43 protein-coding genes are annotated in these 40,791 nt (G+C 70.8%); 19 read left to right on the top strand and 24 right to left on the bottom strand.

Translation table 11 applies throughout. The features are described from left to right. Window positions 1-285: 285 nt before the first annotated feature. From L2C96_RS38800 to L2C96_RS38785, 4 genes are all read right to left on the bottom strand, one after another. Window positions 286-1,032, bottom strand: a complete 747-nt coding sequence (locus L2C96_RS38800; protein ID WP_020416833.1) for an ESX secretion-associated protein EspG — start codon at window positions 1,030-1,032, stop codon at window positions 286-288. Window positions 1,033-1,036: 4 nt separating this feature from the next. After that, the gene (locus L2C96_RS38795; RefSeq protein WP_237339657.1) at window positions 1,037-2,347 is read right to left on the bottom strand and encodes a hypothetical protein; all 1,311 of its coding nucleotides are present in this window, start codon (window positions 2,345-2,347) and stop codon (window positions 1,037-1,039) included. A 154-nt stretch (window positions 2,348-2,501) separates the two neighbouring features. Beyond that, entirely contained in the window at window positions 2,502-3,107 is a 606-nt protein-coding gene (locus L2C96_RS38790) for a DUF3558 domain-containing protein (RefSeq protein ID WP_084506021.1), read from the bottom strand. A gap of 8 nt (window positions 3,108-3,115) precedes the next feature. Continuing rightward, the gene (locus tag L2C96_RS38785) at window positions 3,116-3,517 is read right to left on the bottom strand and encodes a hypothetical protein (protein WP_020416830.1); all 402 of its coding nucleotides are present in this window, start codon (window positions 3,515-3,517) and stop codon (window positions 3,116-3,118) included. Window positions 3,518-3,620: 103 nt separating this feature from the next. Between L2C96_RS38785 and L2C96_RS38780 the strand changes: the two genes are divergently transcribed. The 5 genes from L2C96_RS38780 (at window position 3,621) to L2C96_RS38760 (ending at window position 7,583) form a co-directional block, all read left to right on the top strand. After that, window positions 3,621-4,064 carry a GNAT family N-acetyltransferase gene (locus L2C96_RS38780; RefSeq protein WP_020416829.1) on the top strand — a complete coding sequence of 148 codons (444 nt, stop codon included), beginning with the start codon at window positions 3,621-3,623 and terminating at the stop codon, window positions 4,062-4,064. A gap of 43 nt (window positions 4,065-4,107) precedes the next feature. Further along, window positions 4,108-4,794 (top strand): metal-dependent transcriptional regulator, encoded by a 687-nt coding sequence (locus tag L2C96_RS38775; protein WP_020416828.1) that lies wholly within the window; start codon window positions 4,108-4,110, stop codon window positions 4,792-4,794. A gap of 80 nt (window positions 4,795-4,874) precedes the next feature. Then, window positions 4,875-5,687 carry an LLM class flavin-dependent oxidoreductase gene (locus L2C96_RS38770; RefSeq protein ID WP_020416827.1) on the top strand — a complete coding sequence of 271 codons (813 nt, stop codon included), beginning with the start codon at window positions 4,875-4,877 and terminating at the stop codon, window positions 5,685-5,687. 19 nt (window positions 5,688-5,706) lie between these two features. Continuing rightward, a complete protein-coding gene (locus L2C96_RS38765) occupies window positions 5,707-6,747 on the top strand; it encodes a zinc-dependent alcohol dehydrogenase family protein (protein WP_020416826.1) in 1,041 nt (346 codons plus the stop codon). Continuing rightward, on the top strand, window positions 6,744-7,583 hold the full coding sequence (locus tag L2C96_RS38760) for a MurR/RpiR family transcriptional regulator (RefSeq protein WP_020416825.1): 840 nt from the start codon (window positions 6,744-6,746) through the stop codon (window positions 7,581-7,583). Before L2C96_RS38765 ends, L2C96_RS38760 begins: the two co-directional genes overlap by 4 nt. A 58-nt stretch (window positions 7,584-7,641) precedes the next feature. On the opposite strand, the gene L2C96_RS38755 is transcribed toward L2C96_RS38760, so the two are convergent. The 11 genes from L2C96_RS38755 to L2C96_RS38705 form a co-directional block, all read right to left on the bottom strand. Further along, window positions 7,642-10,395: a PQQ-dependent sugar dehydrogenase gene (locus tag L2C96_RS38755; protein ID WP_020416824.1), complete on the bottom strand. Its 2,754-nt coding sequence runs from the start codon at window positions 10,393-10,395 to the stop codon at window positions 7,642-7,644. Between the two features lie 146 nt (window positions 10,396-10,541). After that, window positions 10,542-11,711 (bottom strand): acyl-CoA dehydrogenase family protein, encoded by a 1,170-nt coding sequence (locus tag L2C96_RS38750; protein ID WP_020416823.1) that lies wholly within the window; start codon window positions 11,709-11,711, stop codon window positions 10,542-10,544. Then, window positions 11,708-12,556: a 3-hydroxyacyl-CoA dehydrogenase NAD-binding domain-containing protein gene (locus tag L2C96_RS38745; RefSeq protein ID WP_020416822.1), complete on the bottom strand. Its 849-nt coding sequence runs from the start codon at window positions 12,554-12,556 to the stop codon at window positions 11,708-11,710. Before L2C96_RS38745 ends, L2C96_RS38750 begins: the two co-directional genes overlap by 4 nt. Continuing rightward, window positions 12,553-13,293 (bottom strand): acetoacetate decarboxylase, encoded by a 741-nt coding sequence (locus L2C96_RS38740; protein WP_020416821.1) that lies wholly within the window; start codon window positions 13,291-13,293, stop codon window positions 12,553-12,555. Before L2C96_RS38740 ends, L2C96_RS38745 begins: the two co-directional genes overlap by 4 nt. Then, window positions 13,290-14,432, bottom strand: a complete 1,143-nt coding sequence (locus tag L2C96_RS38735) for a CaiB/BaiF CoA transferase family protein (protein WP_237339653.1) — start codon at window positions 14,430-14,432, stop codon at window positions 13,290-13,292. The genes L2C96_RS38740 and L2C96_RS38735 overlap by 4 nt, the downstream gene beginning before the upstream one ends. 100 nt (window positions 14,433-14,532) lie before the next feature. After that, window positions 14,533-15,438, bottom strand: a complete 906-nt coding sequence (locus tag L2C96_RS38730) for a LysR family transcriptional regulator (protein ID WP_237339652.1) — start codon at window positions 15,436-15,438, stop codon at window positions 14,533-14,535. 10 nt (window positions 15,439-15,448) lie between these two features. Beyond that, window positions 15,449-15,997 carry a hypothetical protein gene (locus L2C96_RS38725; RefSeq protein ID WP_237339651.1) on the bottom strand — a complete coding sequence of 183 codons (549 nt, stop codon included), beginning with the start codon at window positions 15,995-15,997 and terminating at the stop codon, window positions 15,449-15,451. 101 nt (window positions 15,998-16,098) lie between these two features. After that, on the bottom strand, window positions 16,099-16,671 hold the full coding sequence (locus tag L2C96_RS38720) for a TetR/AcrR family transcriptional regulator (protein ID WP_237339650.1): 573 nt from the start codon (window positions 16,669-16,671) through the stop codon (window positions 16,099-16,101). A gap of 28 nt (window positions 16,672-16,699) precedes the next feature. Next, window positions 16,700-16,957 (bottom strand): glutaredoxin domain-containing protein, encoded by a 258-nt coding sequence (locus L2C96_RS38715; protein WP_020416816.1) that lies wholly within the window; start codon window positions 16,955-16,957, stop codon window positions 16,700-16,702. Between the two features lie 16 nt (window positions 16,958-16,973). Next, window positions 16,974-18,029 carry an SDR family oxidoreductase gene (locus L2C96_RS38710; protein WP_237339649.1) on the bottom strand — a complete coding sequence of 352 codons (1,056 nt, stop codon included), beginning with the start codon at window positions 18,027-18,029 and terminating at the stop codon, window positions 16,974-16,976. 68 nt (window positions 18,030-18,097) lie between these two features. After that, a complete protein-coding gene (locus tag L2C96_RS38705; protein ID WP_237339648.1) occupies window positions 18,098-18,925 on the bottom strand; it encodes a phosphoribosylaminoimidazolesuccinocarboxamide synthase in 828 nt (275 codons plus the stop codon). Between the two features lie 98 nt (window positions 18,926-19,023). On the opposite strand from L2C96_RS38705, the gene L2C96_RS38700 reads away from it, so the two are divergent. The 3 genes from L2C96_RS38700 to L2C96_RS38690 are packed head-to-tail and all read left to right on the top strand — an operon-like array spanning window position 19,024 to window position 21,851. Then, window positions 19,024-20,418: an MDR family MFS transporter gene (locus L2C96_RS38700; protein ID WP_237339647.1), complete on the top strand. Its 1,395-nt coding sequence runs from the start codon at window positions 19,024-19,026 to the stop codon at window positions 20,416-20,418. A gap of 9 nt (window positions 20,419-20,427) precedes the next feature. Next, window positions 20,428-21,327, top strand: coding sequence for a LysR family transcriptional regulator (locus tag L2C96_RS38695; RefSeq protein WP_039791279.1), 900 nt, complete (start codon window positions 20,428-20,430; stop codon window positions 21,325-21,327). A gap of 59 nt (window positions 21,328-21,386) precedes the next feature. Beyond that, window positions 21,387-21,851 carry a MarR family winged helix-turn-helix transcriptional regulator gene (locus L2C96_RS38690; protein ID WP_020416811.1) on the top strand — a complete coding sequence of 155 codons (465 nt, stop codon included), beginning with the start codon at window positions 21,387-21,389 and terminating at the stop codon, window positions 21,849-21,851. A gap of 199 nt (window positions 21,852-22,050) precedes the next feature. Here the strand turns inward: L2C96_RS38690 and L2C96_RS38685 are convergent, their stop codons facing one another. Then, window positions 22,051-22,839: an alpha/beta fold hydrolase gene (locus L2C96_RS38685; protein ID WP_237339646.1), complete on the bottom strand. Its 789-nt coding sequence runs from the start codon at window positions 22,837-22,839 to the stop codon at window positions 22,051-22,053. A 72-nt stretch (window positions 22,840-22,911) separates the two neighbouring features. Here L2C96_RS38685 and L2C96_RS38680 point away from each other — a divergent pair, with 72 nt between their 5' ends. The 3 genes from L2C96_RS38680 (at window position 22,912) to L2C96_RS38670 (ending at window position 26,232) form a co-directional block, all read left to right on the top strand. Further along, window positions 22,912-24,225, top strand: coding sequence for an aminotransferase-like domain-containing protein (locus L2C96_RS38680; protein ID WP_237339656.1), 1,314 nt, complete (start codon window positions 22,912-22,914; stop codon window positions 24,223-24,225). A gap of 328 nt (window positions 24,226-24,553) precedes the next feature. Continuing rightward, on the top strand, window positions 24,554-25,576 hold the full coding sequence (locus L2C96_RS38675) for an ABC-2 transporter permease (protein WP_237339645.1): 1,023 nt from the start codon (window positions 24,554-24,556) through the stop codon (window positions 25,574-25,576). After that, window positions 25,573-26,232 (top strand): rhomboid family intramembrane serine protease, encoded by a 660-nt coding sequence (locus L2C96_RS38670; protein WP_020421638.1) that lies wholly within the window; start codon window positions 25,573-25,575, stop codon window positions 26,230-26,232. Before L2C96_RS38675 ends, L2C96_RS38670 begins: the two co-directional genes overlap by 4 nt. Here L2C96_RS38670 and mca read toward each other — a convergent pair. After that, a complete protein-coding gene (mca, locus tag L2C96_RS38665) occupies window positions 26,204-27,028 on the bottom strand; it encodes a mycothiol conjugate amidase Mca (protein WP_237339644.1) in 825 nt (274 codons plus the stop codon). The genes L2C96_RS38670 and mca overlap by 29 nt on opposite strands. A gap of 76 nt (window positions 27,029-27,104) precedes the next feature. Here mca and L2C96_RS38660 point away from each other — a divergent pair, with 76 nt between their 5' ends. After that, window positions 27,105-27,671, top strand: coding sequence for a TetR/AcrR family transcriptional regulator (locus L2C96_RS38660; RefSeq protein WP_237339643.1), 567 nt, complete (start codon window positions 27,105-27,107; stop codon window positions 27,669-27,671). 679 nt (window positions 27,672-28,350) lie between these two features. Here L2C96_RS38660 and L2C96_RS38655 read toward each other — a convergent pair. The 3 genes from L2C96_RS38655 to L2C96_RS38645 form a co-directional block, all read right to left on the bottom strand. Further along, the gene (locus L2C96_RS38655; protein ID WP_372491311.1) at window positions 28,351-29,619 is read right to left on the bottom strand and encodes an RNA polymerase sigma factor; all 1,269 of its coding nucleotides are present in this window, start codon (window positions 29,617-29,619) and stop codon (window positions 28,351-28,353) included. A gap of 23 nt (window positions 29,620-29,642) precedes the next feature. Next, the gene (locus L2C96_RS38650) at window positions 29,643-30,065 is read right to left on the bottom strand and encodes a YciI family protein (RefSeq protein WP_020421634.1); all 423 of its coding nucleotides are present in this window, start codon (window positions 30,063-30,065) and stop codon (window positions 29,643-29,645) included. 105 nt (window positions 30,066-30,170) lie between these two features. Next, window positions 30,171-31,577, bottom strand: coding sequence for an aldehyde dehydrogenase family protein (locus L2C96_RS38645; protein WP_237339642.1), 1,407 nt, complete (start codon window positions 31,575-31,577; stop codon window positions 30,171-30,173). An 83-nt stretch (window positions 31,578-31,660) separates the two neighbouring features. Between L2C96_RS38645 and L2C96_RS38640 the strand changes: the two genes are divergently transcribed. The 3 genes from L2C96_RS38640 to L2C96_RS38630 all read left to right on the top strand — a co-directional run bounded on the left by L2C96_RS38640 (window position 31,661) and on the right by L2C96_RS38630 (window position 35,041). Next, window positions 31,661-33,064, top strand: a complete 1,404-nt coding sequence (locus L2C96_RS38640) for a PucR family transcriptional regulator (RefSeq protein ID WP_237339641.1) — start codon at window positions 31,661-31,663, stop codon at window positions 33,062-33,064. Next, window positions 33,051-33,986, top strand: a complete 936-nt coding sequence (locus tag L2C96_RS38635) for a ribonuclease Z (protein WP_237339640.1) — start codon at window positions 33,051-33,053, stop codon at window positions 33,984-33,986. The genes L2C96_RS38640 and L2C96_RS38635 overlap by 14 nt, the downstream gene beginning before the upstream one ends. A gap of 215 nt (window positions 33,987-34,201) precedes the next feature. After that, entirely contained in the window at window positions 34,202-35,041 is an 840-nt protein-coding gene (locus L2C96_RS38630) for a mechanosensitive ion channel family protein (protein WP_237339639.1), read from the top strand. Window positions 35,042-35,118: 77 nt separating this feature from the next. Here L2C96_RS38630 and L2C96_RS38625 read toward each other — a convergent pair whose 3' ends face one another. After that, window positions 35,119-35,502, bottom strand: a complete 384-nt coding sequence (locus tag L2C96_RS38625; RefSeq protein WP_237339654.1) for a DUF6401 family natural product biosynthesis protein — start codon at window positions 35,500-35,502, stop codon at window positions 35,119-35,121. Window positions 35,503-35,729: 227 nt separating this feature from the next. Between L2C96_RS38625 and L2C96_RS38620 the strand changes: the two genes are divergently transcribed. Continuing rightward, complete coding sequence (locus L2C96_RS38620; RefSeq protein ID WP_237339638.1) at window positions 35,730-36,509, top strand: alpha/beta fold hydrolase; 780 nt, start codon at window positions 35,730-35,732, stop codon at window positions 36,507-36,509. Window positions 36,510-36,537: 28 nt separating this feature from the next. Here the strand turns inward: L2C96_RS38620 and L2C96_RS38615 are convergent, their stop codons facing one another. The 3 genes from L2C96_RS38615 to L2C96_RS38605 are packed head-to-tail and all read right to left on the bottom strand — an operon-like array spanning window position 36,538 to window position 38,108. Next, window positions 36,538-36,891 (bottom strand): hypothetical protein, encoded by a 354-nt coding sequence (locus L2C96_RS38615; protein ID WP_020421627.1) that lies wholly within the window; start codon window positions 36,889-36,891, stop codon window positions 36,538-36,540. 49 nt (window positions 36,892-36,940) lie between these two features. Next, window positions 36,941-37,408, bottom strand: coding sequence for a hypothetical protein (locus tag L2C96_RS38610; protein WP_237339637.1), 468 nt, complete (start codon window positions 37,406-37,408; stop codon window positions 36,941-36,943). A 25-nt stretch (window positions 37,409-37,433) separates the two neighbouring features. Beyond that, window positions 37,434-38,108, bottom strand: coding sequence for a TetR family transcriptional regulator (locus L2C96_RS38605; protein WP_237339636.1), 675 nt, complete (start codon window positions 38,106-38,108; stop codon window positions 37,434-37,436). A gap of 91 nt (window positions 38,109-38,199) precedes the next feature. On the opposite strand from L2C96_RS38605, the gene L2C96_RS38600 reads away from it, so the two are divergent. The 3 genes from L2C96_RS38600 to L2C96_RS38590 are packed head-to-tail and all read left to right on the top strand — an operon-like array spanning window position 38,200 to window position 40,590. Beyond that, on the top strand, window positions 38,200-39,246 hold the full coding sequence (locus L2C96_RS38600; protein WP_237339635.1) for a ferredoxin reductase: 1,047 nt from the start codon (window positions 38,200-38,202) through the stop codon (window positions 39,244-39,246). A gap of 12 nt (window positions 39,247-39,258) precedes the next feature. After that, a complete protein-coding gene (locus L2C96_RS38595; protein ID WP_020421623.1) occupies window positions 39,259-40,386 on the top strand; it encodes a fatty acid desaturase family protein in 1,128 nt (375 codons plus the stop codon). 9 nt (window positions 40,387-40,395) lie between these two features. Continuing rightward, on the top strand, window positions 40,396-40,590 hold the full coding sequence (locus tag L2C96_RS38590) for a hypothetical protein (protein WP_017985072.1): 195 nt from the start codon (window positions 40,396-40,398) through the stop codon (window positions 40,588-40,590). Window positions 40,591-40,791 lie beyond the last annotated feature (201 nt).

Here is a 40,791-nt window from a genome sequence, read left to right as displayed (position 1 = left end):
AACCCGATCCCTGATCGCCTACGACCACTAACCAAGATCGGAATTACTCATCTAGCCCCGGTCTGCCTGCCCTGGCCCTGGTCTGCCTGGCCTGGCCGCCTGCCCCTGCCTCCTGCACGACTGTGCCTCTCGTGGCGTTACGAGAGTGTCACTCGTGCGATCGCGGCCGCTCCCGCCGCCACGCGCTCCCCCCTGGCCCTGGTCTGCCCTGGCCCCCTGCCGCCTGCCCCACCCCCTGCTCCTGCGCGAGTGTGCCTCTCGCGCGGGCGTGAGTGGCCCAGTCGCTCAGTTCAGCTCGCGGCGCAGCTCGTCCAGGCGGTCAGCAACGTCGGTGGCCGTGGCGGGGGCGAAGTGGAGGAGCTGGTCGTCGTAGTGGGGTTTCGCCTGGACGGTCCACCGGCCTTCGGCGTTGTCGTAGACCCGGAGCGGGAAGCGCGTGTGCCGCGGCTGTCCGGTGTGGTCGCGGACCTCGGCGTGCAGCTCCGCGATGAAGTACGGCTCCAGCGAGGCCAGGTAGTCGGCGCGCATCACCGCCCGGCTGGGCCGGGTGCCGTTCAGCTCGGCCTGGCGCGCGCCGCGGACCTCGCTGCGCAGCACGGTCAGCGACGGCTCCGGGGACTTGCGCACGTCCTGAGGGAGGACGTCGGCGAGGACCTTGCTGAGCCGGTCGCGCTGGAAGGTCCGGACCGAGACCTCCTGCCCGTCCCGGACGGCGACGACCCCGAACCGCTGGTCGGCGGCAACCAGGGTGGAGATGTTGACGCCCCGCGTGGTGTCCGACAGCCACCCGAACCGCGCCTCGGCGGGGGTGGAGAGCAGGCGCGCGAGGTCGGCGAACGTCGGCTCGTCGCGGGTGGGCACGTGGAAGCGCGCGAGGGCGGCGTCAGCGGCGCGTCTGAAGGCGAGATCGGCGTCGTCGGGGCGCCACACGGCCTGCGGTGCGAGCGCGAGGTGCAGTTCGGCGCCGGTGACCTTGGCGACCATGGCCGCGAGGAGGTCGACCTGGAACCGTTCCGGTTCGGCGAACCACATGGCGTTACTGGCCGAGTACCGGCGGGGAGACGGTCATGCCCGTGACGGGGTCGACGGCCTTCTCGCCCTCCGCGGTGAGCTGGAAGTGCTCATCTTCGTCCACGATGTACTTCCGCTGGTGCTCGCCGTCGTCGTCGCCCTTGCCGCGGTTGCCCGCGCCGGCGCCCATGGCGCCCGGACTGCCGGCGGCGCCACTCCGCCCGGCCGCACCGGCGCCGCCACGGCCGAACGACTCACTCGCCGCGGCGGGGTTCCCGGCGCCGAAGCGCTTGCCGTCGCTGAGGGGGTTGCCGCCGCTGCCGGGACCGAAGCCACCGCCACGGCCCGCGCCACCTGCCCCGAAATCGCCCGCACGGCCGGCGCCACCCGCGCCGAAGCCCCGTCCGGAGCCGACGCCGGCCCGGCCCGCTCCAGCGCCCGGCCCACCCGCGGGGTTGGCGCCGCGATAACCCGCGGCGTTCCCGTACCCGGGGACGCCGTACGCGCCGGGGGTGCCGTAGTTGCTGCCGCCGCCGTACCCGCCCTGCTGAGGAGGGCTGTAGGAGCCCGCCGAGGGCGGCGCGTAGGCCGCGTCGGAGGCGACGGTGCGCCCGTCGGCCGGGATCTGACCTGCGGGGGCCTGGTAGGGCCCCGACAGGGACGAGGTGCCGCCGGTGACGCCACCGCCGCCTCGGGAGGCACCCCCAGCGCCCCCGAAGCGCGGCCCGTCACTGGTCGGCTTGTTCTGGATGTCGACGCTGCCGCCCGGCTGGGCACCCTGGGTGACACCGAGGACGCCGGCGTCGAGGGTGCCGTAGGTGGTCGGCATCTTCGCGCCGTTGTCGCCCGAGGTGGTCGACCAGGCTTGCATGGCCTCGACGTTCTGCTTGGCGGCCGCGTTCGCCGCCGCGACCTTCACCATCTGGCTGAGGTCGCCGTTCGAGTCGCCGATGATCTCCTTGAGCCCCGGAGGGATCTGCGGAACCTCCGGCACCGGGACGACCTTGTTCTTGGTGTCGAAGAAGGCCTGGGACTGGTTCTCGATCAGTTCGTAAGCTGTGTTCATCGCGGCAGCAGCACTGGAATGGGCAGCAGCCAACTTGCTCACGCTCTGGGACGCGGCGTCCGCTGCGCCACCCGTCCAGCCCTCCACCATGGTTCCGGTCAGCGCCGCGACCTGCCTACTTCGAATCTGATACTTCTTCATGACCGTGCCGAGATGGTGCTGGCCCTGCTGGAGGTTCACGGGGCCGGGAGCGTGCTGGAAGTTCTCGTAGATCTGCTGCCCCGTCATCCCGCCGAGGGAAGCGGTCGAACCGAGGACTGCGCCAGTCATTCGTTTCCCCCAAAATCCACGGCCTCGATCACAACAGGTGCCTGCGGACGAGGTGGCCAGGTCAAGAACATAGTTCAACCAAAGGGTAGCGTGAGTCGATCATGGCCCGTGCGAGTATTGCCAGGTTCGCCGAGATGGGTGAATTGCCTGCGGCTCATGATCCGATGGTCTCGATGATCTTGCCTGCCACGGTGGAGGCAGCGCCGCAGTTGTCCTCCCCTGGCTTGCCGGTGACCGAAACGTCCAGAACGGTTCGGTCATCGATTCCCACCACCAAATCGCACGTGCCGTCAGGGCGTGCATCGGTGACGTTGCTGTAGACGGCAGGATAGCCGGAAACCGACGTCGGTTCGAAGTAGCCGTTCTTGAACCAGCCGGCGGCGTTTTGGTCGTAGGTGTTCTGCAAGCCCTTGTCGTTCACTGTGTAAAAGGCTTGGACTACCCACTCCAGATTCGGGCCGAATTTCCATGAGCACGCGTTGTTGGTGTGCCTGCCCTCATTGCTTATCGTCAATTCGGCGGTTTGGGCGCTGGTCAGGCTGCTGCATGGATCGGCGATGAAGGCAGTCGCGTCGAGTGGGGTGTGCACAGGGGGTGCTTGGTCGGTTGTTGCAGTCGACGAAGGTTGTGTGGACGTACCTGGCGATGTCGGACTGAAGCTCGTCCCGATTCCGCTTCCGTCCGAATCCGAACACGATGTGAGAACGAGCAGAGCCGCGCCTATGGTTGCCGTGACGCTGATCTTGACCTCGCGCACCATTTCCCCTATCAGTACAGCCCGCTGCCGTTTGTCGAGTCGCCCGTATCGTACAGGCCGCGACGAGTGTCGTCGTCCTGCTCGATGAAAGTGCCGTTGGCTTTCCTCAATTGCTCGATCCAGGTCGTCGCATAGGACCGCATGTGACGATTGTGGTCGATGGCGAGTCGAATCGAGTTCTTGGTGGCTTCGGCGTTCTGCGCCGCCGGCGCATCGGCTGACGGCGGCTGAGCCAGCCGTAGGGCCTCTCTGAGGCTGTTGTAGTCGTCATCAAGACCGTCCCGCAGCTCCTCCCACTTTGGGATCAGCTCGGCGATCTGGTCGGGGTCGAAGCGGTACCCGGCGCCTCCCACGGCGCTCAGGCCCGCGCCCACCGTCGGCCCCAGCGAGACCTGCCCGTTGCCCTCGGTCATCTGTTCCCTACCCCCCGTGTGGAACGCAGTTCAAGCAGAGACTAGCGCGACCGGATCACCCACGGCCTCCGGTTGGTCGAAATCGCCGCATAGCATGGGTCACATGCCGGTACGAGAAGCCGAGGTCAGGGACGTCGACGAGATCTGCGCGCTCATCGAGGAGCACGCCCGCTACGAGGGCAACGACACGCTCACCCTCGACCGCGCCGAGATGACCAAGCACCTGTTCGGTCCGGAGCCCAAGGCGTGGGTCCTCATCGCGGAACCGCCCGGCTCCGGCACCGTCGCGGGGATGGCCTTCTGCTCCTGGAACTTCTCCACCTGGGAGGGGCGCCCCGGCATCTGGCTGGACGACCTGTACGTCCGCCCGGAGCACCGCCGCCACGGGCTGGGCAACGAACTGCTCGCCGCGCTGCGGGCGCGCACCGATGGGCGCGTCGAGTGGGACATGCAGGAGGGCAACGAGCGCGCCGCGGCCTTCTACGCCCAGCTCGGCGCCCAGCCGGTGCCCGGCTGGATCCGCTACCGCTGGTCCCCGGGGAGTTAGGCAAGGCTGACTCCCACCGGGGGCCGCACGTAGAGTTATTAGCATGCCTGACAGTCCGCACCGCTCGTCCTCCTCGTCGATCGAGGACTACATCCGGGTCATCTACGGCCTGGTCGAGCGCGGTGAGGCCGTCACCAACACGACCCTGGCCGGCCGCCTCGAGGTGAGTCCCTCGTCGGCGTCCGGCATGGTCACCAAACTCGCCCAGCAGGGCCTCGTCGAGCACGTCCCCTACCGCGGCATCGAGCTGACCCCCGAAGGCCGCCGCCTCGCGCGGGGTGTCCTGCGGCGCCACCGGCTCATCGAGACCTACCTGGTGCAGGAACTCGGCTACACGTGGGACGAGGTGCACGGCGAGGCCGACGCGCTCGAACACGCGGTCTCCGACCGGCTCATCGAGCGCATCGCGGCCAAGCTCGGCAACCCGGTCCGCGACCCGCACGGCGACCCCATCCCGGCCGCCGACGGCAGCGTCGAGGAGGTGCCGACCCGCCTGCTCGACGAGATGGAGCCGGGCGCGGTCGGCCAGATCGTGCGCGTGTGGGACACCGACCCGGACATGCTGCGCTACCTCGCCGACCACGCCATCGCCCTCGGCGAGCGGATCGAAGTGGTGGAACGCCAACCGTTCGGCGGCTCACTCGTGGTCAAGGTCGGCTCGGGCGCCGAAGCGGCGACCCACGCGCTGGGCAAGGAAATCGCGCAGGCGCTGAGCGTCGCCGTCTTCTGACCGTGCGCCTCCCGACGTAGGCCGCAGAGCCGACGACGAACGGACGCGGTGACGAGGCCCACGGGTCCACCATCGGCCGCATGACTGACAAACCCTTCCGCTTCGGCCTCGTCGCCGGGCAGATCACCCACCTCGCCGACTGGACCGCCCTCGCCCGCCGCACCGAGATCCAGGGCTTCCACACGCTCCTCTCACCCGACCCGCTCGGCGGTCTGGACCCCTTCACCACCCTGTCCGCCGCCGCGGCCGTCACCACCGAACTGCACGTCGGCACTTTCGTCGCCGTCGACGGGTTCCGCGACCGGCGGCTGCTGGCCTGGCAGGCGGAAAGCCTGCACCGGCTCACCGGCGGCCGCTTCGAACTCGGCCTCGGCACCGGCCGCCCGGGCGCCGAGGCCACGCTCGGCCGGCTCGGCCGCGAGTTCGGGACACCGAAAGAGCGGGTCGCGCACATCGCCGAAACCGTGCGGCACCTCAACGAGCAGGCGAACCGCCCCAAGCTCCTCCTCGCCGCGGGCGGCCCGAAGATGCTGGCACTCGCCGGCCGGGAAGCCGACGTCGTCACCATGGCCTGGCAGCCCCGCGCCACCGAAGCCGAAGCACGGGAACTGGTCCGCGCCGTCCACGACGCCGCGCACGGCCGGGACGTCGAACTGGCCATGAACCTGCTCGCCGTCGGCGACGAACCCGCGCCGTGGCTGGAGCGCTACATCGGCACCACGATCGCCGACCTGGTCGCGCACGGCTCCGTCAGCGTCCTGCCCGGCACCGCGCAGCAGGCCGCCGACACCCTCCTGCGCCGCCGCGACGAGCTGGGCATCTCCTACATCACCATCAACTCCGGCTACGCCGACCGCTTCGCCCCGATCGTGGAGCTGCTCAAGGGCCGCTGACGCCACGTAGGGTGTCGGGGTGCGCGCAGTCGTCTTCACCGAGTTCGGAGCCCCACCGCAGGTCCGCGACGTGCCCGACCCGGCGCCGGCCCCGGACGGCGTGGTCGTCGCGGTCGAGGCGACCGGCGTGTGCCGCAGCGACTGGCACGGCTGGCGCGGCCACGACAGCGACATCACCCTCCCGCACGTGCCCGGCCACGAGCTCGCCGGCCGGATCGTCGCGACCGGCGACCGGGTGCGCCACTGGTCACCCGGTGACCGCGTCACCGTCCCGTTCGTGTGCGCCTGCGGCACGTGCGAGCAGTGCGTCACCGGCAACCAGCAGATCTGCGTGAACCAGACCCAGCCCGGGTTCACGCACTGGGGATCGTTCGCCGAGCTGGTCGCCCTCGGCCACGCCGACGTCAACCTCGTCCGGCTGCCTGATGACCTCGCGTCCAGCACGGCCGCGGCGCTCGGCTGCCGCTTCGGCACCGCTTTCCGCGCCGTGCTGCGGCAGGGGCGGACGACCGCGGGCCAGTGGGTCGCCGTGCACGGCTGCGGTGGCGCGGGCATCTCGGCGGTCATGCTCGCCGTCGCCGCCGGCGCGCGGGTCGTTGCCGTCGACCTCTCTCCCGAAGCCCTTGCGCTGGCCGCGAAACTGGGCGCGGAAGCCACTGTCGACGCCGGCCAGGACACCGCCGCCGCCATCCGCGACATCACCGGCGGCGGCGCGCACGTCTCCCTGGACTGCGTCGGCCTGCCGCAGACCTGCGCGGCCTCGGTGGCGAGCCTGCGGCCCCGCGGACGGCACGTCCAGGTCGGGCTGATGCCGCCGGGGCAGGGCATCCCGCCGATCCCGATGCACCGCGTGATCGCCGACGAACTGGAAATCCTCGGCAGCCACGGCATCCAGGCCCACGAGTACCCGGAGATGCTGGCGATGGTCGAACGATCCACAATGGACCTGAACGCGCTGATCGGCCGCCGGATCACGCTGGACGAAGCACCGGCAGCGTTGATGGCGATGGACGACCCGGTCGGCGGCGCCGGCGTCACGGTCGTGGAGTTGCGCGTGTGAAGGCCCCCGGGAGCTACCAGGAGCTGGCGGAACTGCTCCGGAGCCGGTTGCCGAAACTGGCCTCGGGGCAGCTGCGCCTCGCCCACCTGCTGCTCGCCGACCCGGAGGGCACGGCCTACCGCGGCATCTCGGAAGCCGCGCGGTTGCTGGAGATCCGCGAGTCGACGGTGACGCGGTTCGCGAACTCCCTCGGGCTCACCGGGTACCCCGACATCATGGAGCTGTGCCGCACCTGGGTGGCCGAGCAGGCCCAGGTGGCCCGGCGCACCGAGCACGCCGCCGAGCCGGAGCCGGGCGGCCTGCTCTCCGCGGTGCTGGAACAGGAGCAGACCAACCTCTCGCGCACTTTCAGCCACCTGGAGCGGCCGTCGTGGCTGCGGGCGGTGGAACTGCTCGCGCGGGCGCCGCGCGTGCACGTGATGGGGCTGCGCGAGTGCCGGCCGGTGGCGGACCTGGCGGCGCAGCGGCTGGGTGAGATCCTGCCCGCCGTGCACCGGCTCGGCGGCGGCTCGCTGCCGGACGAGCTCAAGGAACTGTGCGAGGACGAGGTCCTGCTGGTGTTCTCGGTGCGCCGATACGCGGCCGACACGGTCCGGGTCGCCGGGTACGCCAGGGAGACCGGGCTGCCGGTGGTGGCGTTGACGGACAACGCCGCGTCGCCGCTGGTGGAGTCCGCCGAGGTGGCGTTGTTCGCGGAGACCTGCGGCGTCTCGCACAGCCGCTCGCTGACCGCGCTGACGGCGCTCACCCAGGCGCTGATCACCGAGGTCGCGATCGAGCTCGGCGACCCGAAACCGGACCACCGCCTGCTCGACACCCTGCACTTCTACTACTGAGCAACGAAAAACCGCCCTCCCCGCACGCGGCGGGGAGGGCGGTTTTTCGCATCAGAACTCAGTACCGGCGGTCGATCACGGTCCCGTTCGGGTACCACTGGATGTAGCCCCGCTGGAAGTTGTTCCGCCTGCCGCCGTCCGCGGCGAACTCACCCGTGGTCGGGTAGCCGAGGTACGACGTCTCCCAGCCCAGAGCCGCCCACCGCGCCCGGATCGCGCCGTAGATCTCGTGCGCGCCCGTCGACGGCGAGAAGTAGATCGATGCCGCCTTGTCGAAGTGGTTGTACCGGCCGATGCCGTCCGGCGTGATCAGCTCGTCCGTGGCCGGGTAGCCCATCGGGCCGGCTTCCCAGCCGGTCTGCTGCCACACCTGCCGGATCAGGCCCCAGATCGAGTGGGCGCCGTTGGCAGGCGTCCAGTAGATCGAGCCGTCCTTGCTGAAGTGGTTGTACCGGCCGATGCCGTCCGGCGTCACCAGCTCGTCGGTCGTCGGGTAGCCGAGCGGGCCGGCTTCCCAGCCCTTCTCCGCCCACTTCTCCCGGATCACACCCCAGATGGCGTGCGTGCCGGTGTTCGGCGAGAAGTAGATCGACGCCGTCAGCGTGCCGGGCGTGCCGATGTAGTGGTTGTACTTGCCCACCCCGTCCGGCGTGGTCAGCTCGTCGGTCGTCGGCGCGCCGAAGCGGGTGTGACCGCCCAGTTCCAGGTACTTGCCCAGGATCGCGCCGTGCACCTCGTGCACGCCGGTCTGCGCCGACCAGTACATCCGGCCGTTGGCGTACACGCGGTAGTTGACGTTGCCGTCCTGCGCCTCGGGCGCGGTCGGAGCGCCGAGCAGCGAGCGCACGGCGGCGTCGCTGTTGTAGCGCTGGTCGATCGCCGTCGCGTAGGTCGCGGTCAGCGTCAGGTCCGAGGTGACCGTCAGCGTCCGCGTCCGGCTGGTGGATCCGTTCTCCCATGCGGAGAACTTGGACGCGCCGTCGGACGCGGTCTCCGCGGCCACCACGTCGAGCGTGACGCCCTCGGTCACCAGCGCGCTGTTCACGCCGCCCTCGGACGGGATCTGCAGCGACGCGGGCACGTTCGACTTCAGCGTCAGCCGGTGCTGGCGCGGCCAGGCCGTGTAGCTGGTGCTGGTGGACACGCCCGCGCTGTCGGTGGTCGTCGCCGTCAGGACCATCCGGGAGTCCGGGTGGTCGGTGAACGGGACGCTGAAGGTCGAGCCGCTGGCGCCCACGCCGGGGTGCGAGTGGCAGGTCTCCTCCTCCGGGCAGTGCAGCACGGTGGAGGTCCAGGTGACCTGCAGTGCGCCGTCCTCGGTGTCGGTCGCGGTCGCGGCCAGCGACACCGCCTCGCCGATCGCGAAGTCCCGCGCGGACGGCTCGGTCAGCGTGATCACCGGCGTGTGGTTGGCCGGTGCGACGGTGAACGACGTGGTCCCGGCCTTGTTGAGCGGGTCGCGCACGGTCAGCGTCGCGGTGAACGGGCCGTCGGAGCTGTAGGTGTGCGTCGTGGTGACGCCGGTGCCGGTCGTGCCGTCGCCGAAGTCCCACGTGTAGGTGAGCGCGTCACCGTCGTAGTCCGTCGACTCGGACGCGTCGAACGTGACGGTGCGGGTCGCCGGGTCGCTGGTGGTCGTCGCCTTCGCCACCGGGGTCGTGTTGCCGGTGACGTAGCTGAGGCGGCGCAGGTTGCCGGTGTAGATGTCGGCGTAGACGACGTCGCCGTTGGGGGCAGCGGCGAACTTGACCGGACCGCCGATGTCGGTGGCCAGCGGCGGGTCCTGCGGCGCCTGGGTCAGGGTGCCCGCGGTGTTCCAGCGCGCGGTCCACAGCTTCTTGCCGACGTAGTCGCCGAAGAAGAACGCGCCCTGGTACTCGGCCGGGTAGCTGGATCCGGTGTAGACGAGGCCGGCCGTGACGCTGTTGCCCTGGTTGGAGGCGTCACCGTGGTGGTACTCCCACAGCGGCGCGCTGTTGGTCACCGACGCGCAGCCGGGCAGGTCCGCGTAGCCGGGGGTGCGGTGGTTGCCCTCCCAGCACGGCCAGGCGTAGTTGCGGCCCGGCTGCACGAGGTCGAGCTCCTCCCACTCGTTCCAGCCGACGTCGCCGACGACGGGCAGGCCGCTGCTGGGGTCGAGCGTGAACCGGAAGGGGCTGCGGAAGCCGCTCGCGAACACCTTGCTGCGGGTCGCCGTGGGGTTGGCCGCGTCGTAGTACGGGTTGGTGGACACCCCGCTGCCGTTGGCGTTGATGTGCAGGACCTTGCCGTTGAGGGCGTTGACGTCCAGGGTCTTCAGCGCGTTCTCGTCGACGCGCGTGTAGTCGGAGTTGTCACCGATCGACACCCACAGCGTGCCGTCGTCGGCCGCGATGAGACCGGTCATACCGTGCACATCGGACCCGCCGGGCATGTCGATCAGCGTCTGCTCGCCGGTGATGCCGGTGGGCTCGGGGGAGCCGGTGACCGTCCACTTCGCCAGACGCAGCGTGAACGTCGTGCCGTTGGGAACCGAGCGGATCAGGTAGATGGCCTTCGACGTGGCGTAGTCGGGCGCCACGGCCACGCTGACGAGACCCAGGTCACCCTGGTTGCGCACGGTCAGGGTGCGCAGGGTCCGCGTGGTCTTGCCGTCCGTGGAGGTCCAGTTGAGCTTGCCGCTCTTGCCGGTGCTCAGGTAGCTCCCGTCCGGCAGGTAGGCGAAGTCGGTGAGGTCGAAGGCGTTCTGACCGGTCGGCTGGTCGAGCAGCACGAAGCCGGGCGGTGGCGCGGCGGCGGCCTGCGGGGCCGAGATCGCCGTGACCAGGCCCAACGTGATCAGTCCCGTCCCGATGAACGCGAGTAAGCGTTTGGCTAACCACCGAGAGTGCATGTATCCCCCTTCCAGGCGTACGACTTCTCTTCGCCTGAAAGGGGGATTTCGTTGCTGAGAGTTATTGATCTGTGATGCGAGATCTACTACACGAACGCGCTCTGGCCGGTGACGGCCTTGCCGACGATCAACGTGTTCATCTCGCGGGTGCCCTCGAAGGAGTAGATGGCCTCCGCGTCGGCGAAGAACCGGGCCACGTCGTAGTCCAGGACGATCCCGTTGCCGCCGAGCAGCTCACGGCACCAGGCCACCACCTCGCGCATGCGCGCGGTGACGAACGCCTTCGCCAGCGACGACTGCTCGTCGCGGAAGATCCCGGCGTCCTGCAGGCGGGCCAGCTGGACCAGCATGCCCCACGACGCGGTGATGTTGCCCAGGCTCTTGACCAGCAGGTCCTGGACGAGCTGGAAGCCGGCGATCGGCTTGCCGAACTGCTTGCGCTCCTTCGCGTACGCGAGCGCGGCCTCGTACGCGCCGATCATGACGCCCAGCGCCTGCCAGGCGACGCCGCCGCGGGTGGCGCGCAGGATCTCGGCGACGTCCCGGAACGAGCGGATGTTCCGCAGCCGGTTCGCCTCCGGCACCCGCACGTCGCTCAGCGTGATCTCGGCGTTCTCGACGATGCGGAACGCCACCTTGTTCTCGATCTTGACCGGGACGAAGCCGTCGGCCGGAGTCTCCACGACGAACCCCTTGACGCGGTTGTCGTCGACGTCCCGCGCCCACACGACGACCAGGTCGGCGAAGGTGGCGTTGCCGATCCACTGCTTGGCGCCGTTGAGCACCCAGGTGTCGCCTTCCCGCTTCGCGGTGGTGCGCATGCCGCCCGCCACGTCGGACCCGCCGAGCGGCTCGGTCATCGCGAACGCGCCGATCTTGTCCATCGCGGCCATGGCGGGCAGCCAGCGGTCGCGCTGCTCCTGGTCCCCGCCCGCGTACACGCTGTACATCGCGAGTCCGTTGTGGACACCGAAGAAGGTCGCCACGGACGGGTCGACGCGCGAGTACTCCGCGGCGAGCATCCCGGTCAGCAGGTGGCTGCCGCGGGGCAGCGGGTCGCCGTAGCCCTCGTAGGCCACGCCGGCCAGGCCCAGCTCGCGGAACTTGCCGATCAGCTCGCGCGGGAACTCGCCGCGCGCCCAGTAGGAGTTGACCAGCGGCTTGACCTCGGTCCGCATGAAGTCGCGGGCCTTCAGCAGCGTCTTGCGCTCCTCTTCGGACAGCAGGTCCTCGTAGCCGTAGAAGTCGGCGCTCATTCGGTGTCTCCTTGTCCTCGGGCGGCGAGGATCGCGAGCTGCTTGCGGTCGCGCTCCGCCGCGAGATCGGTGTATGCCTTGTCGCCGTAGGCCTTCTCCACGGCTTCGATGACTCGCTCGGTGGCTGCCGGGTCCGGCTGCCCGGGCGTGATCCGGTCCATCGATGCGCCGATGTGCGTCGCGAGGTGCCGGTACCCGCCGGGACCACCGCCGAGGTGCGCGCCGAGGAACGGCCCGACCGCCGCCCAGCGCAGGCCGAGCGAGTTGACCACGACCTCGTCCAGCCCGGCCGGATCGACCACGCCCTCCTGCACCAGGTGGATCGCCTCGCGCTGCAGGGCGTTCTGCAGGCGGTTGCCGACGAAGCCGGGCACCTCCTTGCGCTCGACGACCGGCACGCGGCCGAGCGAGCGGTAGAACTCCACGGCTTCTTGCACGGCTTCTTCTTTCGTGCGCGGGTTGGGAACGACCTCGACCAGGGGCATGATGTGCGGCGGGTTGAACGGGTGTCCGATGAGGACACGCGAGCCGTCGATGTCCGCGGTGAACTCGCTGGACGGGATCGCCGACGACGAGCTGAGCAGCAGCGCCTGCGCGGGCGCCTCGGCGACCAGCCGGGCGAACAGCTCGCGTTTGAAGTCCAGGCGCTCGGGTCCGTTCTCCTGCACCACGTCCACGTCGCGCACGGCCTCGCCGACCGAGCCCGCGATGTGCACGTCGAGGTCGCCCAGCGCGTCCGCGAGGTCCGGCCGCGGATCGCTGACCCGCACCTCGTGCCCGTGCGCGGCGAACAGGGCGGCCCAGGACAGCCCGATCGTGCCCGCGCCGATCACCGCGATCTTCATGACGCCTCCAGGTAGTCGTGCACCGGGGTGACCGGCGCCAGGGTGAGATCGGTGAGCACGTGGCTCGCCGAGACGACCTCCCGCACGGGCAGGTCGGCCAGCGGGGCGAGAACGTGCTCGAACAGCTGCAGCCGCGCGGGACCGGTCCAGGCCTCCTTGACCGTCACGTCGGTGATCCGGGTGCGGACCAGTTCCGCGACGCGCGGACGGCCGTCGTAACCGGGGACGATCTTGAGCATGAACGTCGGGACGGCGATCTGCTCGCGTGCTTCGGCGGGGTCGAGCGGGTGGTGCTTGTAGCCCATGGTCGCCGTCGCGACCCGGAGCGTGCCGTAGTCGAGCGTCCCGACGAGGGCGCCGTGGTCGACGTACAACCGCGGCGCGCCAACGGTTTTCGGGTAGGCGCTGACCTCGCGGCCGGACGCGGTGGCCGGGAAGTTGTCCAGGTGCATCGCGTGCAGGTACTCGCCGCGCTCGTCGCCGAGCCGCACCGGGATCGCCTGCCCGGCCTCGGTGTACGGGCCGTAGCCGCTCACGTCGCCCATGCGCATGACCTCGAAGCGCACCAGCGGCTCGTCGATCTCCAGCGGCTCCGGGACGACGGCCCGCAGGGCGTCGAAATCGGTGCGGTAGACGACGTTGAGGTACTCGCGGTCGGTGAACCGCGGCACGACCGGCGCGTAGGCCGGGTTCGTCAGCGGGGTCGTGTGGCGCCGCGCGACGTCGGTGGCCTTCATCGTCCGCTCACCTCGCGCAGCACCTCTTCGGTGTCGGCGCCGGGTGCCGAGGGCAGGCGGCGGATCTCTGCCGGGGTTTCCGAGAACCGCACCGGGATGCCGGCCGTGCGGACCGGGCCTTCGGTCGGGTGCTGGACCAGCCGGATCAGGCCGCCGTCGCGGACGTAGGGGTCCTCGTCGGCGCGGTCGAGTTCCAGCACCGGCGCCATCGGGATGCTGTGCTTCGCGCACACCTCCGCCCACTCCGCGGTCGTCAGCGCCGGGGCGCACTCCTCGATCAGGTCGGCCAGCGCGTCCTTGTCCGCGGAGTCCACGTAGTCGCCGTTCACGCGCGGGTCCTCGGCCAGCTCGGGCCGTCCCGCCGCGGCGAAGAAGTCCCGGAAGTTCTGCGGGTTGTACGGGATCACGCACGCCAGCCCGTCCTTGGTGCGCACCGCGCGGTGGCCCTGCCCCATGGACAGCGGGAACCCGGTGGGCGCCGACGGCGGCTCGAACGTGTGCCCGGCGAGGTGCTCGACCAGGTTGAACGCGATCAGCGTGTCCGTCATCGGGACCTCGACGTGCTGGCCCTGCCCGGTCTTCTGCTGGTGCAGCAGCGCGGCGAGCACCGAGTAGGCGATGGTCAGCGCGGAGACCTTGTCGCCGAGGATCGTCGGCAGGTACACCGGCTTGCCCAGCGCGCGGTTCGCGATGTCGACCAGCCCGGACGCGGCCTGCACGGTCTCGTCGTAGGCGGCGTGGCCCGCGCGGTCGGAGTCGCCGCGGAAACCCTGCGCGTGCGCGTAGACCAGCTTCGGGTTGCGCCGGGACAGCTCGTCGTAGGTCAGGCCGAGCCTGCCGAGCGCGCCAGGGCGCATGTTGGTGATCAGCGCGTCGGCGGTGTCGATCAGGTCGAGCGCCCGCGCGCGCTGCTCGTCGTCCTTGAGGTTCAGGGCCACGCTGCGCTTGTTGCGGTTCACCGCCATCGCCAGCGCGGTCATCCCCGGGGTGTTGCGGTAGTGCCCGTTGCGGGCCGAGTCGCCCGGCGCCTCGATCCGGATCACGTCCGCGCCCAGGTCGCCCAGGATCTGCGCGGCGTACGGGCCCATCACCACCGTGGAGAGGTCGATGACCCGGATCCCGTCGAGTGGACCACTCATCACTGCTCCTCGTTCTCGTCCTCACCTGACAATTCGACGGTAGGTCCGAAAACGAGGAGAGGGAATGATCAAAGGGCGAACAATGGTATGACCGCAGTGGTCATACCATTTGCCGGAAAACTTCTCTGGCGTCCGCGACGAGTCCGGCCAGTTCCGCCCCCGGACAGGCCCGGTCACGTCGCCAGATGAGCCCGGTCTGCAGCTCGGGGCGGAAATCGGTGATCGGGAGCACGGCCACGTTCTCCACGCTGTAGTTGCGCATCGGACTGCGCGGGTCCAGCATCGAGACGGTGAACCCGAGACCGCTCGCGACGATTTCGGCGACCCCGGAATAGTCCGTTCGCGGCGGCTTGAGACGTTTCTTGACGCCTGCCGCACGCAGTTCCTGGTCCATTTGTTCGAAATAAACCGGCTGCGCCTCCGGCGGCACCGGGACGTACGACAGGTCCACCAGGTCGGTGAGGCTCAGCGCGTCGCGGCCCTCGAACCGGTCCGCGGGCACGACCGCGCCCAGCGGCTCCGACAGCACCCGCACGACCTCCAGCGCGGGATCGCTCACCGGCAGCCGGACCAGCGCGAGGCTCAGCCGCCCGTCGTGCACCGCCTCGATCAGGTCGCTGGTGCGGCCCGGCCAGCGCTTGAGGTCGAACCGGTCGCGGCAGCGTTCCTCCAGCTCCTGCACGCGGGCACGCAGGTCCGGGTGCAGCCCGGCCGGCACGCCGATGAGCGCCATCCGGTGCCGCGGACCGAGAGCCTCGCGCAGCCGCCAGGGGATCGCGTTGAAGTGTTCGAGTGCCTCGCGGGCCAGCGGGAGGAGCGCGGCGCCGGCGTCGGTCAGCTCGACGCTGTGGGTGCTGCGCCGGAACAACCGGTGCCCCAGCTCGTGTTCGAGGTCCTTGATGCGCTGACTCAGCGGTGACGCGGCCATGTGGAGCTTGCGCGCGGCCTGCGAGAAGTTCAGCTCCTCGGCCACCACGACGAAGTAACGCAGGTGAAAGATCTCCACCCGGCCGAGCTTACGGGCGGCAGAGGATGATCAGGATGCAACTCGGCGGCGTGCGGGACGGGGTGGTCGTGGTCGCGCCGGTGCTGGTGCCGCCGGTGGGGGTGCTCGTCTGGCCGGGGTCGGTCGGATCGCCAGGGGCGCCGGGGTCGGTGCTCGACGCGGGCGGCAGGTTGGAGTCGGTGACGGTGACCGTCTCGGTGGACGTGCTGGTGCGCGACCTCGTGGCCCACGGCACGATGTCGCCGCCGTTCCCGGCGCCGGGGGAGGCGTTGGTGACCGTGATCCGCGACGAGCTGTTGGTGCGCTCGGTGGTGCTCTGGTTTCCGGGGACGCCGCCGCCGGCGAGGCCGCCGGTCGGCCCGGCCGGGAGGCTGAACAACGCGGCGTCGTCGTTGGGCGAGGTGTCCGCGCCGACCTTGACCAGGATCGCGGCGAGCCCACAGCCCAGCACGACGGCGAGCATGACCGCCATCACCTGGAACCGGGATCTCGGCGCGCGGGGCTGTTCCGTCCAGCCCTCGCGCTCAAGCAGTTCGGCCACCGACACTTCGTCGTTCACCGGACCCACCTTTCGGACGCGAAGGCATACCGACAGTTGCGCGCATTTGTACCGCAACCGGGTGAAGGTGACTCAGCCGGGGCCGTGAAACAACGTCCAAATTACTGACGGTGTTGGGAAATCGCTCCAAGCAACTTACGTGCGCCGTCAACGGCACGATCGAAGTGATCGACGGAGCCCGCCGCGCGGGCGAGCACGTACCCGCCCTGCACCACCGCGGCGATGGTGGCCGCGGTGGCGCCGGTGTCCAGGTCCGCGGGCAGCTCCCCGCGCGCCACACCGTCGGCGAGCACCCCGTCGAGCCGTTCCTGCAGCCAGCCGAGGGTCTCCTTTACCGGCTGCCGGAGGGCCTCGCTGGCCACGACGTCCGGGTCCTGCGCGAGCCGCCCGATCGGGCAGCCGCGGAGGACCTCCCGTTCCCGCAGGAGGTACGCGTCGATGCGCTCCAGGGCGGTGCCGCTACTGGCGAGCGCCGTCTCGGCCTCGGCCCGCATCTCCTCCGCGCTGCGGCGGATCGCGGCCAGCGCCAGGTCCGGCTTCCCGCTGAAGTGGTGGTACATGCTGCCCTGGCCGGCCTGCGCGTGCTGCTGGATGGCCTTCGGGCTGGTGCCCACGTAACCGCGGTCCCGCAGCAGCTCCTGCGTGCTGCGGATCAGCCGCTCCGAGGTGTCCACCCCGTCACTGTACCTATCGGTAGGTACGTCAGAGCAGCTCGGGAGCGTGCTCGCGCACGGCGGAAAGCACCTCGTCCACGCTCGGGTTGACCATGGCCGCCGGGCCGACGAAAACCGTCGGCACCGTCTCGTTGCCGTTCGCGACCTCGCGCACCCGTTCCGCCGCGCCCGGCTCCTCCCAGATGTTCACCTCGGTGAACGGCAGGCCGGCCCGCTCCAGACCGGCCCGCAGCGCCATGCAGAAGCCGCAGCCGGGACGCCAGTAGAACTCGACGGGAGTGCTCATGCTTTCAGGTTAACCATCAGGGGATCACTTTGCGCTTGCGCAGCTCCTCGAAGATCGACTGGAACATCTCCCTGGTGTCCACGAACTCGTGGAAACCGAACCGGCGGGCCTTCGAGCCGTCGGCGATCACGTCGTAGTCCCAGCCGAAGACGAAGTCGCCGAAGCGCCACGACGACACCTCGGCGAACGACGGCTCCAGCCCGTACCGCTCGCGCATCGACTCCCACAGCGGCTCCTTGTCCGCCATCGCGGTCTCCAGCGACATCGGCAACGGCGGCGCGACCTCCAGGTCGAACCAGCGCGCCAGTTCCGGCCACAGCTCGCTCCACCGGAACAGGTCGCCGTTGTTGATGTTGAACGCCTGGTTGCCGCAGCGTTCGTCGGTCGCCGCCCACACTGTCGCCTTCGCCAGCAGACCGGCGTCGGTCATCTCCAGCAGGGACGTGTACGCGCCCGGCTTGCCGGGGAACCGCAGCGGCACCCCGAGTTCCTTCGAGATCGACGCGTAGACCGCGATCACGGTGGCCAGGTTCATCGGGTTGCCCAGCGCGAACCCGCAGACCACCGACGGCCGCAGCGCCGACCACGTCCACGCCTTGCCGAGTTGGCGCTGCTCCAGGAAGTTCTGCTGGTCCACGTTGAACTCGGGCGGCAGGTGCCCCGGGTCGTCCTCGCGGGCCGGCGTCTTGAACGGGCCGAGGTGCGCGCCATAGACCTTGTAGCCCTGCATCAGGCTGATGTGCCGCAGCCCGCGTGCGACCGGCTCCACCGCGTCGACGAGGTTGACCAGCATCGCGACGTTCGGCGCGACCAATTCGGCCCACGTCGGCTTGTCCTGGTAGGCCGCGTAGAAGACGTGCGTGACGTCTCGCAGCCCGCCCAGCTTGTCCCGCGCGTCGGCCGGGTCCAGCAGGTCGACGGCGATGTGGCGGACCGGCCCGCCCGACGGACCGCCGCGCCGGGACAGCCCGATCACCTCCCAGTCCCCGAGCGAGACCAGGTGGTCGACGAGGTTGCGGCCGATGACCCCGTTCGCCCCGGCGACCAGGGCGACCTTCCGTTCCGTGCTCATGCAACCAGGTTCGGCCGCCTGCGGCGATAAGTCCAAGTCCCGTTGGTACCGGGACCCATGAGCGTTGTTTATGCCCAGGTATTCCCGGTGATCCGCTCGTAGACCTCGATGTAGCGGGCGCGGGTGGTGGCCACGACGTCGGCCGGGATCTCCGGCGCTGGCGGGGTCTTGTCCCAGCCGGTGCCGCTGACCCAGTCACGCACGTACTGCTTGTCGAACGAGAACTGCGGGCGGCCCGGCTGCCAGCGGTCGGCGGGCCAGAACCGCGACGAGTCGGAGGTCAGGACCTCGTCGCCGAGGGTCAGCACACCGTCGGCGTCCCAGCCGAACTCGACCTTGGTGTCCGCGACGATGATCCCGTTCTCCGCGGCCCGCTCGGCGCCCGCACGGTAGATCGCCAGTGTCAGCTCGCGCAGGCGCTCCGCGGTCTCGCGGCCTTCCTGCGCCACCACGTCGTCGAAGGTGATGAACTCGTCGTGGCCCTCGGTCGCCTTGGTGGTCGGCGTGAAGATCGGCTCGGGCAGCTTGCTGCCCTCGACCAGACCCGGCGGCAGCTGGACGCCGGAGACGGTGCCCTGCTTCTGGTACTCCTTCAGGCCCAGCCCGGTCAGGTAGCCGCGTGCGATGCACTCGACCTGCACCATCTTCAGCGGCTTGACGCGGATCGCGCGGCCGGCGAACTCCTCGGGCACGTCGGTGGACACGACGTGGTTCGGCACGATCTGCGCCAGGTGCTCGAACCACCACAGCGACAGCTGGGTGAGCAGCTTGCCCTTGTCCGGGATCGGTGTGGGCATCACCACGTCGTAGAGCGAGATCCGGTCGGAGGCGACGAGCAGGATGTCGTCCCCGTCGGAGTAGAGCTCACGGACCTTGCCCGCATAGATGTGCTTCATCGTCCCGTCCCGTGTCGCCGGATTTCGCCGCACCCATCCTACGGTGCTGCTCAGCGGGCATTGACCTCGACATTACTTGAGGTTTTAGCTTCGGGATCATGCAACGGATTCCCTGGCCCGTGTGGCGGATCTCGCTGGTGATCGTGTTCGGCGCCTTCGTCGGCATGCTCGACTCGTCGCTCGTCAACGTCGGACTCGACCGGATCGGCACGGACCTGGGCGCCTCGCTCGACGAGGTGCAGTGGGTGTCGACCGCCTACCTGATCGCGCTGGCGGTGTCGCTGCCGCTGTGCGGGTGGCTCGGCCGCCGGATCGGCGTCGGGCGGCTGTGGCTGGGCGCGTTCGCCGCGTTCACCGTCGCGTCCGGGCTGTGCGCGCTGGCCGGCGACATCGGGTGGCTGGTCGTGCTGCGCGTCGTGCAGGGGCTGGCGGCCGGGCTGCTGACCCCGGCCGGGCAGACGATCCTCGGCCAGGCGGTCGGCCCGGAGCGGCTGGGGCGGGTGATGAGCATCCTCGGCATCGCGGTGAGCAGCGCGCCCGCGATCGGCCCGACCGTCGGCGGGGTGCTGCTGGACTCGCTGTCCTGGGAGTGGCTGTTCCTGATCAACCTGCCGATCGGCGCGATCGGCATCGCGCTCGGGTGGAAGTACGTGCCGCGCGGTGAGCCGGGTGGCGCCGGGCGGCTGGACTGGACCGGGTTCGCGCTGGTGGGGCTCGGGTTGCCGCTGTTCGTCTACGCGCTCACCGCGGTCGGCGAGGGCGGCGGCGGGATCGGCCCGTCGGTGCTGGTGTCGCTGGCGCTCGGCGCGGCCGGGCTGGTGGCGTTCGCGCTGCGGTCGTGGCGACGGGAGCGGCCGCTGCTCGATCTGCGGCTGTTCCGCAACCAGGTGTTCGCGGCCGGGACGGTGTCCAGCCTGTTCTTCGGCGCCGCGATGTTCGGCGCGATGCTGCTGTTCCCGCTGTACTTCCAGAACCTGCGCGGCGCGGACGTGGTGACCACCGGCCTGTCCCTGCTGTCGCTCGGCCTGGGCACGATGGTGGTGATGCCGCTCGCCGGGTGGCTGACCGACCGGCACGGCGGCGGGATCGTCGCGCTCGTCGGCAGTGTGTGCACCGTGCTCACCACCGCGCCGTTCGCGTTCCTCGGCGCGGACGCGGACCCGGTGCTGCTTCAGGCGTTGCTGTTCCTGCGCGGCATGGCGCTGGCGTTGTCGGCGTCCCCGGCGGGTACGGCGGCGTTCGCGTCGGTGCGGCGCGAGCAGCTCCCGGACGCGACCACGGTGCTGAACATCCTGATGCGGGTGGGCGGCGCGGTCGGCGGCGCGATGTCGGCGGTCGTGCTGTCCCGGCTGCTGCCCACCGGGGCCGAGCACGCCTTCCAGGTCGCGTTCTGGTGGCTGACCGGCGCTTCGGCCGTCGCGGTGGGTGCCGCCTGGTGGCTGTGGCAGGTGCAGCGGCATGAACGGACCCGAGCGGTTCCGGTTCCGGCATAAGCTGTGCTCATGACCCTGCGGCAGCTGGAGTACCTGGTGACGATCGTCGACGCGGGCTCGTTCACGCGCGCGGCCGAGCTGCTGCACGTGACGCAACCCGCGCTGTCGCACCAGGTGCGGGCGCTGGAGCGGGCGACCGGCGGGCCGCTGCTGGAGCGGCTGCCGCGGTCGGTGCGGCTGACGCCGATGGGCCGGGCCATGCTGCCGCACGCGAGGGCGGCGCTGGCGGCGGCGCGGAAGTCGGTGTCCGCCGCCCGGCAGGCGGCCGGGCTGCAGTGCGGCGAGATCATGGTGGCGACCCTGTACTCCGTGAGCCTCGGCGTGCTGCCGCCGGTGCTCAAGGCGTGGCGGCGCGCCCACCCGGACGTGCACGTGCGGTTGTTCGAGCACCGGCACGCCGACGAGCTGGCCGCCGCGATGGCCCAGGGGCAGGCCGATCTCGCCGTCGGGCCGGAACCGTCCGATTGGGACGGTCCGGTGCACCCGCTCGGCGAGGAGGAGTTCGTCGTGGTGGTGCCGCCGGACGATCCGGTGGCCACGGCGACCACGGTCCGGCTCGCGGACCTCGCCGAGCGGGAGTGGGTCCACTACGCGCCCGGCAACGGTCTCGCCGACCTGCTGGACCAGGTGTGCGCGGCGGCCGGGTTCCAGCCCAGGGCCGCGGTGCGGACCGAGCAGACGGCCGCCGCGCCGTCGCTGGCCGCCGCCGGTCTCGGCCCGGCGCTGGTGCCCGCGAACGTGCTGCCGCCGCGGTTCGCCGCGCACCTGCTGCGGCCGGACCCGCCGGTGCGACGCCGATTGGCGGCTTACACGCGCCCGGGTGGCGATCCCGTCGTGTCGGCGTTCACCGAAATCCTCCGCCGCAAGGCGATTCTGGTGCCGGGCCACGTGCGGCGCTGCCTGGATTGACCCGTTTTCCGGCGCGCCATCGGCTATATTCCAGCCCTGCCGATCAACTGGGAGGGTCCATGCAGGAGAGCCGGTGGCTGTCCGATGACCAGCTCCGGGCCTGGGTGCACTACCTCGGCGCGCAGACCCTCGTGCAACGCGCGATCGAGCGCCACCTGCACGAAACCGCCGGGATTTCCCATGCGGAATACGAAATCCTCACCAGGCTGGACGCCGCGCCGGACCGCCGGATGCGAATGGGCGAGCTGGCCGCGGTGCTGTTCTCGCCGGGCAGCAGGCTGAACTACCGGATCACCCGGCTGGCCGGCCTCGGCTGGGTCCGGCGCGAACAACACCCGACCGACCGCCGCGGCCTGTACGCGGTGCTGACCGCGGAGGGCGCCGAATTCCTCCACGGCGTCGCGCCCGGATACCGCAGGGCGGTGCACGAATCGGTGGTGAACCCGCTGACCGACGACGAATTCGCCGAGCTGGGCCGGATCAGCCGGAAACTGTTCCAGCACCACCTCGGGCGCGGTGATTGAGGCAGCAGGACCAGACGGCCGCGCAGCCCGCCGTCCCGGAGCCGTGCCGCCGCTTTCGCACCCGCTTGCGCCCATCTCGGCGAACAGCCCGGCCGTCGTGGCGAGGTCCATCGGGTTGACCGCGGCGGCCGACACCCGGATCCGCACCTGACCCGGACCGGGCACCGGGACCGGCATCCCACTGCGAGGCGCGCGCCGCCTATGACGATTGAGGAACCTTCGCGAGGAAGTTCGCCAGGGTGGAATTGAACTCCGCGGGCCGTTCCAGGTTCGGCATGTGCGCGGCGCCTTCGATGATTGCCAGCTCCGCGCCGGGGATGAGTGAGTGCAGGAACTCCGCCTCGGCGACCGGCGTGTACTCGTCCTGGTCGCCGACGACCACCAGCGCCGGCACGCGGACCCCGGCCAGCGTCGGCACGTAGTCCGGGCGTTCGGCGCGGCCCCGCAAGGCCGCCGCGGCGCCCTCCGGCGCGGTCGAGCGCATCATGCGGTGGACGTGCTCCGCGATGTCCGGCATCGCGGCGACGTTGGCGGGCGCCACCATCTTCGTGAGCACCTCGTCGGCGTACGGCCGGAGTCCTTCTCGGAGCAATCGTGCGGCCATCTCGGTGCGATTCCGCTTGCCCTCCGCGGTCTCCGCGCGCGGTGAGGTGTCGGCGAGGACCAGTGCGCGGATCCGCTCCGGGAAGAGCCGGTGGCACTCCATCACGATCTGACCGCCCATGGACAGCCCGCCCAGGACGAACTGGCCGACGTCCAGGCGGTCGAGCAGGCCGGCCAGGTCGCGGGCGAAGGTCTCCAGGGGCGTCTTGCCCGGCACCACCGTGGTCTCGCCGTAACCCCGCAGGTCGGGTGCGATGACTCGCCAGCCGCGCTCGCTGAAGTGGTCCAGCTGGGGCCGCCACATCGAGCGGTCGAACGGGTGGCCGTGGACCAGGACGAGGGCCGGGCCGGAGCCCTTGTCGTCGTAGCCGATTTCGATCGTCATGCCCCGACGGTAGATCGGCTGCTATGCTCGGTGCAATACAAATATTGCTCTCGGTGCAATGTGGGGGTGCGGGTGGACTACCGGACGATCGCGGACGACGTCGCCGCCGATGTCGCCGCCGGGCGGCTCCGGCCGGGCGACCGGTTGCCCCCGCAGCGCCGGTTCGCGCGGCAGCGCGGCATCGCGGTTTCCACCGCGGCCAGGGTGTACGGCGAGCTGGTCCGGCGTGGCCTCGCGGTCGGCGAGACCGGGCGGGGCACGTTCATCCGGGCCGCGCCGGAGCCGGGTTCCGCGCTGGCCGAACCCGCCTCCGCGACGGTCGACCTGGAGCTGAACTTCCCGGTGCTGCCGGAACAGGCCGAGTGGATCGCCGCGAGCCTCGGGCCGTTGCTGCGGCCGGACTTGCTGGTGCAGGGGCTGGGGCCGGCCGTGGTGACGGGCACGGCCGAAGCTAGGGCGGCGGCCGCGTCGGTGCTGGCGCGGGGTGGGTGGGCGCCGTCCGCGCCGGACGTGTTGTTCACGGGCAACGGCCGTCAGGCGATCGCCGCCGCGGTGGCCGCGCTGGTCCCGGCCGGGGAGCGGCTGGGGGTGGAGGCGCTGACGTACCCGGTGGTGAAGGGCATCGCGGCGCGGCTCGGGGTCACGCTGGTGCCGCTGGAGCTGGACGAGCACGGTGTGGTGCCGGACCTGCCGCCGCGGTTGCGGGCGGTGTACCTGCAGCCGGCGCTGCACAACCCGCTGGGGCTGGCGATGCCCGCGGCGCGGCGGGTGGAGCTGGCCGAGGTGTTGCGGGAGCGGGATCTGCCGGTGATCGACGACGGCATCAACGGTTTCCTGCGGCCGGACCTGGCGCCGCTGGCGGAGGTCGCGCCGGAGCGGACGGTCGTGCTGGACAGCCTCTCGAAGCGGCTCGCGCCCGGGCTGACGCTGGGTTTCGTGGTGGCTCCGCCGGCGCTGCGTGACCGGGTGGTCGCCGCGGTGCGTTCGGGCGGCTGGGCGGCGGCGCGGTTCCCGATGGCGGCCGCGACGCGCCTGATGGCGGACGGCACGCTGGCGAAGATCGAGGCTGCCAAGCGCGCCGACGCGGTGGCGCGGCAGGAGCTGGTGGCCGAGCGCCTGGCGGGTTTCGAGGTGCGGTCGGACCCGCGGGCGTACCACTGCTGGTGGCGGCTGCCGGAGCCGTGGCGGGCGGAGACGTTCGTGGCGGCCGCCGCACGGCGCGGGATAGCCGTCACCCCGGCCGCGGCGTTCGCCGTGAGCCCCGGCAGAGCCCCCACCGCCGTGCGGCTCGCACTGGCGTCCCCGCGGATCGACGTACTGGCCGGGGCGCTGGACACGCTGGCCGCGTTGGCGCGTTCAAGCCCGGAGGACAGCGGAATCGAGTGATTCGTCGCGGCGGTATTGGCAAGGGGCGGTGCCGCCCCAGCCTTCGCCGCGCCGCGGGCCGCGCTGTCCGGAGGACAGCGGATCGAGCGATGCGTCGCGGTGGTACCGGCCGCAGGTTTCCGCCGCGCGGTGCGGTCATGCCGTCACGCGGCGGGCCGCGCTGCTCGGAGGACAGCGGATCGAGTGATGCGCCGTGGCGGTGCCGCCCGGTGTCACCGTCCGGTGCCGCCCGCAGCTTTCGCCGCCGGGCGCGTCACAGCTGAATGACAGCGGGATCGAGTGAATCTTCGCCGCGCGGCTGGGCCCGGCCGCGCCTAGGTTCGGGGCCATGACCAGCGAAGAACCGCGGAGCCTTGCGCACGATCTGCGGGACGCGATCGCCCCGCGGACCGTTCTGCTGGTGCTCGGGGTGCTGCTCCTGCAGCTCGGCTTCATCCTGTCCTACGTCGGCGCCTTCCACAGCCCGTCGCCGCACCGGGTCGCCGTCGCAGTCGTCGGTCCACAACAGACGGTCGACCGCATCAACGCCCTCGACGGCACGCCCGTCGAGGCGTCACCGAGCCCGAACGCGGACGACGCGCGCCAACGGGTCCTCGACCGCGACGTGGAGGCGGCCTACCTCGCCGACAGCGGCACCCTCCTGGTCGCGACCGCCGCGGGCCCGGCCCTCGCCACCGCCGTCGAGCAGGTCTTCACCGAACTCGGCGCCGCCCAGAACCGCGCTCCGGTCGTGCAGGACCTCGTCCCACCACAGGCCGGCGACGCCCGCGGGCTGACCGCCTTCTACGCGGTCGTCGGCTGGCTCGTCGGCGGCTACCTCGCCGCCGCCGCACTCGGCATCGCGAAGGGCGCCCGTCCCGCGACGCTGCGCCGGACGGTGATCCGGCTCGCCGCGATGGTGCCCTACGCGATCGTGTCCGGCCTGGGCGGCGCGCTGGTCGTCGACCAGGTCCTCGGCGCGCTGACCGGCCACTTCCTGTCCCTGTGGTGGATCGGCGCGGCCCTCACCTTCGCGGCGGCGACCGTCACCATGGCCTTCCAGGTGCTGTTCGGGGTGATCGGCGTCGGCATCACCGTGCTGATCTTCGTGGTGCTCGGCAACCCGAGCGCGGGCGGCGCCTACCAGGCCGAGCTGCTGCCGCCGTTCTGGCGCGCGATCGGCGACTGGCTGCCCAACGGCGCCGGCACCGAGGCGATCCGCGACGAGGTCTACTTCGCCGGGAACGCGACCGGCGGCCCGATCACCGTGCTGGTGCTGTGGGGCGCTGCCGGGCTAGTGGTCACCCTGCTCGCGTCCGCGCTCCGGATTCGCCGGGAAAACGCCGATAATTCCATTACCCTGACCGGATGAAGGAACGCGCGTTGCCCAGCGGCGCCGAAGCCCAGGCCATGATCGCCGAGGCGCGCAAGGCGCTGTGGGTGATGGTCGGGTTCCTGGCCGTCATCTGGATCGTGCAGATCGTCAACTGGGCCACCGACTACGCGCTGAGCTTCGACTTCGGCATCCGCGCCCGCGAGCTGAGTTCGCTGCCCGAAGCGCTGACCGCGCCGTTCCTGCATTTCAGCTGGGCGCACATCGAAAGCAATTCCGGGCCGCTGTTCATCTTCGGATTCCTCGCCGCCTACCGCGGGGTGCGGAAGTTCCTCGGGGTGACGGCGCTGATCGTGGTCGGCAGCGGGCTCGGCGTGTGGCTGGTATCGCCGCCGAACGGGGTGACCGCCGGCGCGAGCGGCGTGGTGCTGGGCTACTTCGGCTACATCATCGTGCGTGGCTTGTTCGACCGGCGCCCGATCGACATCGTGATCGGGCTCGTGATGGCGCTGTGCTTCGCCTACCAGTTCACCGCGCTGCTGCCGGCCGAGGAGGGCATCAGCTGGCAGGGGCACCTGTTCGGGTTCGGGTCGGGCGTGGTCGGCGGGTGGGTGTTCCGGGAGCGGCGGCGCAAGCAGGTCGAGCCGGCGCCTGCGGATTCGACGGTCATGCTGGATCCGCCGCAGCAGCCGTGATCCCGGCGAACAGGTCGTCCTCCGGCAGGTCGGCCGGGACGAGCGAGCGGGCCAGGACGTAGTCCTCGGTCGGCCACACCTCGCGTTCGACGTCGCGCGGGTGGCGCAGGAACGGGTTGTCGGGGCCGACCTGGGTCTCGTGGGCGAGCAGGGCGCGGTCGCGGGTGTCGAACTGGTCAGCGCAGTGGATCCGCGTGGTGATTGGGGTGTGGGTGTCCGGCAGTTCGGCGAGGACCTCGGCCATGCCGGAGTCGAGGCCGCGTGCGGTGAGGGCGTCGTGCATGGCCTGGAACCACTCCTTGGTGAGGGTGGCGAGGTAGTAGAGCTTGGCGATCTGCCAGGGCGTCTCGGCGACGGCGTCGAACGCAGCGACCGCGACCTGGTGGGTGCGGATGTGGTCGGGGTGTGGGTAGCCGCCGGTCTCGTCGTAGGTGACGAGCACGTCCGGGCGGAACTCGCGGATGACCTCGACGAGCCTGTCGACGGCGGTGCCGAGGGGTTGCCGGGCGAAGCTGTCGGCGGGCGGGTCGTCGGTGAGGCCGGAGTCGCGGAAGCCGAGGAACCGTTGCCGCACACCGAGGATCTCGCTCGCGCGGGCCATCTCCCGGCGGCGGATCTCGGGCAGGTTCGCGCGGACTTCAGGGGTGTCCAGGCGCGGGTTGAGGACGTCGCCGCGCTCGCCGCCGGTGCAGGTGACGACCAGGACGTCCGCGCCTGCCGCGGCGTAGCGCGCCATCGTGGCGGCGCCCTTGCTGGACTCGTCGTCGGGGTGGGCGTGGACGGTCATGAGCCGCATCTCGGCCTCCGAGTTTTGTTAGGTCGGACCTAATATTAGGTTAAGCATAGCGTAGGGTGGGTCCGTGGAGCGCGGGTTGAGGAAGCAGCGGACACGGCAGGCGATCTCCGACGCGGCGACGCGGTTGTTCATCTCGCGGGGGTTCGAGGAGGTGACGATCGCGCAGGTCGCGGAGGCGGCGGAGGTGGCGAAGATGACGGTCACCAACCACTTCCCGCGGAAGGAGGACCTGGTCTTCGACGTGCACGAGTCATTCGTGGCGAGCCTGGCCGAGGTGCGGGGGCGGCCGCTGGTGCCGGCGTTCCGTCGCGCGTGGCGGGCGGGGCTCGAGCGCCGGGATGCGCTGTTGGGTTTCTCGGGGCCGGAGTTCGCGCGGATGGTCGTCGAGAGCCCGACGCTGCTCGCGCGGTTGCGTGAGTTGCACGAGGAGCGGGAGAAGGCGCTGGCTACTGCGCTGTCGGACTTCGATGAGGACACGGCGCGCGCCGCGGCGGCCCAGATCGCCGGCGTGCACCGCCTGCTGTTCGACGAGGTCCTGCGACGCACCGCAGCCGGCGAGCCGGAACCAGAGATCGCGGCGGCGGTGGGGCGGGCTGGGGAGCGGATGTTCGATCTGCTAGAGGCTGGGCTGGGGTCGCTCTAGCTGCAGTTGCTACGGCTCCCGCGTGGGGAGGGGATCGAGCGGGTTTGATGAATGGCCCATTCACGCGGCGGTGGTGGGGTTTGTGGTGTGTGGATGAACGATCCGTTCATGGGTAGATGAACGGTCCATTCATGCCTTCGCGAGCGGGGCAGCATGTCGTGGCTTGATGAACGGTCCGTTCATGCCTTCGGGGCGGGTAGGCATGTCGCGCCTCGATGAATGGGCCGTTCATAGGTTCGCGGGTGGGCCGGTCGTGTGTCGATGGATGGCGCGTTCATGCCTTCGCGAGTGGGTGGGCCGGTGGTACCTCGATGAATGGTCCATTCATCGCTTCACGGCTGCACCGCTTCACCGGTGCAGCCGTTGGGCCAGCGGTGACCTGACGAATGGTCCTTTCAATCACGCACGGGTGGACAGGCGGTGGCGGCGGCGATGAACGATCCGTTCATCCCCGCGCGTGGGGCCAGCGGCGCGACGATGGACGGTCCATTAGTCGCACCGCAATGAACGGTCGAGTCAACGCCACACGAAGAGACCAGCTGCATCACGATGAACGGTCGAGCCAGCGCCGCACGAAGAGACCAGCCGCATCAAGGTGAACGGTCCGTTCATCCCCCCGCGAAAGGACCACTCGCACCAACATGAACCGTCCACTCCGGACAGCCGTCAGAAACCCCACCTACTCCCCAGCAGCAGCCTTAGCTCGCGCCAGCAGCACATCCCGCTCCCGCGAATTCCGCGTCAGCGAAGCCGCCCGTTCGAACTCCGCCCGCGCCTCCGCCAGCCGACCCACCTTTGCGAGCAAGTCGCCTCGCACTGTGGGTAGCAGGTGGTACCTCGCGAGTGCCGGCGAGGCCGCCAGCTCGTCCACCAACGGCAGCGCCGCCTCCGGGCCCGAAGCCATCGAGACCGCCACGGCACGGTTCAGCTCCACCACCGGCGACGGCGTCACCTCCGCCAGCTCCCCGTACAGCGCCGCGATCCGCTCCCAATCGGTGTCCTCCGGCGCACCCGCCCGGGCATGGCACGCCGCGATCGCCGCCTGCAGCACGTACGGTCCACGCGCCCGCGACAGGCTCTCCGCCCGCTCCAGCGCCGCCAGCCCATGCCCGATCAGCAACCGGTCCCACTTCGCCCGGTTCTGGTCCAGCAACAGGATCGGCTCACCGTCCGGCGTCACCCGCGCCCTGGACCGCGAAGCCTGCAACTCCATCAACGCCACCAGCCCGAACACCTCGGGCTCCTGCGGCGCCAGCCCGGCCAGGATCCGCCCCAGCCGCATCGCGTCGGCGCACAGCTGGGGGCGCATCCAGTCGTCGCCGGCGGTCGCGGAATAGCCCTCGTTGAAGATCAGGTACACGACCTCCAGCACGGACCCCAGCCGCTCCGCCAGCTCCGGCACGGCGGGCACCTCGAACGGCACCTTCTTCTGCGCCAGCGTCCGCTTCGCCCGCACGATCCGCTGCGCCACCGTCGACTCCGGCACCAGGAACGCACGCGCGATCTCGTCCGTCGTCAACCCGCCCAGCAAGCGCAACGTCAGCGCCACCCGTGCCTCCGTCTTCAGCACCGGGTGGCACGCCGTGAAGATCAACCGCAGCAGGTCGTCCGGCACCTCGTCCGGCTCGACCTCGATCGCCTGCTGCGTCGTCTCCAGGTCGAGCCCGATCTCCTCGTGCTTGCGCTCCGCCATCTTCAGGTGCCGGAAGTGGTCGATCGCGCGGCGCTTGGCGATCGTCATCAGCCACGCGCCCGGGTTCGACGGCACACCCGACGACGGCCACTGCTCCAGCGCCGCCACCAGCGCGTCCTGCGCCAGCTCCTCGGCCAGCCCGACGTCGCGCACCATGCGCGTCAGCGCGGCGATCAGCTTCGCGGACTCGATGCGCCACACGGCGTCGATGGTGCGATGTGCCTCGGTGACCGTCACGGTCACCGAGCACACCACCTCACCGCGGCGAGGGCAAGTTCCTACCGCCCGTGCTGCTCCTCGATCTTCTGCCGCATCCGGTCCTCGGCCTCACGCAGCTCCGGCGTGTACGCCTCGCCGAAGTCCTCGGCCTCGAACACCTGCCGGATCTCGATCTCGGTGTCCCGGAACGGCGCCCGCTTCAGCCACTCGACGGCCTCCTCCTTCGACTTCACGTCGAGGATCCAGAAGCCCGCGATCAGCTCCTTCGACTCCGCGAACGGGCCGTCGATCACGGTCGTGCCCTCGCTGGAGTACCGCACCCGCGCACCCTTCGAGCTCGGGTGCAGGCCCTCGCCCGCCAGCATCACACCGGCCTTGACCAGCTCCTCGTTGAACTTGGTCATGTCCGCCAGCTCCTGCTCGGTGGGCATGGCGCCGGCCTCGGTGTTCTCGTCGCCCTTGACCAGGACCATGAACTTCATCGTCTTCTCCCTGCTGTCGAGGTGGTCCCCAATGGGACCGTCACGATGACATCGATCGAGCACCGGGCGAATCGACAACGGCGGACAATTTTCTTTCGGAAATCTTCAGCGCACCCCGGTCAGCACGAGAACCCGCTGCTCAGTGAGGTCTTCCATGGCCGCGCGGACCCCCTCCCGGCCGGTGCCGGATTCCTTCACCCCGCCGTAGGGCATCTGGTCGGCCCGGTAGCTCGGCACGTCGCCGACCACCACGCCGCCGACCTCCAGCCGCGCCGACGCCTCGAACGCGACCCGCAGGTCGTGCGTGAAGACCCCGGCCTGCAGACCGAACCGCGACGCGTTGACCCGCTCGAAGGCCTCCTCCACCGAGTCGACCGGCGCGAGCGACAGCACCGGGCCGAAGATCTCCTCGGCGTTGACCGCGCAGTCCTCGGGCGCACCGGCGAGCACGGTCGGCGCCACGGTCGCGCCCTGCCGCGTCCCGCCGGCGAGCAGCTCGGCGCCCGACGCGACCGCGTCGTCGACCCACGACTGCACCCGCACCGCGGCCGCCTCGTTGATCAGCGGGCCGACCTCGCCGTCCACGTCCAGCTTGCGCACGTGGGCGACGACCCGGTCGGCCAGCTCGGCGTACACGTCGCGGTGCGCGTAGACCCGCTGCACCGAGATGCACGACTGGCCGCCCTGGTACGTGCCGAAGGTCGCGATGCGCTGCGCCGCGAACTCCAGGTCCGTCCAGTCTGGGCAGACGATCGCCGCCGCGTTGCCGCCCAGCTCCAGGGTCACGTGCTTGCGCGGCACCCGGTCCTGGATCGACCAGCCGACCGGTCCGGACCCGGTGAACGACACGACCGGCAACCGCGGATCGGCGACCAGCTCGCTCGCCGCCTCGTTCGGCATCGGCAGGACCGACCACGAGCCGGCGGGCAGGCCGGTCTCGGCGAGCAGCTCGCCCAGCACCAGCGCGGTCAGCGGGGTCGCGGGCGCGGGCTTGAGCACGATCGGGCAGCCCGCGGCGATCGCCGGGGCCACCTTGTGGGCGACGAGGTTGAGCGGGAAGTTGAACGGGGTGATCCCCAGGACCGGCCCACGCGGCGCGCGCCGGACCAGCGCCAGCCGCCCGGCGGAGGCGGCGTCGGTGTCGAGCCGCTGCAGCTCGCCGGAGAACCGGCGGGCCTCCTCGGCGGCCCAGCGGAAGGTCGACACCCCGCGCCCGACCTCGGCCCGCGCCCACTTCAGCGGCTTGCCCGACTCGGCGTGGATCAGGTCCGCGATCTCGTCGGCGCGCTCGGCCAGGCGCCGGGAGACGTGGTCGAGGGCGTCCGCGCGCACGTACGCCGGCAGCTGCGCGACCTCGTGCCGGACGTCGTGCGCGGCGGCGACGGCGGCTTCGACGTCGGCCGCGGTCGCGTTGCTGGTGGTTCCGGCGAGCGCGCCGTCGCGGGGGTTGCGGACTTCGACGAGGTCGTCGCTCGTCGCCGGGCGCCCGGCGACCCGATAGGGGAAGCTCATCGGTCCAGCATCTGCTCGCCCGGCGCGGACGGAAATGGCCGAACCGGCCAATAAGGGCTCGGAGAACTGGACGAAGTGGCAGAGTGGTGGTCGTGCCGGTGACCCTGCGGCGACTCCTCGCCGACCCGACGCTCGGTCTGCGCGTGCTGGCCGGGGAGTCCGGTTTGGACCGCCCGGTGGGGTGGGTGCACGTCAGCGAGCTGGACGACCCGACGCCGTTCCTCGAAGGCGGCGAGCTGCTGCTGACCACGGGATTGCGGCTGTCCGGCGAGCCTGAGTACGTCACCAGGCTGACGGCGCGGGGGCTGGCCGGGCTCGGGTTCGGCATCGGGCTCAGCCACGCCGAGGCGCCCGCCGCGCTGGTGCGGGCCGCCGCCGACGCCGGGCTGCCGCTGCTGGAGGTGCCGCGGCGGACGCCGTTCATCGCGATCAGCAAGGCGGTGTCGGCGGCCCTCGCTGCGGACTCCTACGCCGAGGTCACCGCCACCAATGCGGCGCAGCAGGAGCTGACGCGGGCGGCGTTGCGCGGGCCGGACGCGGCGGTGCGACGGCTGGCTCGGCTGCTCGACGGGTTCGTGCTGCTGGTCGGCCGCGGCGGCGAGCTGGTGCGGGCCGCCCCGGCGGCGGCCGCGGAACGGCTGCCGTCGGTGGCGGGCGAGCTGGCGCGGCTGCGTGGCGGGCCGGCGAGCGCCAGTTTCGAGGTGGACGGGCAGCACGTGGTCGTCCAGGTGCTGCGCAACCAGGGGTTCCTCGTCGCCGGGCGGCCGGAGCCGTTCGACCGGACCAGCGGGCACGTGCTGAGCGCTGCCGCGTCACTGCTCACCCTCACGTTGACGCGAGCGCGCGGGCTGGAGTCGGAGCGCCGCAAGGTACATACCGCATGTATGCGTTTGTTGCTGGCCGGGCAGCACGAGCTGGTCGCCGGGATCGTCGGCCTGCCGCCGGAACCGGTCGAGGTGTTCGCGTTGACCGGTCAGGCCGAGCGCGTGCTCGACGCCCTCGACGGCAGCCCGGCGTTCGCCGCCGAGCTGGACGGGTTCGTCGTGGCGATCGCGCCGTCCGGCTGGTCCCCGGAGCTGGCCGGCGGGGTGGCGCCGGCGGCCGGTTACGCCGAGCTGGCGCAGGCGCACCAGCGGGCGACGCGCGTCGCGTCGACGACTGAGCTGGTGCGGTTCCGCGGCGACCTGGTCTCGCTGCTGCCCGCGGAGGAGGCGCAAGCGTTTGCCGCGGCGGTGCTGGAACCGTTGGTGCGCCACGACGAGACCGGGCGTGGCGACCTGGTGGCGTCGCTCGCGGAGTGGCTGCGGCGGCACGGGCAGTGGGACCCGGCGGCGGCGCGGCTCGGCGTCCACCGGCACACCCTGCGCAACCGCATCGCGAAGGTGGCCGAGCTGACCGGGCGCGATCTCGACGACCCGGACGTGCGGGCGGAGCTGTGGACGGCGTTGCGGCTGCGCGGCCTAGGGTCGGGGGGTGTCCGTGCGTGAACTGGTGGTGCTGGGGACCGGAAGCCAGGTGCCGACGCGCACCCGCAACCACAACGGCTACCTGCTGCGCTGGGACGGCGAGGGGCTGCTGTTCGACCCCGGCGAGGGCACACAGCGGCAGATGCTGTTCGCCGGGGTGGCGGCCAGTTCGATCACGCGGATCTGCCTGAGCCACTTCCACGGCGACCACTGCCTCGGCGTGCCGGGCGTGGTGCAGCGGTTGTCGCTGGACGGGGTGCGGCACCCGGTGGTCGCGCACTACCCGGCCTCCGGCGCGGAGTACTTCGCGAGGCTGCGGCACGCGAGCGCCTTCCGCGAGACGGCGGAGCTGGTGGAGTCGCCGGTGGCCGAGCCGGGTGAGATCGCGCGCGGCGCGTTCGGCCGTCTGCTCGCGCGGCGGCTGTCGCACCCTGTCGAGTCGTTCGGGTACCAGCTGGTCGAGCCGGACACCCGGCGGATGCTGCCGGACCGGCTGGCGGCGCTGGGCGTGCGTGGCCCCGCGGTCGGGCAGCTGCAGCGGGACGGGTTCGTCGAGGTCGGCGAGCGGCGGGTCGAGCTGCCGGCGGTGAGCGAGCCGCGCCGGGGCCAGCGGTTCGCGTTCGTGATGGACACCCGGCTCTGCGACGGCGTCTTCGAGCTGGCCGAGCACGCGGACCTGCTGGTGATCGAGTCGACGTTCCTGTCCGCGGACGCCGCGCTGGCGACCGAGTACGGGCACCTGACAGCCGCGCAGGCCGGGCGGGTGGCGGCGGAGTGCGGGGTGCGGAAGCTGGTCCTGTCGCACTTCTCGCAGCGCTACCCGGACCCGGAGGCGTTCCGCGCCGAGGCGGCCGCGTCGTTCGGCGGCGAGATCGTGGTGGCATCCGACATCAGCCGCATCGCCGTGCCGGCGCGACGCCCCGCGCGAGCGGCGGCCGACTGACTTTTTCCACCCGGTCGGCGCGGCCGCGAAATCGTCGCGAAACCGCCGGTGGGAGCCGTTTTGGTACCCCTGCCGCGATGGGTCCTGCATCACACGCGTGGGGGATACCTGCAGGTCATTGAAGTGTGGCCCTGCCAGGGCTGGGTAGCCACTTCATCGAAAGCGCTTCAGAAACGGGGCGCAGGTTGCTCCTGCAACGGAAGGGAGAGAGGCCAGTGGCAACGTCCAACCTGGCGGCCGTCGACTTCGGCCAGGGTGTGTCCAACGCCTGGAGCGCGGTGGCGACCTTCGTGCCGAAGTTCGTCGCGTTCCTGGTGATCCTCGCGATCGGCTGGTTCATCGCCAAAGCACTGGGCAAGATCGTGAACAAGGTGCTCGAGAAGGTCGGGTTCGACCGGGTGGTCGAGCGCGGCGGCATCAAGCAGATGCTCGCCAAGAGCAAGTACGACGCCTCGGACATCATCGCCAAGCTGGTGTACTACGCGGTCCTGCTGATCGCCCTGCAGTTCGCCTTCGGCGTGTGGGGGCCGAACCCGGTGAGCGGGCTGCTGACGGGGATCGTCGCGTGGCTGCCGAAGGCCGCGGTCGCGATCATCATCGTGGTGGTCGCCGGCGCGATCGCCCGCGCGGTGAAGGACCTGGTCGGCGGAGCGCTGAGCGGCCTGTCCTACGGCAAGACACTGGGCACGATCGCGGCGGTGTTCATCTGGGCGCTGGGCATCATCGCGGCCCTGAACCAGATCGGCGTCGCCACCACCGTCACCACGCCGGTGCTGGTCACCGTGCTCGCGACGATCGGCGGTGTCGTCATCGTCGGCATGGGCGGTGGCCTGGTGAAGCCGATGCAGCAGCGCTGGGAGCGCTGGCTGGGCCGCGCCGAGGAGCAGATCCCGGCCGCCAAGGCGCACGCCGAGGCCTACCAGCGTGGCCGTGAGGACGCGACCCGCGCGACCACCCCGAGCGCGGAGGAGGCCACGCAGGAGATGCGCCAGCCGACCGGTTCCATGGGGTCGGACCGCGGCGCGACCATGCGGCCGCCGGAGAGCTTCCGGTAACGACGGGGAGCACCCTCAAGACGGGGAGCACAGGGAGAGGCGGCCGGTCCGGCGACGGACCGGCCGTTCTCTTGCGCCTAGCGCAGTTCCAGTTCGAAGCCCTGGCGGTAGTGGGGGTCGTCCATCGAGTTCGCCAGCGTGCAGACCGCCAGCAGGCGGAAGGTCAGCCAGTCCATCGGCCCCGATTCCGGGCCGTGCGGCACGGTCAGCCGCCAGCCGGCTTCGCGCGCGTGGTCGAGCAGGCCGCGCGCGTACCCGGCGAGCAACACGACTCCCGCGACGGCCGCCGAACCTTCCACGCCCGCGGCGAGGATGTCGCGCACCGCGGCCGCGTGCTGGTCGACCACCGCGGCCAGACCGGGCGCGGTGGCCACGGCGGCGACGAGCCCCGCGGCGCCCAGCTGGCTGTGCAGATGATTCAGCGTCCGACGGGACGTGCGTTCCGCCCAGACCGCGGCCATACCGAACATGCCTTCCACGGTAACTCCCGGATTCGACCTCGTGGCCGGGGGAGGCGACGATCGACATGGCCGTTTTCCTCGGAGTGGCAACGGGGTGTCAGTGCCGGGTCACCGACGGCGGCCGCGACGGTGCCGAATTTCACGATGGCGAGGTGCGAATGAGCGGGCTCGGCGGGTTTCGGTCGGCGGGTAACCGGGCACGCTACGACGCCGTTTACGACGAAGCGATGCGTGCGATGCCCGAGCCGGCCGCCGTGCGCGATATCCCCACGGCCTTCGGCGTGGTCCGCGTCTACCGCTTCGGCACGGCCGGTGACCCGCTCGTCCTGCTGCCCGGGCGCTGCGGCACGAGCGTCGCGTTCCGGGCGGGCATCCCGGCGCTGGCCCGGCGCCACCGCGTCCACACTGTCGATCCGCTCGGCGAACCGGGTCGCAGCGAGCAGACCGCGCCGATCCGCGACGCCGGGGACCAGGCACGCTGGCTCGACGACACCCTGGCCCGGCTCGGCCTCGGGCGGGCGCACCTGCTCGGCGTCTCGACCGGCGGGTGGCTGGCCGCGAACCTCGCGGTCCGGCGGCCGGAGCGGGTCGCTTCGCTGACGCTGGCCGACCCGGTCGCCACGTTCGCCCCGGTGCCGCCCGGGCTGGTGCTGCGGGCCCTCCCGGTCGGCCTGCGCTACGTCTCGAGCTGGGCCCGGCCGCGGTTCCTCCGCTGGGCGACCGGCGCGGACCCGGCGGACACCGTCGAAGGACGGCTGCTCAGCGCCGGGTTCCAGCACTTCCGGACCACGCTGCCGCGGCCGGTCCCGTTCACCGACGAGCAATTGCGTGCTCTCGCCGTGCCGGTGCTGGCGATCATCGCCGGCCGCAGCGTCGTGCACGACCCGCGGCGAGCAGACGCCCGGGCGCGTGCCCTGCTCCAGCGCGGTGAGGTGGAACTGTGGCCGGACGCGGCCCCGGTGGGGGAGGTCGCCGAGCGGGCGTCGCGCTTCCTGGCGGCCAGCTGATCTGTCGCGAGTGGACGGTCACGCACCGTCACCGCTGCCGGCCGGGTGGCCGGGGTTCTTCGAGCAGCATCGCGCGCAGGAGTTCCCGTGCCTGACGGCGGATCTGCACCGAGTCGCCGTGGCCGCCGATGGTCCAGAGCAGCTCGGCCAGCGCGCAGCCCGCCGTCTTCTGCAGCGAGCCCAGGTACTGGGCGAAGTGCTGGGCCCAGCGCCCGTGCAGGGTCACCAGCAGCTCGTCGCCGAACTGGTTGCGCAGCACGATTTCGTCGCCCTCGCGCTCCTGGGTCCAGAACGGCAGTGCGCCCGCGAGCGAGCGCCACTGGTCCGCCAGCTCGGCGATCCGCTTCCGCTCCAGGCGGTCTTCCTCGTCCTGCCGGTTCATCGTGCACTCCCTACCCTCCGTGCACGACGCTAGAACAGGTGTTCGATGATCACAAGCTCGGGGTGGGTGCCGTCTCAGGTTCCGCCGGCTGCACCTGGACCTCGAAGCCGTAGCCGGGAGACGGCGGGAAACCGGCTTCGCCGATGGCCTGGATCGACACGCTGTCACCGGGGAAGAGGTACCCGGATCCCTTGATCGGCTCCGGATTCGTGCCGCACGGGAACATCACCGTGTGCCAGTCCTCGCGCGGCGACCGGTATCGCACACCCATTTTCGGCGTGCTCAGCATCTGCGCCGCCGGGCAGGTGCCGGAAACGCTCAGCTCGATCGAATAGGCCTGGTCGCCGTCCTTGGTCACGGCGCCTTCGACCTGCAGGCCCCAGCCGTTCCCGTAGTACGACGTGAGAAACGCCGGCTCGGCGGCGGCGGGCGCCGTGGCCAGCAGGAACGCGGCGGCGGTCAGTACGGCGATCTTTCGCATGAATCCGACGGTGACAAGCCCGGTCGGCGCGCGCAAACCGCCGGTGTCCCTCGAATGAGGGTCACTGCCAGTGCTCGGCCCCGCGGGCGATCAGTTTCAGCCGGTTTTCCGCGGTGGCCAGAATGCGTTCGTCGGATTCCGCGCTGCGCGGCACGGTTTCGATGAGTTCCACCGCGGTGGACAGCAGCATCGTGACGATCATGTCGGCGAGCATTCGCAGGTCGTCCGTCCGCCAGCGGCGCAGGCAGTCGAACCGGGCGAGGTCGACGGCCAGGTCGCCGGCGAACATGCGCAGTTCCGTGCGCGCGGCCTGCGGCACCGCGCCGGACCCGCCGTGTCGTTCCCTGGTCAGGAAGCGGAAGTGGGCCTCGTGCGCGCGGGTGTACTCGTGCAGGGTCCGCACGACGGTGCGGGCGACCTGGTCGAAGTCGGTGCCGGTGTCGCGCGCGGCGTCGAGCATCCGGCGCAGGACCGCCATCGACTCGCCGAGCAGCACCAGGCCCAGCTCGTCCATCGACGTGAAGTGCCGGTAGAAGGCGGTGGGCACGATGTCCGCCTGCTTGGTCACCTCGCGCAGGCTGAGCACCGCGAACGGGCGGTCGGCGAGCTGGGCGAGCGCGGCGTCCAGCAGGGCCTGGCGGGTGCGCTGCTTGCGTTCCTGCCGGCTCACGGGCTTCACGGACTCGGCCGACACGTCGCCGATCCTACGTCCGGTTCCGGGTGCGACCTGCGTCACGCCCGCACCTCCTTCGGTTGACAGCGCCCCCGCCGGGTACGCCACCATTGAGTGTACAAGTGTTCTCCGAAAATGTTCCCGGGGAGGAATCATGCGGCTCGCCGCGATCGCCGAGGCGCTGCTCACCCCGCACGGCATCGACCGCTACCTGGAGCTCATCGACCCGATGCTGGTCCGCCGCGAGATCCGCGGCGAGGTCACCGCGGTCGAGCACCAGACCCCCGACACGGTCACCCTGACGCTGAAGCCGAGTTCGGCGTGGCGCGGCTTCCAGGCGGGCCAGTACGTGCGGGTCTCGGTGGACATCGACGGCGTGCGCCGCACCCGGTGCTACTCGCCGGCCGGTTCGCAGCACCGGGACGGGCGGCTGGAGCTGACGATCAAGGCGCAGGGGCTGGTGTCGCAGCACCTCTACCGGGCCCGGCCGGGCTGGGTGCTCGGCCTGTCCCAGGCGGACGGCACGTTCACCCTGCCCGAGCCGCGACCGGAGAAGCTGCTGCTGATCAGCGGCGGCAGCGGCATCACCCCGCTGATGTCGATGCTGCGCACCCTCGCCGACGAGGGGCACCAGGGCGAGGTGGTGTTCCTGCACTACGCGAACACCCCGGACGACGTGCTCTACGCCCGCGAGCTGGCGCGGCAGGCTCCGAACGTGCGGGTCGTGCTCGCCTGCACGCACGCGGCGGGCGGCGAACTGAGCGGGTTCTTCTCGCGGGAACACCTGGTCGAGGCCGCGCCCTGGTACGCGGGCGCGCTGACCTACCTGTGCGGGCCCGCGCCGCTGATGGACTCCGTGCGGGCCGTGTACGACAGCGAACAATTGAGTGAACAACTGATCACCGAAGAGTTCACGCCGCCGGAGCTGGTGATCGACGAGTCGGCGGCCGAGGGGACCGTGCGGTTCGCGCACAGCGGTGTCGAGTTCCCCAACTCGGGCCGCCCGCTGCTGGAACAGGCCGAGGAGGCCGGGCTCCGCCCGGAGCACGGGTGCCGGATGGGCATCTGCTTCTCCTGCACGAAGGTCAAGGCCCGCGGCCGGGTGCGGAACGCGAAGTCGGGCGAGGTGTCCGGCGAAGAGAACGAAGAGATCCAGCTCTGCATCTCCGTCCCAGCCGGGGACGTGGAGATCGACGCGTAGAGGAGCCTTCCCATGACCGGCTTGCAGGACCGGCTGACGCCGGAGCAGATCGAGGAGTTCGGCCGCGAGATGGACGCGATCCGGCAGCGGATCGTCGCCGACCTCGGCCAGGACGACGTCGACTACATCAGGAACGTGATCAAGACCCAGCGCGGGCTGGAGGTCGCCGGGCGGGCGCTGATGTTCGCCGGGTTCTTCCCGCCGGCCTGGCTCGCCGGGGTCGGAGCGCTGTCGCTGGCGAAGATCCTGGACAACATGGAGATCGGCCACAACGTGATGCACGGCCAGTACGACTGGACGCGCATCCCCGAGCTGAGCTCGCAGAAGTTCGAGTGGGACACGATGGCGCCCGCGGAGAACTGGCGGCACTCGCACAACTACATCCACCACACGTTCACCAACGTGCTCGACAAGGACCGCGACATCGGGTACGGCATCCTGCGCATCGACCCGGCGCAGAAGTGGCACCCGTACTACCTGGGCAACCCGGTGTACGCGACGGTCCTGGCGTTCATCTTCCAGTGGGGCGTGATGTTGCACGACCTGGAGTTCGACCGGGTCGTGCGTGGTGAGCGGAAGTGGTCGGACCCCGAGCTGAAGCAGATGCGCGAGCGGATGGCGCGCAAGGCGGTGAAGCAGGTCGGCAAGGACTACGTATTGTTCCCGCTGCTCACCGGCCCGCTCGCGCCGCTGACGTTCCTGGGCAACGCGTCGGCGAACCTGACCCGCAACCTGTGGGCGTTCGCGATCATCTTCTGCGGCCACTTCCCGTCCGACGTCGAGAGCTTCACCGAGGAGGAGACCGAGAACGAGACGCGGGGCCAGTGGTACCTGCGCCAGATCCTCGGCTCGGCGAACATCACGGGCGGCCCGCTGTTCCACATCCTCAGCGGCAACCTTTCACACCAGATCGAGCACCACCTGTTCCCGGACATCCCGGCGCGGCGGTACCCGCAGATCGCCGCGGAGGTGCGGGCGGTGTGCGAGAAGTACGGGCTGCCCTACAACACCGGGCCGCTGCACAAGCAGTTGTGGTCGGTGGCGAAGAAGATCGTGAAGTTCGCGTTGCCGCCGCGTCCTCGGCAGGCGGACCGGACGCCCGATACGCTGGCGTCCGACAGGGTTTCCGCGGCGGCGTGAGGACGTGTGATGGTCGATCCGATCGAAAGCGGCAAGGACACGGTCCAGGTGCTGACCGAGTCGGCAGCCACCCACATCGGCAACATAGCGACGATCATCACCGGCGCGGTGCGCGACATCGCCCGGGAAACGGGCGACTGGCTGACGGACCTCTTCGAAATGAGGGAAGCAGCAAGGCGCGCAAACGCCGACGACCACGAATAACAGGGTTTTTCGGGGCAATAACAAACCGCCGCCCGGCAACGGAAGCGGCCCGACTACCCCAACCAGACCTCCCCCGCCCCCGATCCACAGCCGATCTTTAGTCGCCGATCAGCGGGGTCAAGGTACTCTTTCCCGCCTTGACGCCGCTGCTCGGCGACTGAAACACAATCAGGGAGAGGGGGCGGGGGTGGTCGGAAGGTG

Source organism: Amycolatopsis tucumanensis (assembly GCF_021654135.1).
GTDB lineage: Bacteria > Actinomycetota > Actinomycetes > Mycobacteriales > Pseudonocardiaceae > Amycolatopsis_E > Amycolatopsis_E tucumanensis.
This window is presented reverse-complemented; position numbering and strand designations above follow the sequence as displayed.

Bases quoted from the DNA above. Each gene is read 5' to 3' on its own strand.
- L2C96_RS38595 (WP_020421623.1), top strand. From the start codon at position 39,259: ATGACCGGCTTGCAGGACCGGCTGACGCCGGAGCAGATCGAGGAGTTC.
- L2C96_RS38715 (WP_020416816.1), bottom strand. From the start codon at position 16,957: ATGAGCACTCCCGTCGAGTTCTACTGGCGTCCCGGCTGCGGCTTCTGC.
- L2C96_RS38790 (WP_084506021.1), bottom strand. From the start codon at position 3,107: ATGGTGCGCGAGGTCAAGATCAGCGTCACGGCAACCATAGGCGCGGCT.
- L2C96_RS38775 (WP_020416828.1), top strand. From the start codon at position 4,108: ATGCCTGACAGTCCGCACCGCTCGTCCTCCTCGTCGATCGAGGACTAC.
- L2C96_RS38690 (WP_020416811.1), top strand. From the start codon at position 21,387: ATGCAGGAGAGCCGGTGGCTGTCCGATGACCAGCTCCGGGCCTGGGTG.
- L2C96_RS38645 (WP_237339642.1), bottom strand. From the start codon at position 31,577: ATGAGCTTCCCCTATCGGGTCGCCGGGCGCCCGGCGACGAGCGACGAC.
- L2C96_RS38615 (WP_020421627.1), bottom strand. From the start codon at position 36,891: ATGAACCGGCAGGACGAGGAAGACCGCCTGGAGCGGAAGCGGATCGCC.
- L2C96_RS38750 (WP_020416823.1), bottom strand. From the start codon at position 11,711: ATGAGCGCCGACTTCTACGGCTACGAGGACCTGCTGTCCGAAGAGGAG.
- L2C96_RS38695 (WP_039791279.1), top strand. From the start codon at position 20,428: ATGACCCTGCGGCAGCTGGAGTACCTGGTGACGATCGTCGACGCGGGC.
- mca (WP_237339644.1), bottom strand. From the start codon at position 27,028: ATGCGGCTCATGACCGTCCACGCCCACCCCGACGACGAGTCCAGCAAG.
- L2C96_RS38705 (WP_237339648.1), bottom strand. From the start codon at position 18,925: ATGAAGCACATCTATGCGGGCAAGGTCCGTGAGCTCTACTCCGACGGG.
- L2C96_RS38710 (WP_237339649.1), bottom strand. From the start codon at position 18,029: ATGAGCACGGAACGGAAGGTCGCCCTGGTCGCCGGGGCGAACGGGGTC.
- L2C96_RS38620 (WP_237339638.1), top strand. From the start codon at position 35,730: ATGCGTGCGATGCCCGAGCCGGCCGCCGTGCGCGATATCCCCACGGCC.
- L2C96_RS38675 (WP_237339645.1), top strand. From the start codon at position 24,554: ATGACCAGCGAAGAACCGCGGAGCCTTGCGCACGATCTGCGGGACGCG.
- L2C96_RS38785 (WP_020416830.1), bottom strand. From the start codon at position 3,517: ATGACCGAGGGCAACGGGCAGGTCTCGCTGGGGCCGACGGTGGGCGCG.
- L2C96_RS38795 (WP_237339657.1), bottom strand. From the start codon at position 2,347: ATGACTGGCGCAGTCCTCGGTTCGACCGCTTCCCTCGGCGGGATGACG.
- L2C96_RS38625 (WP_237339654.1), bottom strand. From the start codon at position 35,502: ATGGCCGCGGTCTGGGCGGAACGCACGTCCCGTCGGACGCTGAATCAT.
- L2C96_RS38685 (WP_237339646.1), bottom strand. From the start codon at position 22,839: ATGACGATCGAAATCGGCTACGACGACAAGGGCTCCGGCCCGGCCCTC.
- L2C96_RS38780 (WP_020416829.1), top strand. From the start codon at position 3,621: ATGCCGGTACGAGAAGCCGAGGTCAGGGACGTCGACGAGATCTGCGCG.
- L2C96_RS38770 (WP_020416827.1), top strand. From the start codon at position 4,875: ATGACTGACAAACCCTTCCGCTTCGGCCTCGTCGCCGGGCAGATCACC.
- L2C96_RS38700 (WP_237339647.1), top strand. From the start codon at position 19,024: ATGCAACGGATTCCCTGGCCCGTGTGGCGGATCTCGCTGGTGATCGTG.
- L2C96_RS38670 (WP_020421638.1), top strand. From the start codon at position 25,573: ATGAAGGAACGCGCGTTGCCCAGCGGCGCCGAAGCCCAGGCCATGATC.
- L2C96_RS38735 (WP_237339653.1), bottom strand. From the start codon at position 14,432: ATGAGTGGTCCACTCGACGGGATCCGGGTCATCGACCTCTCCACGGTG.
- L2C96_RS38800 (WP_020416833.1), bottom strand. From the start codon at position 1,032: ATGTGGTTCGCCGAACCGGAACGGTTCCAGGTCGACCTCCTCGCGGCC.
- L2C96_RS38740 (WP_020416821.1), bottom strand. From the start codon at position 13,293: ATGAAGGCCACCGACGTCGCGCGGCGCCACACGACCCCGCTGACGAAC.
- L2C96_RS38745 (WP_020416822.1), bottom strand. From the start codon at position 12,556: ATGAAGATCGCGGTGATCGGCGCGGGCACGATCGGGCTGTCCTGGGCC.
- L2C96_RS38600 (WP_237339635.1), top strand. From the start codon at position 38,200: ATGCGGCTCGCCGCGATCGCCGAGGCGCTGCTCACCCCGCACGGCATC.
- L2C96_RS38590 (WP_017985072.1), top strand. From the start codon at position 40,396: ATGGTCGATCCGATCGAAAGCGGCAAGGACACGGTCCAGGTGCTGACC.
- L2C96_RS38650 (WP_020421634.1), bottom strand. From the start codon at position 30,065: ATGAAGTTCATGGTCCTGGTCAAGGGCGACGAGAACACCGAGGCCGGC.